The sequence below is a fragment of the Acidovorax sp. DW039 genome, from assembly GCF_037101375.1.
Classification (GTDB): domain Bacteria; phylum Pseudomonadota; class Gammaproteobacteria; order Burkholderiales; family Burkholderiaceae_C; genus Acidovorax.
Genome location: NZ_AP029020.1, coordinates 115181 through 172332 on the forward strand (window position 1 = coordinate 115181; position 57152 = coordinate 172332).

At 59.3% G+C, this 57152-nt stretch carries 48 protein-coding genes, 7 pseudogenes and 1 other annotated feature (2 of these 56 running past the window's edge); of the genes and pseudogenes, 25 read left to right on the plus strand and 30 right to left on the minus strand.

Annotated elements, in window-relative coordinates; all coding sequences use genetic code 11:
* The 5 genes from AACH87_RS22210 to AACH87_RS22230 all read right to left on the minus strand — a co-directional run.
* On the minus strand, nucleotides 1-127 hold the beginning of the coding sequence (locus tag AACH87_RS22210; RefSeq protein WP_338799292.1) for a carboxylesterase family protein. The gene continues 1499 nt to the left of window position 1, outside the view; only the first 127 of its 1626 coding nucleotides appear in the window; it begins with the start codon at nucleotides 125-127; its stop codon lies off the left edge, out of view.
* Between the two features lie 25 nt (nucleotides 128-152).
* The gene (locus AACH87_RS22215; RefSeq protein WP_338799293.1) at nucleotides 153-995 is read right to left on the minus strand and encodes an amidohydrolase family protein; all 843 of its coding nucleotides are present in this window, start codon (nucleotides 993-995) and stop codon (nucleotides 153-155) included.
* 23 nt (nucleotides 996-1018) lie between these two features.
* Complete coding sequence (locus AACH87_RS22220) at nucleotides 1019-2677, minus strand: AMP-binding protein (RefSeq protein ID WP_338799294.1); 1659 nt, start codon at nucleotides 2675-2677, stop codon at nucleotides 1019-1021.
* Nucleotides 2678-2695: 18 nt separating this feature from the next.
* Nucleotides 2696-3469, minus strand: a complete 774-nt coding sequence (locus tag AACH87_RS22225; RefSeq protein ID WP_338799295.1) for an SDR family oxidoreductase — start codon at nucleotides 3467-3469, stop codon at nucleotides 2696-2698.
* Nucleotides 3470-3551: 82 nt separating this feature from the next.
* A complete protein-coding gene (locus tag AACH87_RS22230) occupies nucleotides 3552-4538 on the minus strand; it encodes a tripartite tricarboxylate transporter substrate binding protein (RefSeq protein WP_338799296.1) in 987 nt (328 codons plus the stop codon).
* Nucleotides 4539-4678: 140 nt separating this feature from the next.
* Here AACH87_RS22230 and AACH87_RS22235 point away from each other — a divergent pair, with 140 nt between their 5' ends.
* Nucleotides 4679-5572: a LysR substrate-binding domain-containing protein gene (locus AACH87_RS22235; RefSeq protein WP_338799297.1), complete on the plus strand. Its 894-nt coding sequence runs from the start codon at nucleotides 4679-4681 to the stop codon at nucleotides 5570-5572.
* A gap of 399 nt (nucleotides 5573-5971) precedes the next feature.
* The gene (locus AACH87_RS22240; protein ID WP_338799298.1) at nucleotides 5972-6958 is read left to right on the plus strand and encodes an IS5 family transposase; all 987 of its coding nucleotides are present in this window, start codon (nucleotides 5972-5974) and stop codon (nucleotides 6956-6958) included.
* A 131-nt stretch (nucleotides 6959-7089) separates the two neighbouring features.
* Here the strand turns inward: AACH87_RS22240 and AACH87_RS22245 are convergent.
* From AACH87_RS22245 to AACH87_RS22255, 3 genes and pseudogenes are all read right to left on the minus strand, one after another.
* Nucleotides 7090-7188 (minus strand): annotated as a pseudogene (locus tag AACH87_RS22245) (IS5/IS1182 family transposase); the annotation flags it as partial.
* An 8-nt stretch (nucleotides 7189-7196) separates the two neighbouring features.
* Nucleotides 7197-7325: pseudogene (locus tag AACH87_RS22250) on the minus strand (IS5/IS1182 family transposase); the annotation flags it as partial.
* A 72-nt stretch (nucleotides 7326-7397) separates the two neighbouring features.
* Nucleotides 7398-8381: a LysR family transcriptional regulator gene (locus tag AACH87_RS22255; protein ID WP_338799299.1), complete on the minus strand. Its 984-nt coding sequence runs from the start codon at nucleotides 8379-8381 to the stop codon at nucleotides 7398-7400.
* Between the two features lie 143 nt (nucleotides 8382-8524).
* Here AACH87_RS22255 and AACH87_RS22260 point away from each other — a divergent pair, with 143 nt between their 5' ends.
* The 10 genes from AACH87_RS22260 to AACH87_RS22305 all read left to right on the plus strand — a co-directional run bounded on the left by AACH87_RS22260 (nucleotide 8525) and on the right by AACH87_RS22305 (nucleotide 18201).
* A complete protein-coding gene (locus tag AACH87_RS22260) occupies nucleotides 8525-9721 on the plus strand; it encodes a muconate/chloromuconate family cycloisomerase (protein WP_338799300.1) in 1197 nt (398 codons plus the stop codon).
* 72 nt (nucleotides 9722-9793) lie between these two features.
* A complete protein-coding gene (gene catA / locus AACH87_RS22265; protein WP_338799301.1) occupies nucleotides 9794-10729 on the plus strand; it encodes a catechol 1,2-dioxygenase in 936 nt (311 codons plus the stop codon).
* Between the two features lie 109 nt (nucleotides 10730-10838).
* Nucleotides 10839-12203 carry a Rieske 2Fe-2S domain-containing protein gene (locus AACH87_RS22270; protein WP_338799303.1) on the plus strand — a complete coding sequence of 455 codons (1365 nt, stop codon included), beginning with the start codon at nucleotides 10839-10841 and terminating at the stop codon, nucleotides 12201-12203.
* On the plus strand, nucleotides 12200-12688 hold the full coding sequence (gene benB / locus AACH87_RS22275; protein WP_338799305.1) for a benzoate 1,2-dioxygenase small subunit: 489 nt from the start codon (nucleotides 12200-12202) through the stop codon (nucleotides 12686-12688). Before AACH87_RS22270 ends, benB begins: the two co-directional genes overlap by 4 nt.
* A 17-nt stretch (nucleotides 12689-12705) precedes the next feature.
* Nucleotides 12706-13740: a benzoate 1,2-dioxygenase electron transfer component BenC gene (benC, locus tag AACH87_RS22280; protein ID WP_338799307.1), complete on the plus strand. Its 1035-nt coding sequence runs from the start codon at nucleotides 12706-12708 to the stop codon at nucleotides 13738-13740.
* Between the two features lie 14 nt (nucleotides 13741-13754).
* Nucleotides 13755-14531, plus strand: coding sequence for a 1,6-dihydroxycyclohexa-2,4-diene-1-carboxylate dehydrogenase (locus tag AACH87_RS22285; protein WP_338799308.1), 777 nt, complete (start codon nucleotides 13755-13757; stop codon nucleotides 14529-14531).
* Nucleotides 14532-14590: 59 nt separating this feature from the next.
* Complete coding sequence (locus AACH87_RS22290; protein WP_338799309.1) at nucleotides 14591-15970, plus strand: aromatic acid/H+ symport family MFS transporter; 1380 nt, start codon at nucleotides 14591-14593, stop codon at nucleotides 15968-15970.
* A 39-nt stretch (nucleotides 15971-16009) separates the two neighbouring features.
* The gene (pcaD, locus tag AACH87_RS22295) at nucleotides 16010-16819 is read left to right on the plus strand and encodes a 3-oxoadipate enol-lactonase (RefSeq protein ID WP_338799310.1); all 810 of its coding nucleotides are present in this window, start codon (nucleotides 16010-16012) and stop codon (nucleotides 16817-16819) included.
* Between the two features lie 54 nt (nucleotides 16820-16873).
* On the plus strand, nucleotides 16874-17152 hold the full coding sequence (catC, locus tag AACH87_RS22300; RefSeq protein WP_338799311.1) for a muconolactone Delta-isomerase: 279 nt from the start codon (nucleotides 16874-16876) through the stop codon (nucleotides 17150-17152).
* 59 nt (nucleotides 17153-17211) lie between these two features.
* Nucleotides 17212-18201, plus strand: coding sequence for a tripartite tricarboxylate transporter substrate binding protein (locus AACH87_RS22305; RefSeq protein ID WP_338799312.1), 990 nt, complete (start codon nucleotides 17212-17214; stop codon nucleotides 18199-18201).
* A 46-nt stretch (nucleotides 18202-18247) separates the two neighbouring features.
* On the opposite strand, the gene AACH87_RS22310 is transcribed toward AACH87_RS22305, so the two are convergent.
* Nucleotides 18248-19008 (minus strand): IS5 family transposase gene (locus AACH87_RS22310; RefSeq protein ID WP_338799313.1). Its coding sequence is split into 2 segments (ribosomal slippage): nucleotides 18248-18667 and nucleotides 18670-19008, totalling 759 coding nucleotides; the frame shifts between segments, so codons are not numbered across the junction.
* Between the two features lie 235 nt (nucleotides 19009-19243).
* Here AACH87_RS22310 and AACH87_RS22315 point away from each other — a divergent pair.
* Nucleotides 19244-20469 (plus strand): annotated as a pseudogene (locus tag AACH87_RS22315) (transposase).
* 56 nt (nucleotides 20470-20525) lie between these two features.
* Here AACH87_RS22315 and AACH87_RS22320 read toward each other — a convergent pair.
* Nucleotides 20526-21071: a thioesterase family protein gene (locus AACH87_RS22320; RefSeq protein WP_338799314.1), complete on the minus strand. Its 546-nt coding sequence runs from the start codon at nucleotides 21069-21071 to the stop codon at nucleotides 20526-20528.
* A 178-nt stretch (nucleotides 21072-21249) separates the two neighbouring features.
* On the opposite strand from AACH87_RS22320, the gene AACH87_RS22325 reads away from it, so the two are divergent.
* Nucleotides 21250-21615 carry a MarR family winged helix-turn-helix transcriptional regulator gene (locus AACH87_RS22325; protein ID WP_338799315.1) on the plus strand — a complete coding sequence of 122 codons (366 nt, stop codon included), beginning with the start codon at nucleotides 21250-21252 and terminating at the stop codon, nucleotides 21613-21615.
* Nucleotides 21616-21617: 2 nt separating this feature from the next.
* Nucleotides 21618-22535: a LysR family transcriptional regulator gene (locus AACH87_RS22330; protein ID WP_338799316.1), complete on the plus strand. Its 918-nt coding sequence runs from the start codon at nucleotides 21618-21620 to the stop codon at nucleotides 22533-22535.
* Between the two features lie 2 nt (nucleotides 22536-22537).
* On the opposite strand, the gene AACH87_RS22335 is transcribed toward AACH87_RS22330, so the two are convergent.
* A complete protein-coding gene (locus AACH87_RS22335; protein ID WP_338799318.1) occupies nucleotides 22538-23428 on the minus strand; it encodes an NAD(P)-dependent oxidoreductase in 891 nt (296 codons plus the stop codon).
* Nucleotides 23425-23943 carry an SRPBCC domain-containing protein gene (locus AACH87_RS22340; protein ID WP_338799359.1) on the minus strand — a complete coding sequence of 173 codons (519 nt, stop codon included), beginning with the start codon at nucleotides 23941-23943 and terminating at the stop codon, nucleotides 23425-23427. The genes AACH87_RS22335 and AACH87_RS22340 overlap by 4 nt, the downstream gene beginning before the upstream one ends.
* 472 nt (nucleotides 23944-24415) lie before the next feature.
* On the opposite strand from AACH87_RS22340, the gene AACH87_RS22345 reads away from it, so the two are divergent.
* The 7 genes and pseudogenes from AACH87_RS22345 (at nucleotide 24416) to AACH87_RS22375 (ending at nucleotide 33006) form a co-directional block, all read left to right on the plus strand.
* Entirely contained in the window at nucleotides 24416-24841 is a 426-nt protein-coding gene (locus tag AACH87_RS22345) for a PadR family transcriptional regulator (protein WP_338799319.1), read from the plus strand.
* 227 nt (nucleotides 24842-25068) lie between these two features.
* Nucleotides 25069-26580, plus strand: coding sequence for a subtype B tannase (locus tag AACH87_RS22350; RefSeq protein ID WP_338799320.1), 1512 nt, complete (start codon nucleotides 25069-25071; stop codon nucleotides 26578-26580).
* A gap of 149 nt (nucleotides 26581-26729) precedes the next feature.
* Nucleotides 26730-27953 carry a hypothetical protein gene (locus AACH87_RS22355; RefSeq protein ID WP_338799321.1) on the plus strand — a complete coding sequence of 408 codons (1224 nt, stop codon included), beginning with the start codon at nucleotides 26730-26732 and terminating at the stop codon, nucleotides 27951-27953.
* Between the two features lie 548 nt (nucleotides 27954-28501).
* Nucleotides 28502-29617 (plus strand): NADH:flavin oxidoreductase/NADH oxidase, encoded by a 1116-nt coding sequence (locus tag AACH87_RS22360; protein ID WP_338799322.1) that lies wholly within the window; start codon nucleotides 28502-28504, stop codon nucleotides 29615-29617.
* A gap of 104 nt (nucleotides 29618-29721) precedes the next feature.
* A complete protein-coding gene (locus tag AACH87_RS22365; protein ID WP_338799323.1) occupies nucleotides 29722-31059 on the plus strand; it encodes an MFS transporter in 1338 nt (445 codons plus the stop codon).
* A gap of 58 nt (nucleotides 31060-31117) precedes the next feature.
* A pseudogene (locus AACH87_RS22370) lies at nucleotides 31118-32300 on the plus strand (IS3 family transposase).
* Nucleotides 31396-31512 (plus strand) — a sequence feature (AL1L pseudoknot). (Overlaps the previous pseudogene by 117 nt.)
* Before the next feature lie 232 nt (nucleotides 32301-32532).
* On the plus strand, nucleotides 32533-33006 hold the full coding sequence (locus AACH87_RS22375; RefSeq protein ID WP_338799324.1) for a GreA/GreB family elongation factor: 474 nt from the start codon (nucleotides 32533-32535) through the stop codon (nucleotides 33004-33006).
* A 320-nt stretch (nucleotides 33007-33326) separates the two neighbouring features.
* On the opposite strand, the gene AACH87_RS22380 is transcribed toward AACH87_RS22375, so the two are convergent.
* From AACH87_RS22380 to AACH87_RS22455, 16 genes are all read right to left on the minus strand, one after another.
* Nucleotides 33327-35204, minus strand: coding sequence for a hypothetical protein (locus AACH87_RS22380; RefSeq protein WP_338799325.1), 1878 nt, complete (start codon nucleotides 35202-35204; stop codon nucleotides 33327-33329).
* A 204-nt stretch (nucleotides 35205-35408) separates the two neighbouring features.
* Entirely contained in the window at nucleotides 35409-36557 is a 1149-nt protein-coding gene (locus tag AACH87_RS22385; RefSeq protein ID WP_338799326.1) for a lactonase family protein, read from the minus strand.
* Between the two features lie 334 nt (nucleotides 36558-36891).
* Nucleotides 36892-37866, minus strand: a complete 975-nt coding sequence (locus tag AACH87_RS22390) for a helix-turn-helix domain-containing protein (protein WP_338799327.1) — start codon at nucleotides 37864-37866, stop codon at nucleotides 36892-36894.
* A gap of 150 nt (nucleotides 37867-38016) precedes the next feature.
* A complete protein-coding gene (locus tag AACH87_RS22395; RefSeq protein WP_338799329.1) occupies nucleotides 38017-39396 on the minus strand; it encodes a hypothetical protein in 1380 nt (459 codons plus the stop codon).
* 131 nt (nucleotides 39397-39527) lie between these two features.
* Entirely contained in the window at nucleotides 39528-40418 is an 891-nt protein-coding gene (locus tag AACH87_RS22400; RefSeq protein ID WP_338799331.1) for a phosphate ABC transporter substrate-binding protein, read from the minus strand.
* Nucleotides 40419-40447: 29 nt separating this feature from the next.
* Nucleotides 40448-41992 carry an acetolactate synthase large subunit gene (locus AACH87_RS22405; RefSeq protein WP_338799332.1) on the minus strand — a complete coding sequence of 515 codons (1545 nt, stop codon included), beginning with the start codon at nucleotides 41990-41992 and terminating at the stop codon, nucleotides 40448-40450.
* A 4-nt stretch (nucleotides 41993-41996) separates the two neighbouring features.
* Entirely contained in the window at nucleotides 41997-42854 is an 858-nt protein-coding gene (locus tag AACH87_RS22410; protein WP_338799333.1) for an aldolase/citrate lyase family protein, read from the minus strand.
* A 4-nt stretch (nucleotides 42855-42858) separates the two neighbouring features.
* A complete protein-coding gene (locus AACH87_RS22415; RefSeq protein ID WP_338799334.1) occupies nucleotides 42859-43857 on the minus strand; it encodes a protocatechuate 3,4-dioxygenase in 999 nt (332 codons plus the stop codon).
* 38 nt (nucleotides 43858-43895) lie between these two features.
* Nucleotides 43896-44876 carry a tripartite tricarboxylate transporter substrate binding protein gene (locus AACH87_RS22420; RefSeq protein WP_338799335.1) on the minus strand — a complete coding sequence of 327 codons (981 nt, stop codon included), beginning with the start codon at nucleotides 44874-44876 and terminating at the stop codon, nucleotides 43896-43898.
* The gene (locus tag AACH87_RS22425) at nucleotides 44867-45742 is read right to left on the minus strand and encodes an amidohydrolase family protein (protein WP_338799337.1); all 876 of its coding nucleotides are present in this window, start codon (nucleotides 45740-45742) and stop codon (nucleotides 44867-44869) included. Before AACH87_RS22425 ends, AACH87_RS22420 begins: the two co-directional genes overlap by 10 nt.
* A 20-nt stretch (nucleotides 45743-45762) precedes the next feature.
* Nucleotides 45763-46788 carry an amidohydrolase family protein gene (locus tag AACH87_RS22430; protein ID WP_338799338.1) on the minus strand — a complete coding sequence of 342 codons (1026 nt, stop codon included), beginning with the start codon at nucleotides 46786-46788 and terminating at the stop codon, nucleotides 45763-45765.
* A gap of 20 nt (nucleotides 46789-46808) precedes the next feature.
* Nucleotides 46809-47783 (minus strand): ABC transporter substrate-binding protein, encoded by a 975-nt coding sequence (locus tag AACH87_RS22435; RefSeq protein ID WP_338799339.1) that lies wholly within the window; start codon nucleotides 47781-47783, stop codon nucleotides 46809-46811.
* An 88-nt stretch (nucleotides 47784-47871) separates the two neighbouring features.
* Nucleotides 47872-48360 carry a hypothetical protein gene (locus AACH87_RS22440; RefSeq protein ID WP_338799340.1) on the minus strand — a complete coding sequence of 163 codons (489 nt, stop codon included), beginning with the start codon at nucleotides 48358-48360 and terminating at the stop codon, nucleotides 47872-47874.
* Nucleotides 48361-48386: 26 nt separating this feature from the next.
* Nucleotides 48387-49544 (minus strand): YCF48-related protein, encoded by a 1158-nt coding sequence (locus AACH87_RS22445; RefSeq protein ID WP_338799342.1) that lies wholly within the window; start codon nucleotides 49542-49544, stop codon nucleotides 48387-48389.
* Nucleotides 49545-49707: 163 nt separating this feature from the next.
* Nucleotides 49708-51066 carry a DUF1329 domain-containing protein gene (locus AACH87_RS22450; RefSeq protein WP_338799343.1) on the minus strand — a complete coding sequence of 453 codons (1359 nt, stop codon included), beginning with the start codon at nucleotides 51064-51066 and terminating at the stop codon, nucleotides 49708-49710.
* Between the two features lie 36 nt (nucleotides 51067-51102).
* Nucleotides 51103-52773: a DUF1302 family protein gene (locus tag AACH87_RS22455; RefSeq protein ID WP_338799345.1), complete on the minus strand. Its 1671-nt coding sequence runs from the start codon at nucleotides 52771-52773 to the stop codon at nucleotides 51103-51105.
* A gap of 445 nt (nucleotides 52774-53218) precedes the next feature.
* Here AACH87_RS22455 and AACH87_RS22460 point away from each other — a divergent pair, with 445 nt between their 5' ends.
* Nucleotides 53219-54151, plus strand: coding sequence for a methylglyoxal synthase (locus tag AACH87_RS22460; RefSeq protein WP_338799346.1), 933 nt, complete (start codon nucleotides 53219-53221; stop codon nucleotides 54149-54151).
* A 140-nt stretch (nucleotides 54152-54291) separates the two neighbouring features.
* A complete protein-coding gene (locus tag AACH87_RS22465) occupies nucleotides 54292-54894 on the plus strand; it encodes an IS30 family transposase (RefSeq protein WP_338799347.1) in 603 nt (200 codons plus the stop codon).
* Here the strand turns inward: AACH87_RS22465 and AACH87_RS22470 are convergent.
* Nucleotides 54881-56030: pseudogene (locus AACH87_RS22470) on the minus strand (IS3 family transposase). The gene AACH87_RS22465 and the pseudogene AACH87_RS22470 sit on opposite strands and share 14 nt — an antisense overlap.
* Nucleotides 56031-56243: 213 nt before the next feature.
* Between AACH87_RS22470 and AACH87_RS22475 the strand changes: the two are divergent.
* Nucleotides 56244-56951: pseudogene (locus AACH87_RS22475) on the plus strand (IS3 family transposase); the annotation flags it as partial.
* 83 nt (nucleotides 56952-57034) lie between these two features.
* Here AACH87_RS22475 and AACH87_RS22480 read toward each other — a convergent pair.
* A pseudogene (locus AACH87_RS22480) lies at nucleotides 57035-57152 on the minus strand (IS3 family transposase); its annotated part runs 23 nt beyond the window's last position; the annotation flags it as partial.

The window sequence follows — 57152 nt, forward strand, 5'->3', positions numbered from 1 at the left end:
CGCGTACCGTGCCGCCGCTGATGGACACTAGGTCCTGCAATGCGTTGTAGGGCTCGCTACCGCCACAGGCGGTGAGCAGCGTTGAAAATGATATGGCCAGGGTCGCGGCGCGAAACAGCTTTTTCATGGAAGTGAGGTACCTCTCTTCGTGGTCACAGACCCAGCACGCGCTCAGCGTTGCCATGCATGATCTTCTCCATGATTTCCGGCTTGTAGCCCAGTTCGTCCCATTCGCGCAGGATGCGTTCGTAGGGCAGGCTGGGATAGTCGCTGCCGAACATGATCTTGTCCTGCAGTCGGCCGCGGATGTCGACCTTGAGGTTGCCTGGGAAGTGCTTGGGTGCCCAGCCTGACATCTCCCAGTACACGTTGCCCTTATGCAGCGCGACGGCGGTGGTTTCGTCGACCCAGGGCCAACCGGGGTGGGCCATGATGATCTTCAGCTGAGGGAAGTCGGCTGCGAGCTGATCGATATGCTTGGGGTGGGCATGCCGCACCAGTGCTCCGTTGCCACCGGGCATGCCGGCACCCATGCCTGTGGTGCCTACGTCGATCATCACCGCAGCACCCATGCCATTGATCTCTTCGAACAGTGGGTAGTAGCGCCGGTCGCTCACTGCGAAGTGCTGCATGATCGGGTGAAAGTGGAAGCCGATGAAGCCCAGTTCTTTGATGGCTTTGCGGGCTTGGATCATCGCGATCTCGCCCTTGGCCGGTTCTACCGCGCCCCAGCACTGGATGACGCGCTGAGGGTGGCGCTTCCACATGTCATGTACGTACTCGTTGGTGCAGGGTGGGGCAGCGATGGTGGTCTCCAGGTCTAGCGCGACGAGGCAGGCCTCGACGCCTGCGCCGGTGAACTCAGCGATTACGTCGTCTTCGCTCTTACCAACCCAGTCGCGCTTCCAATAGCGGGCGAGTTCGGCCGGGTAGGGACCTTGGGATTTGATCCAGGTGGGGGTGCCGGGGTAGCAGTGCAGGTCAATGATGCGCATTGTGTGTTTCCTCTCTAATGGGTTCAGTGGGCGGATGTGGCTTGTTCTTCTTGCAGCTTGCGTGCAATCAGTTCACCCAAGGCTTTCTTTGACACCTTGCCAAATGTGGACACAGGGAAATCAGATAGCACTTCCAGTCGCTCGGGCAGCTTGAACTTGGCGATTTCCTTTGTGAGCAGGAAACCCACCAGTTCCTTGAGGTGTAGCTTTTGGCCGGGCTTGAGGATCACGAAAGCGCACATCTTTTCGCCCATGGCTTGGTCCGGCATGGGAACGCAGGCCACGTTTTGCACGGCGGGGTGCATGAGGATCAGGTTCTCGACCTCTTCGGCGCTGATCTTCTCGCCACCGCGGTTGATCAGGTCCTTCTTACGGCCCTCGACGATGTAGTTGCCGCTGGGGTGCTTACGCATCAGGTCGCCGGAGCGGTAGAAGCCCTCGGGCGTGAACTGGCGCGCGTTGTATTCGGGCACGCCGTAGTAGCCGCGCAGCGTGTAGGGGCCGCGCACGGTGAACTCGCCGACCTCACCGTCGGGCACCTCGCGCCCTTCGTCGTCGAGCAAAAGCACCTCGTCGTCCGGGCAGACCGGGCGGCCGCAGGTCTCCAGTTTCACTTCTTCAGGGTCGCTGGCGCGCACGAACATCAGTGTGCCTTCGGACATCCCGAAGTTCTCCTGTACGAATACGCCAGGGATCAGCGCGCGCGTCTTCGCGCGCACCTCGGGCTGCATGCGTTGGCCGCCGCTCTGGATCAGCTTCAGGCTGGACAGGTTGAAGTTCTCCACCGCCGGGTCGTTGATCAGTCGGATCAGCAGCGCTGGCACCACCTTCAGGTGCGTGACCTTGTGCTTCTCGATCAGTGCGAACATCTCCGCTGGCCGGGTATTGCCGTGCAGAACCACCTTGGCGCCCTTGAACAGGAATCCCTGGATGCCCGGGCAGGCCAGTGGCAGATTGTGGGCGATCGGCAGCACCAGCAGCAGCACCGAGTCGGGCGTGATCTCGCACACCTCGGCCGCCGCCTTGGAGTTGTAGGCGTAGTCGTTGTTGGTGCGCGGGATCAGCTTGGGGATACCGGTGGTGCCACCCGAGAGCTGGAAAATGCAGGGGTCTGTTGGGGAGATCTGGATGTCGGCCAGGCGTGAGGTCGGAAGTGTGGCGGGCTTGCGGATCAGTTCGCGCAGCGAGACTTCGCCAGCGCCGGCTTCGCCCAGCACGATGCGGAACTTCAGCGACGGGTTCTCGTTCTGCACACGCTGAATCACGGGCGCGAAGGCGAACTCGCCCACCGTCTCGGGGTAGACGCAGGTGGTGGCTCCCGAGAGATGCACGAACTGGCTGATCTCGGCGTAGCGGTGTGTTACCAAGGCTGCGATGGGAATGCAGCCGATCTTCTGTAGTGCGAAGTACAGCACCACGAACTCGTGCACATTGGGCAGCGTGGGCACCACGCGGTCCAACGGTTGCAGGCCGAGCTCGAGCAGGTTGAGCGCGAGGTTAGAGCTGATGCGGTCCAGCTCGGCGTAGGTATAGACGGTGTCGCCGTCGATAAGCGCGACGCGCTCGGCGTAACGCAGGAAAACGTCGGCGAATTCCTGCGCCAGCGAGCGGTCCTGCCAGTAGCCTTTGGCGCGGTAGCGCGCGCCGAATTCAGGGGGAAAGGGAACGAAGCCTTCGAGCATGGAGATCTCCTCGGTGTGTCAGGTGGAACTCGTGAAGCCGCCGTCGATGACGACCACTTCGCCGGTGACAAAGCGCATGCCGGTGATTAAGTTCAGCATCACTTCGGCCACGTCGTCGGCGGTCACGCAGCGCTTGAGCGGTGTGGCCTTGGCGCGCGCACCCATGAGGGCGTCGTACTTGTCGCCCAGCATGCGCTCCATCCAGTCGCCTTCCATCCAGCCCGGTGCGACGGCGTTCACACGGATGTCCGGCCCTAGGTTCCAGGCCATCATCTTGGTCAGGCTCACCACGGCGGCTTTGCTGGCGGCGTACGGTGGCGGTTGCGGGCCGGGGCGCAGGCCTACGATGCTGGCGGTGTTGACGATGCAGGGCTCGCCGCCGACTTCCTTGCTCTTGCGCAGCAGTTCCACTGCCGCGCGCGTCACCTGGAAGTTGCCGCGCACATTGACCGCGAAGGTGCGGTCCCAAGCATCCATGTCCAGGCTGTCCAGGTCCTTGACTTTCCAGTTGGCAGTGGTGCCGGCGTTGTTGATTAGGGTGTCGAGATGGCCGAAGGTCTCGCCCACCTTGGCGAGCATCTGGCGCACGGCCGCGTCGTCGCTCACATCGCACTGCATCAGCATGGTCTGTGCGCCCAGGGCCTGCGCTTCTTCGGACACCGCCTGGGCGGCCTTGGCGCTGGAAGCGTAGTTGATGGCGACGTCGAAGCCGGCGCGTGCTAGGGCCAGCACTGCACTGCGACCAATTCCTGTCCCGCCACCAGTGACGAGGGCTTTCTTGCGTTGTGTCATGAGGAGTCTCCAGTAAAAAAAGGGTGTGCAGGGTCCTAACCCCGGCCATCCGGGGTTTTGGAGCTGCGAGAAGAAGGGGGGCCTACTGGGCTAGGATGCCGAGGTCCGCTACGAGGCGCTTCATCGCTTTGTGCTGCTCGTCGAAGAAGGAGCGAGCCGTGGCCACGCTGTCTTGCCGCGGGTAAACTCCCATCTCGGCTAAGCGTGCTGCCACTTCCGGCGAGGCAGTGATGCGGTTCACGTCGCTGTTGATGCGTTCGATAACTGCTTGCGGCGTGCCGGTTGGAACAATGATCTGGAACCAGCCGATGGCCTCGTAGCCTGGATAGGTCTCAGATACAGCCGGCACATCGATGCCCGGCAGGCGCTTGGCCGAGGTTACGCCGATGGCGCGCAACCGGCCTGACTTAACGTGCTGCAGTAACCCGGGCACGCCGTCAATGGTGAGCATTGCATCACCCGCCAGAACAGCCGACACGGCCTCGGGTGGGGCACGGAAGGGTACGGTGAAGAGGCCCATGCCGCCGGCTTTGCTCACCATCTCTCCGGCCAGGTGTGGCAGTGAGTTTAGTTGTGGTGCGGCAAAGTTCACCTTGCCGGGGTTGGCCTTCGCATACCTTGCCAGGTCAGCTACCGACTGTATGCCGCTGTTTGCCGGCACCGCCAGCATCAAGGGGCTAATGCCGACTGTGGCAACTGCGCTGAGTTCGGTTTCGGGGTTGAACTGTGGATTTTTGAACACCAGAGGGGTAATAGTGCCCATGGCGGCGGGAACGAATCCGATGGTGTAGCCGTCACGCGCCGACTTGGCCAGTGCTGACATGCCTGGGATTCCGCCCGCTCCAGGTCTGTTGTCTACCACTACACCCTGACCCCAAGCGGTGGCCAGCCGCTCACCGACTATGCGGGCAATGACGTCGGGGGCAGCGCCAGCCCCGACCGGTACGATCATGCGTACAGGCTTGTCGGGCCAGTTCTGTGCATGTGCGTTGAACAAGGAGCAAGCGGTAGTCAGGGTCAGCAGAGTGAATGCGGACTGCGTGAACCCGCGCCGAGTCATAAGGTGCATGTCTTGTCTCCGTCATGTTTGTTTTTAGTGCCCATAACGTATGGGATGAAACAGACTCTAGACGGAGGGCAGCATTCCAATAAGATGGTGCAATATCCAAAGCGATGTTTTTTTTACATCCCCGGATTAACCCTTGTTCCATGAAACTCGAACAACTTCGGCATCTGATTGCTATCGTTGAACACGGCAGCCTACGCGCAGCCTCGCGTCGCCTCGAAGTAGCCCAACCGGCGCTAACGCGTAGCGTGCGTTCGCTAGAACGAGAACTGGGAGTGGACCTGTTTGCGCGCCAGACTTCGGGCATGGTTTTGACAGCTGAAGGCGTACGCTTTCACCGCCGAGCCTGTGCCATTGCTAACGAGGCGCGGCGTGCCGTTGAGGAGGTGCAACAACCCGGACCTGGGTACGAAGGCACGGTGTCGATTGCACTGTCCATCATGCCGCATCTAGGCATGTTGCCCGAGGCGCTGCCGGTGTTCCGCCGTAGCTATCCCAAAGTTAAACTGAATATCACCGAAAGCCTTCTCCCCGCCGTGGAAGGATCTCTGCGTGAGGGCGGCATCGACTTTTATCTAGGTGCAGCACCTCGTCTTAAGCCGGCGCCGGGTTTGACGTTGCTGCATCTATGCAATAACACTCGTGTAGTTGTCTGCCGCAAAGGCCATCCTCTTGCGGGAGCTCGTAGCCTCAAGGAGCTGTCTGGTGCGGAATGGGCGGTCACCTCCATCGATCACAACGTCGAAGAAGACCTAGAGCACCTGTTCGGCGCACATGGACTAAATGCACCGCGGGTCATGTTGCGAGCGCATTCGGCGTTGTCTGTCCAAGTGGCGCTAGCCCGGACTGATCTGCTGACCATGTTACCTAGGCAATGGGTGAGTTTTGCGATGACGCAAGATCTGCTTGACGTGGTGCCGGTGTGCGAAACGCTCCCTGCGCCAGCCATTGTGCTGGTTCGTCGTCCAGACCTTCCGCTGTCGCCGCCGTCGGAATTCTTCTGCGACGTGCTTCTACGCAGTTTGCCGCATGTCTGAATCATCGCTACGAATATGGACTGTATCTACCTTACCTTGCAATCCACTTGTAGCGATTGCAATGTTGGCATGTGTGATGCAGGCCCTGAAATGGCGCTCCTGATCTTCAGCAAGGCCGTGCCGCGAAACGGTAGTGGGGATGTTCATTTCCGATGCTTCACCCTCATTTGGCATATGTGGAGAGGTGATACTGCGGTAAAGCCGCCTCCTACTATGGCGTGTCATCATTCAAGGCTGTACAAATCCCTTGCGCTACGGCCTCTCAGACCTGCCAAACCATGGACGCAGCCAAGTGAATAGCTCACAGAAAGTTGCAGGCAGTCTTGTCCTAGGGATTCTTTGCACGAATCCCCCAAGCGATGTGATTGCTCGGAGGGCTGAAGCCGAGACAATAGTCGCATGAAGCAAAGCAGCCTGGGCCTTAGCAAAACAGGCGGGCGCACCCGCAAGCGCGAGTTCCTGGACGCCATTGAAATGGTGGTGCCCTGGACTGAGCTGGTCTCGCTCATAGAGCCGTACGCGCCCGAAGCCGGACGCCGGGGTCAGCAGCCCTTTGCAGTCCAGACCCTGCTGCGCATCCACTTTATGCAGCAATGGTTCAAGCTCAGCGATCCCGCCATGGAAGAAGCGCTGCACGACGTGCCAGCCTTTCGGGACCTTGCGGGCCTGACCCACTGGGACGAACAGATTCCCAGTGAATCGAGCATCCTGCGGTTTCGCCACCTGCTGGAGCGCCACAAGCTGGCCGATCAGATCCTGGCCACGGTCAATGCGCTGCTGCATGCCAAAGGGCTGCAGCTCAAAGCAGGCACGGTGGTGGATGCCACGCTGATTGCCGCACCCACTTCCACCAAGAACCAAAGCGGCGAGCGCGACCACGAGATGCACCAAAGCAAGAAGGGCAACCAGTGGTACTTCGGTATGAAAGCCCACATTGGCGTGGATGCGGACTCGGGCCTGGTGCACACGGTGCGAGGCACTAGCGGCAACGTGGGTGACGTGATCGAAGCCAACAGCCTATTGCACGGGCAGGAGACAGAAGCATTTGGAGATGCGGGCTACCAAGGCGTGCACAAACGGCCTGATGCCAAGCCAACCGTGCGCTGGCACGTAGCCATGCGTCCAGGATTGCGCCGGGAGTTGGACAAGGACAAGCCTCTTGAGGCGCTGATCGATCAACTGGAGTGCACCAAGGCTAGCATCCGGGCGAAGGTGGAGCACCCGTTTCGAGTGCTCAAGCAGCAGTTTGGGTACGTGAAGGTGCGCTACCGGGGACTCAAGAAGAACACGGCGCAGATCGTTACGCTGTTTGCGCTGTCAAACCTGTGGATGGCATGGCACAAGTTGATGGCTTGTATGGGGCAGGTGCGTCTGCAAGGGGCGTAATGCCCCAGCGAAGCCGGGCAATTGCCCTCGCGCAGCGCCTGCTGGGCGTGCCCCATTACCCAAAGCTGGTGCTGTTTGAGTTCGGGCGTCGCTACGGCACAGTCAGAACCGATTCGTGAAGAGCTTCCCTAGCGAGTGGCAATGCACCGGTATTGTTTCAGGCGTGCATAGATGTTTTCTATCAGATGCCGCACCTTATATAGATCGTGGTCATATTCGCGTTGCTGCTTGTTCGTTCTTGAAGATCACAAAAACGGACTGGCAGGTCACTCCATGGGATGTCTACACGGTAGCGGTTCAGCACGGCGTTAACGAACAGTCGGTAGCGCAAGGCATGCCCCGCATGACGAGGCAGAAGGTACCTGATGAGTTTCCATTAGGTATCAAGCAGGGCGTATCTTTTACTCACGGCCTCTACATGGGCTGGAGACAGGATCTTTCAACTATGCGGGGGCTTTGATTGATGACACTCTCTTGGAGAAGGTGCAGGAGAGACAGCTGCGCCCGGAAACACGCTGTGCTCCACATCCAGCCAGGGCGGGTTCTCTGCATACATGGCGGCTACCATTTCCTTGATGGCCGGGATGTACCAGGCCGTGTCGTGGAGCCTGTGACTCATGATGATGGGCGAGGTGATGCGCGGATCATCAATCAGCCGGTAATGCAGGTCACTGCGCAGGCGGGCAGACGCCGGTATCAGGCACAGACCTGACTCCGCAGCCACCAGGCCCAGGGCGGTCTGGATCTCACGCACTTCATGCACCCGGGCAGGCCGTACGCCATGGTCGTTCAGCAGGCTCAGAACATGGTCTGCAAAGCTGGGGCGCGGCTCCTTGGGGTACACGATGAGGGTCTGCCCGCTGATGGCGTCCAATGCCACGCGGTTGGTCTCTGCAGCCAGCGCAAACGCGGGCGGTATGGCCAGCACCAGCCGCTCCTCACGCAAGATGGTCCGCGCCACGGTGGAATCGTTGCCCCGCACGCGCCCGAACCCCACGTCGATGCGACCCGACTTGAGCGCAGCAAACTGCTGCTGCGACGTCAGCTCCACCAGCTGAATGCCCACATCGGGGTAGCTCTGGCGCAGCTTGCGCACCAGCATGGGCAGCCCCCCGTACAGCGTTGAAGCAACAAACCCGATGGACAGGGTCTGTTGCTGGTTGAGCCCGATCTGACGCGTTGTGGCTTTGAGCTGATCCACACGGTTGAGGATTTGCAGGGCCTGCTCATAGAACATGCGACCCGCTTCTGTCAGACGCAAAGGCCGACTGTTGCGAAGAATGAGCTGTACCCCAAGCTCTTCCTCCAGCAACTGAATCTGTCGGCTCAGCGGAGGTTGGGCGATGTGCAACAGCTCGGACGCCCGCGTGAAATTGCGGGCGTTGGCGACGGCGACAAAGTACTTGAGCTGGCGGATATCCATCAGGGTAAACCATAGGTTTGCGAATGACACATTCGCAAACTGTTGATTTGTATAGCAATGCACGAACACTATACCTTGAAAGTATGGTGCAAGACCTATTTGGTGTTGGATGTCCGAAGGGGTTCAGGCGTTCAATCCGGTCCATGCAATACACACAACGTCCTCATTCCACCGCAGATGCCGCGGTCATCGAGCGGGTGGAGACCCTGCTGCTGGATTTGCCCACCATCCGTCCGCATCAGCTGTCGATGGCCACGATGAACGGACAAACCCTGATGCTGGTACGCATCTACTGCGCAGATGGCACCGTGGGAGTGGGCGAAGGCACCACCATCGGAGGTCTGGCCTACGGAGCGGAATCGCCTGAAGGCATGAAGCTGGCGGTCGACACCTACTTTGCCCCGCTGCTTATCGGCGCTGACGCCAACCATGTGCCTGCCATCATGGCGCGGCTGAACAAGGCGATCAAGGACAACCGGTTTGCCAAGTGCGCCATCGAGACCGCATTGTTCGATGCACTCGGCCATCGCACGGGCCTGCCCGTTTCGCAGTTGCTGGGCGGCCGGGTGCGCGACAGTCTGCCCATCGCCTGGACGCTGGCCTCTGGCGACACGGCCAAGGACATTGACGAAGCCGAGCGCATGCTGACACAGCGCAGGCACAACATTTTCAAGCTCAAGATTGGCCGCCGCGCCGTCGCCGACGATGTGGCTCACGTAGCCGCCATCAAGAAGGCACTGGGAGACCGCGCCTCAGTGCGCGTAGATGTGAACATGGCCTGGAGTGAACTGGAGGCACAGCAGGGGCTGGCAGCGCTGGTGGATGCAGGCTGTGATCTGGTCGAACAGCCCGTAGCCTCGGTGGACGCCTTGGCACGCCTCAAAGGTCGTCATGCCATCGCCGTGATGGCGGATGAATCGCTCACCGGACCGGCCTCAGCCTTCGCCCTCGCTCGCGTGGCCGGCGCTGATGTATTCGCCATCAAGATTGAACAGTCTGGCGGTCTGCTGGAAGCACTGCAAGTGGCTGCCATTGCCGATGCGGCGGGCATCGAGCTCTACGGCGGCACCATGCTGGAGGGTGCCGTAGGCACCATGGCATCGGCCCACGTGTTTGCCACGTTCCGCACCCTGCAGTGGGGTACGGAGCTTTTCGGCCCCTTGCTGCTGACGGAGGAAATCCTCACCGAACCCCTGCAGTACAGGGACTTTCAGCTCCCTGTACCCACCACCCCCGGCCTGGGTATTGCGCTGGATGAAGACCGCGTGCAGCACTTCCGTCGGGATCGCCCCCGCACCAGCGTTACCACGTCAGGCCCGCAGGCCGCCGCAGCGCACTGACCCAGATGCGATCTACGCATTCACTGTTTCGCCGCCCCCACCATTGCCCCACAACAATCCAAGGAGATAACCATGGCCACCCATATTTTCAACACCCCCGAAGTCCAGGACTTTCTGCGTCTGGCCAGCGGCCTGAACCAGGCTGGCGGCAATGCACGCACCAAGCAGATCGTGCACCGCCTGCTGTCAGATCTGTTCAAGGCCATCGATGACCTGGACATCACGTCGGATGAATACTGGGCAGGCATTGCTTACCTCAACACCCTGGGTGCCCGTGGCGAAGCTGGACTGCTGTCGCCCGGCCTGGGCCTAGACCGCTTTCTGGACATGCGCATGGATGCCAAGGACAAGGAGCTGGGCATTGAAAACGGCACGCCCCGCACCATCGAAGGCCCTCTGTATGTAGCGGGTGCTCCAGAGGCGAAAGGCTTTGTCCGCCTGGACGACGGCAGCGACCAGGCCGGCCATACGCTGATCATGCACGGCACCGTATACGGTGCTGATGGCAAGCCCCTGCCCAACGCCAAGGTGGAGGTGTGGCACGCCAACACCAAGGGCTTCTATTCGCACTATGACCCCACTGGTGAGCAGAAGGCCTTCAACATGCGCCGCACCATCGTGACCGATGCTCAAGGTCGCTACAAATTCCAGAGCATCGTACCCAAGGGCTACGGCTGCCCACCCGACGGCCCCACACAAGCGCTCCTGAACCAACTGGGCCGCCACGGCAACCGCCCGGCCCACATTCACTTCTTCGTGACGGCTGACGGCCATCGTAAGCTCACCACGCAGATCAACATCGATGGGGATCCTCTGGTGAATGATGACTTTGCCTACGCCACCCGCGAAGGCCTGGTGCCACCTCTGGTCGAGCGCACAGATGCTGCCAGCATCAAGGCGCAGGGCGTTGACGGTCCGTTCGCAGAAATCGTTTTCGACTTCACGCTGAGCGCACTGGTTGACGGTGTGGACAACCAGATCGTTGAGCGCCCCCGCCTGGCGGCCTGATCCCCACGGCCGGGTGCTTGGCCACTCGGCTGCCCCCTCCCTATTGCTTTCGCCCCTGACTGCTGCGCTACGCGCAGCAGGGGGACAGCTGCACCTTGAGGAATCCACCATGAACACCACCGCTGCCATCGCCGAGCGCTCTGATGTTGAAGCCCTGATCGAAGGGGCTTTGCAGGACGACAAGGCAAACGGCGTCTTCCGTTGCCGCCGGGACATCTTTACCGACCCAGCACTCTTCGAGCTGGAGATGAAGCACATCTTCGAAGGCAACTGGGTCTATCTGGCGCATGAGAGCCAGATCCCCGAGATCAACGATTACTTCACCACCTACATTGGCCGCCAGCCCATCGTCATCACGCGTGGCAAGGACGGGCAGCTCAACGCGGTGATCAATGCCTGCGCCCACCGTGGCGCCATGCTGTGCCGCAAAAAGCACGGCAACAAGGGCAGCTTCACCTGCCCCTTCCACGGCTGGACCTTCAACAACACCGGCAAGCTGCTCAAGGTCAAGGACGAAAAAACCACCGAGTACCCCGTGCAGTTCAACAAGGAAGGCTCGCACGACCTCAAGAAGGTGGCGCGCTTTGAAAGCTACAAGGGCTTCCTGTTCGGCAGCCTGAGCGCCGATGTGCAGCCCCTGCAGGATTACCTGGGCGAGACGAAGGTCATCATCGACCAGATCGTGGACCAGGCGCCCGAAGGGCTGGAAGTGTTGCGCGGCAACTCTTCGTACATCTACGACGGCAACTGGAAGCTGCAGATGGAAAACGGTTGCGACGGTTACCACGTGAGCTCGGTGCACTGGAACTATGCCGCCACCATGGGTCGCCGCAAGGAAGGTGGAACCAAGGCTGTGGATGCCAACGGCTGGAGCAAGAGCGTGGGCGGTGTGTACGGCTTTGAAAACGGTCACATCCTGCTTTGGACCAACACCATGAACCCCGAGGTGCGCCCGGTCTACAACCGCCGCGACGAGCTCAAGGAGCGCCTGGGTGAAACCAAGGCCGAGTTCATCGTCAAGCAGACACGCAACCTGTGCCTGTACCCCAATGTGTACCTGATGGACCAGTTTTCCACACAGATCCGCGTGACGCGCCCCATCAGCGTGGACAAGACCGAAATCACCATCTACTGCTTTGGCGTGAAGGGTGAGAGCGCAGAAGACCGCGCCACCCGCATTCGCCAGTACGAGGACTTCTTCAACGTCTCAGGCATGGGCACAGCCGATGACCTCGAAGAGTTTCGCTCCTGTCAGAACGGCTATGCCGCAAAGGCCGCGCCTTGGAACGACCTGAGCCGTGGAGCGCCGCTGTGGATCAAGGGCCCCGACGAGAACGCCCGCAAGATGGGGCTGAACCCGCTGCTCAGTGGGGAACGCAGCGAAGACGAGGGACTGTTTGTGTGCCAGCACGAGTACTGGGCGCAGGAGATGCGCAAGGCCGTGACCCAGGAGCGCCAAGGAGATGCCGCATGACCGCCGACTACAACGCCCTCTGCGCCTTTCTGTACCGCGAAGCGCGCCTGCTGGACGACCGCGCGTGGGACGAATGGCTGGACCTGTACAGCGAGTCAGTGGAGTACTGGATGCCTGCTTGGGACGACGACGACCGCCTGACGGAAGACCCTCACAGCCAGATATCGCTCATTTACTACCCTAACCGCAATGGGCTGGAAGACCGGGTGTTCCGTATCAAGACTGAACGTTCCGGGGCCTCGACACCCGAGCCGCGCACCACCCATTCGGTGCTGAATGTGGAAGTGCTGCAGGACCGTGGCGACGCCGTGGATGTTCGCTACAACTTCCACACCCTGAGCCACCGCTACAAGGCCACCGATGCCTTCTTCGGCACCATGTTCGTGACACTGCAGCGGCACGCAGGCGACTTCCGAATCACGCGCAAGAAGATCGTGTTGAAGAACGACTACATCCGTCAGGTCATTGACGTGTACCACGTCTGAGCGGGCAGGAGACCACGATGAGCAGCAGCTACAACATCGCCCTGAATTTCGAGGACGGGGTCACCCGTTTCATCACCTGTGGTGCGCAAGAGAAGGTGCTGGACGCCGCCTTCCGCCAGCGCATCAACCTGCCCATGGATTGCTCGGACGGGGTGTGCGGCACCTGCAAGTGCCGTGCCGAAAGCGGAACCTACGACATGGGCGACGACTACATCGAGGAGGCCTTGACTGCCGACGAGGCAGCACAAGGCCTGGTGCTCACCTGCCAGATGATCCCGCGCTCGGACTGCGTGGTGGCTGTGCCGGTGCCATCCACCGCGTGCAAGACTGGGACTGCCAAATTCAACGGCTCCGTGGCCGCCGTGACCGGCATGAACGATGCGGCTTATGAGCTGGTGCTGGAGGGGCTCGCCGGGGCGCCTGCGTTCTTGCCAGGCCAGTACGCCAATATCGGCGTGCCTGGCAGCGGCCAGCACCGCTCGTATTCGTTCAGCTCGGCAAGCGGCGCAGACCGCATGACCTTTCTCATCAAGCATGTGCCCGGTGGGCTCATGAGCAGCTGGCTGTCCAGTGCTGATGTGGGTACTCCGCTGGAAATGACAGGCCCCCTTGGCAGCTTCTACCTGCGCCCTGTCACGCGCCCCCTGCTGTTGCTGGCGGGCGGCACGGGTCTGGCCCCCTTTCTGTCCATGCTGGAAACGCTGGCTCAGCAGGGCTGCGCGCAGCCCCTGCATCTGATCTACGGCGTGACCCGTGACCAGGATCTGGTGCTCGTGGATCGGCTGGAAGACTACGCTCGCCGCATCCCGGGTTTTACGTTCACCACCTGTGTGGCCGACCCAGCCTCCAGTCATCCGCAACGCGGGTATGTGACCGAGCACATGCCTTCCAAAGTTCTGCACGCGGGCAATGTGGATGTGTACTTGTGCGGGCCCCCACCCATGGTGGATGCCGTGCAGCGCCACTTCAAGGCTGCAGGCATTGCTCCTGCCAGCTTCCACTACGAAAAGTTCACCCCCAATGCCGTGGCTGCAGAGCCTGTGCCCGCTTGACCAAGGAGCCCCACATGCCACAACGATTTGAAGGCCAGGTGATGCTGATCACCGGTGCTGCGCAAGGGATTGGCCAGCGCGTGGCTGAACGCGCCGCCGAAGAGGGCGCGATACTGGCCCTGGTGGACCGATCCCCCTTGGTACACGAGCTACGTGAGCGGCTGTCCGCCCTCACCAAAGTGATTGCCGTGGAAACGGACCTTGAGACCTTCGAGGGTGCGCAGCGGGCAGCGCAGGAAACCTATCTCGCATTTCGACGCATCGACGTGCTGGTGAACAACGTGGGAGGCACCATCTGGACCAAACCCTTTGAGCACTATGAGCCCCACGAAGTCGAGGCCGAGGTGCGCCGCTCGCTTTTCCCCACCCTGTGGGGCTGCCGGGCAGTGCTGCCTTACATGCTCAAAAAGAAAAAGGGCGCCATCGTCAACGTGTCGTCCATCGCCACGCGCAGCGTGAATCGTGTTCCCTATGGCGCCGCCAAGGGTGGAGTCAACGCACTCACCGCCTGCCTTGCGTTTGAGAACGGCGAACGGGGCATCCGCATCAACGCCGTGGCCCCTGGAGGTACCGAAGCGCCCCCCCGCCGCATTCCGCGCAACAGCGCCAAGCCCAGCAAGAAAGATCAGGCCTGGTACCAGCAGATCGTCGACCAGACGGTGGGCAGCACGCTGATGAAGCGCTACGGCACGCTGGATGAGCAGGCCAGCGCCATCCTGTTCCTGGCTTCCGACGAGGCCTCCTACATCACCGGCTCGGTACTTCCGGTGGGCGGCGGCGACCAGGGCTGACCCACCCGCAGCACGCACCCGCCAGAGGTGCGGCTGCTCCATCCTTTCAGGAGACATTCATGACAACGGTAGAAATCAACCCGATCATCGACAACGCACGCTTTACGCGCTTTCACTGGATGGTGGTGGCGCTATGCGCCCTGCTGCTGATCTTCGATGGGTATGACTTGTTCATCTACGGCGTAGTGCTTCCAGCACTCATGACCGAGTGGAGTTTGACTCCAGTGCAGGCGGGCGCTTTGGGCAGCTACGCGCTGTTTGGCATGATGTTTGGCGCCTTCATTTTTGGCCCCATGGCGGACCGCATTGGACGCAAAAAAGGCATTGCCATCTGCTTCGTGATGTTCAGCCTGGCTACCTTTCTCAACGGTTTCGCCACATCGCCTACGGAATTCGGCTTCTTCAGGTTCATCGCTGGCCTGGGTTGCGGGGGCCTGATGCCCAACGCGGTGGCACTGATGAATGAATATGCTCCCAAACGCGCACGGGGGACGCTGGTAGCGCTCATGTTCAGCGGCTATTCGCTGGGTGGCGTTTTGTCGGCAGGTCTGGGCATCTATGTACTGCCGCGCTTTGGCTGGCAGGCGATGTTCTGGGCCGCTGCGGTGCCTTTGCTGCTGTTGCCTGTCATTCTGTGGAAGCTGCCTGAATCAGTGGGCTTTCTGATCCGGCAGGGGCGACAGAGCCAAGCCCGTACCCTGCTGGGGTGCGTCAACCCCGAGGCCCCCATCGCCGTCAACGCGAGGCTGATCGCATCGGACGCCAAGGGCGCAGGTGTGCCAATGCTTGATCTGGTGAAAGAGGGCCGCGCTGCAGGCACATGCATGATCTGGATCGCATTCTTCTGTTGCCTGCTGATGGTGTATGCACTGGGTTCGTGGCTGCCCAAGCTCATGGCCAATGCGGGCTACAGCCTGGGCTCCAGCCTGTCCTTTTTGCTGGCGCTCAACTTCGGAGGTATGGCCGGTGCGATTGCCGGAGGCTGGCTGGGGGACCGCTTCAGCCTGCCCAAGGTGGTGCTGTCGTTTTTTGCGGTAGGTACCGTGGCGATTGCCCTGCTTGGCTACAACAGCCCCATGCCAGTGCTCTATTTGCTCATCACCGTGGCGGGTGCAACCACGATTGGAACCCAGATCCTGTTGTACGCCAACACGGCGCAGTTCTACCCATTGGCTATGCGCTCCACCGGTCTGGGTTGGGCTTCAGGCGTAGGCCGTACCGGAGCCATCGTGGGGCCGTTGCTGGGCGGTTCGCTGATGGCTGCTGCACTTCCTTTGCAGCTGAATTTTCTGGCCTTCGCAGTGCCAGGCCTGGTGGCAGCACTGGCGATGGGTATCTTCATCTGGCGTTATCGCGACTCTGCTGGTACCCCCGTCGCGTCCGATTCCGCTTCCACTGCCAAGCCTCCACTGCAGGTAAGCCCGGTGGTTTCCCGCTGAGGGACTCGCACAGATACCCACGCTCTACACGGACTTGATATGACCGCCAAGACCTCCTCCCTTGCCACTGACCGCGGTATGTTCCGCATTGCCATCGAGGGACCAGAACACGCTCCCGCACTGATGTTGAGCAATTCGCTGGGGACCACGCTCGAAATGTGGGAGCCCCAGGTGGCTGCGCTGACGCAACACTGGCGCGTGGTGCGATACGACACCAGAGGACACGGAGACAGTCTGGTCACCCCCGGTCCCTACAGCTTCGATGTGCTGGGTATGGACGCTCTGGCCGTGCTGGATACCTTGGGCATTCAAAAGGCAGCGTTTTGCGGAATCTCCATGGGGGGCCATACCGGTCTGTGGCTGGGTATCCATGCGGGACATCGACTGCAAGCCTTGGTGGTGTGCAACAGCGCTGCGCGCATCGGATCCGCATCGGCCTGGGCGGAACGCGCCTCCATGGTACGGGCCAACGGTACCGACAGCATGCAGTCGCTGGCGGCATCAGCGCCTGCGCGGTGGTTTACTCCCGGCTTCACGCAAAGACAGCCGCTAGTTGTTCAGCGCGCACAAGCCTGGATTGCATCCACCCCCCCTGAGGGATACGCCGCTTGCTGTGACGCGCTGGGCCATTCAGACTTGCGCGACCAGCTCGCTCGCATCACGGCGCCGACCTTGCTGCTCGCCGGTTCAGCCGACCCTGTAACCACGGTGGCGGAGGCCCAAAGCATGCAAGCCTGCATCCCTGGAGCGCAACTGGCCGTAGTGCCGGCATCGCACCTCTCCAACCTGGAGGCGCCTCACGCTTTTACCGGCGCCTTGCTGGACTTTCTGGCAGCGGCAACTGCCTGACCGGTCCGGTCAGCGGACGCCAGCCTATCTATCGACCTCTTTATAAGGAAAGCCATGCTGTATCTGGTTCATATGATCGTCAACATTCCGTACACGATGCCCTCTGAGGAGGCGGCACGTATCAAAGCTGAAGAGAAAGCCTACGCACAGGAACTGCAGCGCAGCGGCAAATGGGTGCATCTGTGGCGCGTGGTGGGCGAATACGCCAACTACAGCGTTTTTGATGTGGCCAGCAATGACGAGCTGCACGACCTGCTCAGTCGCCTGCCGCTGTTCCCCTTCATGCAGATCACCGTGACGCCGCTCGCCAAGCATCCTTCGGCAATTGGCTGAGCTGCACGCGCACTGACAGTAGCCCCGGGGCTGCGTTCCCTACCCCCTGGAGTCTTGCCATGCCTGCCATCCGCGCACTGAACGCCATCACCACATTCGCCATTGCAGCGCTGGCTGCGAGCCTGCCCGCCATGGCGCAAACAGATCAGAACTGGCCTTCGCGCCCCATCAAGTGGGTGGTTCCGTTCCCACCTGGTGGGGCCATGGATGTCATTGCACGTACTCTGGGGGAAAGAGCATCCCGGGATTGGGGTCAGCCCGTGGTCATCGAAAACAAGCCGGGAGCGGGTGGCAATATCGGCGCGGATTACGCAGCCAAGCAACCCGCAGACGGCTATACGATCCTGATTACCTCCATTGGCATAGCCACCAACAAGGCGCTTTATCCTCGGCTGGGTTACGATCCGGTCAAGGACTTCGCACCAGTGAGTTTGTTGGCAGTGGTGCCTAACGTCCTGGTCGTCAACCCGGCGCGGATACCAGACCGCTCTGTCAAGGAACTTGTGGGGCGCGCACAGAAAGCCCCAGGCACATTGACTTACGCATCGGCGGGCAATGGAACGTCCATCCATCTGGCAGGAGAAATGTTCTCGGCTCTCTCCGGGGTACAAATTACACACATCCCTTACAAGGGCAGCGCGCCTGCCGTCACCGATATGCTGGGTGGTCAAGTAGATCTCATGTTCGACAGCATCACCTCCGCGCGGCCACATATCCAGTCCGGCAAACTGCGTCCCCTGGCAGTCACGACAACCAGACGCTCCGCCGCACTTCCCGATGTTCCGACCATGGCTGAAGCAGGCATTACAGGCTACGACGTGTCCCCATGGTTTGCTGTATTTGCGCGCGCCGGAACGCCAGCCCATGTGATTGCGCGCCTCAACAAAGGGTTGAACGAGGCCATGCAGCAACCGGAAACCTTGCGCAAGTTTGAAAGCATTGGCGCAGAGCCCATCGGATCAACGCCTCAGGAGCTATCCAGCCATCTGGGGAAAGAACTGGAACGCTGGGATGGGCTGATACGCCAACGCGGTGTGCGGGCTGACTAGGGCGTGTCATCAATCAGATCTGCTTGTGCGTTGGTGTTGCTACCCTTCAGGCCAGCCACACCATGGATGCCGCGAGATGGATGGCCCCAAGGAAGTTGCGGGCGGTCTTGTCGTATCGCGTGGCAATGGCCCGATACTGCTTCAGGCGTGCGAAGAAGTCCTCGATCAGATGCCGAGCCTTGTAGAGATCACGGTCATATTCGCGCGGCTGTTTATTGGTCACCCGGGAAGGAATGGCTACGGCCTTGCCCTTGGCCAGCAGCGGCTCAATGAGCCGGACCTGGGCATCGTAGGCCTTGTCGGCAATGACGGTCTGCGCCAGTGTGTCCTTTAGCAGGGCATCTGCTCCCTCCAGATCGTGGGCCTGCCCTGGCGTGACAAGAAAGCCTGTCGGGTTGCCCAGCGCATCGACCGTGGCATGAATCTTGGTGCTCAGGCCACCTCTGCTGCGCCCCAGGGCCTGTTTGTCTGGATCCCCCCTTTTGCGCCTGCGCTGTGCTGGTGGGCCCGAACGATGGTGGCATCGATCATGGCGTATTCGTTGTCCGCATCCTGCGCCAAGGCCTCGAACACACGTCTCCAAACTCCCCCACGGCTCCAGCGCGAGTGACGGGTGTGCACGACACGAAAGTCGCCGAAACGGGCAGGCAGATCCCGCCAAGGAATACCTGCACGGTAGCGGTACAGCATAGCATCCACGAACAGTCGATTGTCTTTTGCGGTGGCTCCGGGCTGCCCTGCCTGTCCCGGTAGCAGGTCTTTGATACGTTGCCACTGCCCATCACTGAGGGCATATCTTTTACTCATCGCACCTACTTGGCGCTGGGGCTGCAACTTTCAACTGCAGGGGGATTGATTGATGACACACCCTAAGAGCCATGCCTTTCAACGTCTTTGGCCCCTGCGTTCCCGTAAGCTCGCAGAGCCTATGGAAACAGGGAGACAGATCATCTGGCAGATTGTTGTTGAGAAGTATGAGCAGCAAGCACCGGCAGCAGTGATGACGCGCCTGGTGTTGGATCGAGCACTGCCAGCGCAGTGAATAGACGAGGTATTTGAGCAGCACCGGCAACGTCAATACCCGCGTGATCTGCTGTTCTCCAGCGTGGTGGAGTTGATGACGCTGGTCACGCTGGGGCTGAGGCCCTCGCTGCATGCGGCAGCGCGCAAGATGGCCGATCGCTTGCCGGTATCGCTGGCGGCGCTGTACGCCAAGGTCAAACGCACAGAGCCTGCTTTGCTGCGCGTATTGGTGCGGGGCAGCGCACAGCGCCTGGCGCCGGTTAGCGCGGGCCTGTGCTGCCAGCCAGCGACAAGCGCCTGGGGCCGCTGCGCTGCTTTCGCGGTGCGGCCTTGCCGGGCCACGCGCTGGTGGTCTATGACCCGGACAGCGCGCTGGTGTGCGACATCGTGGCGTGTGAGGATGCCTATCAAAGCGAGCGCATCGGTGCGGCACAACTCATCGAGAGTGCGCAGGCGGCTCAAGTCTGGATAGGAGACAGGCATTTCTGTACGCAGCCACTGCTGTGCGGGCTGCAGCAGCGCACAGCCGCCTGCATCGTGCGCGAACACACCAACCACCCCAGGCTGCGGGCCACCGGCTCCTGGGGGGAATACAGCGCCATCCCTACAGGCCGGGTACGCCAGCAGTCCATCGAACCGACAACAGAGGAAGGTGCGACAGCGCCAGGGTGGCGGCGCATCGAGATCGAGCTGGACGCCCCCACCGAGGCAGGTGACAGTACCATCGCCTTGTGGAGCAACCTGCCCGAGCACATTGATGCAGCCACCATCGCACAGTTGTACCGCAGGCGCTGGCGTATCGAAGGCATGCTCGGGAGGCTCGAATCGGTGCTGCACAGCGAAGTCAAGACGCTGGGCCACCCCAGGGCTGCGCTGCTGGGCTTTGCGGTGGCCGTGCTGGCCTACAACGTGCTGGCCTTGCTCAAGGAAGTGACACAGCGGGCGCACTGCGCAACGCACCCCGCACTGGATGTATCCACCTATCACCTGACAGTGGAGATTGCCAGCACCTACGAGGCCATGATGCTCACGCTGCCAGCCGAGCACCTGCCGCGTGCCGATGACGATCCTGGCAAAATGCTGCAGCGCTTGCTGCTGCTGGCCTGTCGGCTCAGCCCCAAACAGTTGGCCTCCAGCAAGCGTGCCCCCAGGTCCTCTGTGCCCAAAGGCTATGTGGACGCGCACGTCGCCAGATCACACGTCTCTACTGACCGCGTTCTCAAGGCTGTCGCTCAAAGACGTTGAAAGGCATGGCTCTTAGGTGTTGTGCGAAGTGCTGTTCGACCTTGCGCAGTGTTGGCTCATTCACGCCCCACTTGCCCACTCTCTAGAATAATTGCTTGCTCCGCTGCTAGCCAACTCTGCACCGCAAATGGTAGCGGCGTCATTTCGAATTGAATGCCGAGTCGGTTGTAGCTTTCAATGTTTGGAACCAGGCCTTTGCGTCCGACGGCCGCGCCTTTCATGTAACCAGCTGCGCAAAGGGTGCCGTCTTTGCGGAGAAACTCAAAGCGCATGAAGTTCCAGTTTTCATTAGCTGCTGCAAGCGAAAAGCGCAGGCGATAGAGTTGACCCGGCTGAAGGCTCTTGCGGTAGGTGATCACCGCCCCTCCGCTCATTGGACGCCAGCCTGCTTTCAGCATAACTTGGGCGAAACCGCTGCGGACAAAATACTCCACTAGCATCAAGTCGATAATGGTCAGGTAGCGGCCATTGTTCATGTGACCATTGATGTCTAGATCACCTGGCCAGACACGCAGGTTGCGCTCAATCAGTGCGCCCGGTTGAATAGTGGGTAAGCGCCAAGCGCGCAGTACTGCCCAGATTAAACGAAGCCATAGATTCATCAGTGATTCTTGAGGATAGTTGAAGACGAGGAATTTAGTTCATTTCCGAACGATCTACAGGAAAATGCCATCAGCACACTCATCCACATTTCCTGACGATGCCGCAATACGCAGTTGGCTTTCGGTGGTCCGTGCGTACCATCTTTGCAGTGAACTATTTGGCACTCGACTCGCTGAGGTGGGGGTCAAGACATCCGAGCATGAAATTCTTATCAATCTGCAGCGTCAGCCGGGCATTAATCAGCAGGCCCTGGCAGCACGCTGCTTCACAGCCAAAAGTCACGTGAGCGCGTTGCTCAACGATATGGCGGCAAAAGGTTGGATTGGTCGGCACGCCGACATGTCAGACGGAAGGGTTAAGCGTCTGACACTCACTGCTGCTGGCTCAGAGATGGCTGCGCGAACTGCGCACATCCAAGCCGAGGTGGTCACCTTGATGGCAAAGGATTTAGCGCACTCCGAGCTTTTGCTCATAGCACGGTCCATGACAAACGTTTGCGTGAGGCTTGAAGCTGCTCTTGGCGTTCCTAAGGAAAAACATTGACCATGCAATTGCGCCAGCTTGACCTAAATCTGCTCAAGGCGTTTGACGCACTGATGGATGAGCGTAATGTGACCCGAGCGGCGGAGCGGTTGGCGGTGACGCAACCGGCCGTCAGTGCGACCCTGAATCGCCTGCGCGAAGCCTTGGGCGATCCTCTGTTTGTGCGTACCCAGCGGGGGATCACGCCCACTGAACGGGCGCTGGCGCTTTCTGCTCCCATTAAGCGCATCCTGGCGGATATAGAGGCGGTACTGCAACCACAGGCTTTTGATCCAGGGACTGCCAAGTTCACCGTAACGGTGTCGGCTACCGACTATGCACTGCGGGCTGTGGTCATGCCCTTTATCGCGGAGCTTCGCCCGCTTGCTCCCAATGTACGTGTAGCCGTGATTCAAGCGCATGGACCAGAGTTGCTGGATCGCATGGAGCGCGGTGAGCTAGACCTGGCCCTGATCACGCCTCAGATGGCGCCACCCGATGTGCATGTCCGCCCGCTGTTTGATGAACGCTATGTTTGTGTGCTGCGTGAGGGCCACCCAGCGGCCGCGCAGGATGCCCTGACGCTCGACACCTTTTGCGAGTTGGACCACGGGATTGTCTCGCTGCAAGGGGGCGGCTTTTCTGGGCCAACCGATGATGCGCTGGCCCGGCTTGGACTGCAGCGGCAAGTCAAGGTGTCCGTACCCAGCTTTGGCATGCTGCTGGATCTGGTCCGCAGTACCAATCTGGCTGCGCTCGTCCCAGAGCGCTTACTGGTGGGTGTCACGGGGCTGACGGTCCGTGTCCCTCCCCTTGATGTTGCGGGCTTTACCAAGGTGTTGGCTTGGCATGCACGCACCCACGCCGACCTGCGTCAGCGCTGGGTGCGTGACCTCCTGATACGCACCTGTAGCCTGCCTACCCCTCAGTCCGGCATCTGAGGCTACGCCGACGCACTTTGTTGGGGGACATTCTCGTACAGCCTTGCAGCAGCGGTCATGTTGTCTTGCCCCATTCCGGCGTGGATAGCTAACTTGAAGACCTCACGAGCTGCTGCTGCCGTGGGTAGTCGATCAATACCTCCAGCGGCGTTGACTACATAGTCAAAGTCCTTCGCCATCAGTTCGATAGGGAACTGAGGACTGAACTCAGCGCGGAGCATGGAGCCAGATAAGTAATAGTCCACTGGTGCCCAGACAGGAGTTGCTGCTACTGCTTGCAATACGGCTTCTGGCTCCGCGCCCTGAGCACGCAGCATGCCTATCAGTTCTGCTAGTGCCGTAACATGTACCCCGAGTAAGGTATTTGTCACCAGCTTGGCGAGAGCCCCGTGGCCTACTGGGCCGACGTGACAGGCAGCTGCCCCCATGGTTTTGAGCAGAGGTTCAGCACGCGCAAACGTAGCTTCATCGCCTCCTACTAAGTAGACCAGCTGACCTGCCTCAGCGGCTGGTCTAGAACCCGATACAGGCGCATCCAAGAAAGGTACGCCTCCAGCGGCGCAGGCATTCGCCAATTGACGAACCGTTGGCAGAGATAGCGTTGAACTGTCAATGGCAATGGTCCCCGGTACCATGCTTAACAACGCCCCATGGTCCTTGTCACACCATGCGTAGAGGGATGCTTGATCATCTCGTACCATCGCAATGACAGCGTCCGCCCCATCGGCAGCTTCACGTGGTGTGAGAGCCTGTCGCGCTCCTAAAGCAACCAACGCCTCGGCCGCTGCTGGACTGCGGTTCCAAACCGTCACCGTGTATCCCGCTTGAAGCAAGCGTTGAGCCATACGGCTACCCATTGCTCCAAGACCAAGTAGGGTAACTCGCTGAATCATGATTGCTTCGCCTGCCGCGCAGCCTGAACCAGACCATTCAACCAGTCCTGATGACCATTGATCATCGGATTCGGTTGAGCCTTGGCGAGGTCCTGAGCAGGTTTTCCGCACTGTGTCTCCTGGGTCAAGATTCGCAGGCGTCCAGCGGAGAGTTCCTCGATCAGCCAAGCGTGGTGCACATCGAGTCGGTCATCTGTACCTTCCTCTCCAGCCCAGCCATGCCAAGCAACGCGGGCAGGCTGACCTTTGACCGGTGGAACATGCTCTACCACTTGTGCTTCTACGGGGAAGCCGAAGGTGGAGAAGTAGAAACGAACACCCTGTGTCAACTCCGGCCCCTTTCCGTCATAGAAACGAATGTCCGCAGAGTTGGCGTAGTAGGTCGGCCAGCGGCTGGGGATGTTCAGGAAGGGCCAAACTTCATCTACGGTGAGACCGGTGACGATCACCTCGTTGGAGCAGTAGTTGTCTGTGAAACCGGGTACATAGCCAGCAGGCCAGAGGATGTCGCTCATTTTCAGTGCCTTTGCAGTCAAAAAGTAGGTAATGGCAAATGCCAAGCCTCTATGTTGCAGATGGCAAAGAAATAAGTGAACTCATGATTTTTGATTGCCTGTATCAATCAAAATGATTTCATGTCGTGGGCCTCCGATGTTTCGAGCGTGTTGCAGAAGGTGAAGTACTGCAAAGCTACGCCCGATTCTTGGACATTGGTGTTGTTGCGATATATCGTAGATGTATCTCAACTATCTCTATTTCACGATGATTCTGAGCAGGCATTTTTCCCTTGGCTTATCTGGCCGTAACAGCGGTGCCATGTTCACTGGCCTGGGTCAACGCCAAACACTGAGGGGCATGGCTAATGGTCTGCCAGGAGACAGAAGTCATCGCTCGGTTGGGGGCTTTGGCCGTCATGGAGGTGGTGGCGGTGGCGGTGCGCGACGGGGCCCTCGCATGTTTGGGCACGGGGCTCTCAAGCTCATCGCCTTGAGCCTCCTAGCCGAACGCCCCAGCTATGGCTATGAACTGATTAAACACATCGAGGTGTTAGTGGGGGGGGATTACAGCCCTAGCCCTGGCGTGATCTATCCGACACTGACATATCTGGTGGACATGGGTTGGGCCACCGTACATGACGGTGAAGGCGGTCGCAAGCAATACACGATCACGTCTGCTGGCCTGGCGCAGCTGGAGCAGCAAGGCTCCGAATTAATGGATCTAAAGGAGCAGCTGCAAATGGGTAAGGCGTACATGGAGGCCCGTCGCTCGCCTGATGTTGAGCGAGCTATGGGTAATCTCAAAGCAGTCTTGCATCAACGATTGGGAGAGGGAGGCATCAATGCTGAACTCGCCAGGCGCATCGCAACTGCCATTGACGCAACTGCATTGGCTATACAGCAGCTGGATATCTGATCATTGAACACTATGGTTACCGCATCACCCTGGTGCCACCTTCAAGCAGACTTGCTGGTGCGATAGCTTGCCGCGGGCAGACGCGAATTCTCTTTCGGCTGGTCTGGAACGCTCAGCCAGGCGAAGTTGCAACACTACGCGCACCCGCTCCTTACCGATCTTGATTTTCATTTCAAGGCATTCATGCAAAAACTTAAGCAAAGTTCTATCGCGCAGGAGAACGCCCCATGAACCGTCGCGATTTCAACCTTACGCTGCTGACTGGTGTGGCCGCCAGCGCGGCAGGCTCAGCGCTGGCTGGCAGTGCCCCTGATGATGCTTTGCGTCCGGATTTGACGCGTTACATCACGCAGGATGTCAGCGTTGGCGGGAAAATCATTCGGGTCAGAGCCTTCGAGGGGTTGCCGACTGTGGCTAAGGCGGTCGAGCCTGCCTACCAGGCGCTTAATTTGTATATCCCTGAGGCCTACTTTCAAGGTGGCAGCGTTGGCGGCTTCAATGCGCGCACCGCGCCGATCTTCCTACCCAATGGGGTGGGAGGCTATATGCCTGCCAAGCCGGGAACTCTGGTCAATCGCATGCCTGGGCCGCCTGGCCAAGCTGATACACCAAGCGCCAGTGCCGTGGCCTTGGCACGTGGGTTCGTGGTCGCATCTCCAGGTGCACGAGGCCGCACCCTGCAGGCGGTCGATGGAAGTTGGACAGGCAAGGCACCCGCCGCCATCGTGGACCTGAAGGCCGCAGTGCGCTGGCTGCGCCACAATGCAGACCGTTTGCCTGGCAATGTGGATCGAATTATCTCCAATGGCACCAGCGCTGGTGGCGCGCTGTCTGCTCTTTTAGGTGCTAGTGGCAACCACCCGGACTATGAGGCTGATCTGCGTGTACTCGGCGCGGCGTCAGCCTCGGATGACATATTTGCTGTCTCTGCCTTCTGTCCCATTACCAACTTGGCTCATGCGGATGATGCCTATGAGTGGCAGTTTGAAGGTCAACGAGAGTTCCGCAACATCGCCATCTCCATGCTGGATTTCCGGGTCCAGCGAAAAGAGGTTATTGGACAACTAAATGAAGACCAGGTGGCTCTATCCGCAGAGATGCGTCGTGCCTTTGTAGCCTATGTCAACACACTGGGCCTGAAGGCGCCGGACGGCACCCCTCTAACGTTGGAGCCTAATGGTCGGGGTCACCTGCGTGACCACATTGCTGCGTTGCTACAGTCCTCCGCTCAGCAGGCCTTGAGTGAAGGGCGAAACCTGTCTGACGTCGCTTGGTTGCGCGTTCAGGGTGACCGTGTGCAGTCGGTGGACTTCAGCGCTTACGCTCGGGCTGTGGGCCGCATGAAGGCACAGCCAGCATTCGACGGATTCTCGTTGGAGACAGGCGAGAACCAACTCTTTGGTGACGCCCGCATCGACAAGCGCCACTTCACTGCGTTCTCTTTGCGTCACTCGACCGTGACGGGTGCCACCCTGGCTGATGCCTTCACGGTGAAGTCCATGGACGCGATGCAGCAGCTGCTGGATGCTAGCTCCAAAGTCTCCTCGCACTGGCGAATCCGCCATGGCAGCGTGGACCGCGATACATCGTTGGCGGTACCCACCCTGCTGGCGGCGGCTGCCCGGCAGCGTGGCGCCGCCGTTGATCTGGCTCTGCCCTGGGGGCGGCCTCACAGTGGCGACTATGAGTTGGACTCCCTGTTTAACTGGGCCGAGGCGGCCGTTCGCGATTCCGCATAAAACATATTTCCATCACGATGCGATCACCCAATCGACTTCTGCACCGTGCCACATTGGCGTCTGTATCTGAATTAACGAAATGGCTCTCCATGGCCTGTCTGGCGGTAGCGCTGTGCTCAAACAGCCACGCTGCATCAGCTAGTCCCAGCATGAACAGCAGCTCACTGCTGCGTGCCGTAGTACTCAACATGGGTAGAGACGCAAACCGTATCACTGATACCCGCTACGACAGCTATTTCCGACAGGGATCGGCTGTCGCCTGCGTTGCGGCTGTGATCGCAGCGGGTAAGTTCAGCATTAACGGCCTGCCGATCCCAGCAAATGAAGCCCAATTCCGACAACTCACGCCTGACGGCTACAAGGTGAATCAGGTGAGTTGGCTGCACTACGACGCCGCTGCGGGGCATTGGAAGGGTGGCTTTCAGGGGCAGAAGACTGCCGCTAGCTATGACGCAGCTGCTATGGCAGTCGCTACCGGAATCGTGGCTGGATTGGAAGTGCGCCTGTACGACACTGATGGCGATGAGTTTGCTGACACCATCGAGGCCGACTATAAGGAGGGGGTTCAGGTGCAGGAGGTCATCCGCTTCCCAGACGGCTCGGTAAGTGTGCGTCGCGGTGACATCGGCACCACCCAGCGTACGGCGGAGGAGGGGAGGGTCTTTGATGGCTCGCGCTTCACGACAACCTCCGGTGAACGCATTTCCATAGCTCATTTCGACACAAAGATTTCCCCGGGCGATGTGGCATTGTTCTGGTGGGGGCCCAATGGGTGGGCCATGCAGAGAGCCCGAGAGGTCAAAGGGAGGTTTGTTAATGGCCAGGACCACGAGTCGTACACCATTGATAACGAGGTCTATCAGGATGCGATGCGTTTTTCTCGGGACAACCTGTTGATTTCCAACCGCCCTGGTGAATTCGTGAATGCGCAGAAGTTCTTCGGTCTCAACGGTAACGTCGAAGGTCTCAAGGTGAGTCTCTGGCTGGTGCCCACCACTGATCCATCGGCATCTGGTGCCCCCGTTGGGATGACCAGCGGCTCCAATGCCAGCAGCTTCTTGTCTCTAGCCTTGGTGCAGGCGCGTCGGTGGCTGTCGGATGTGTTACCCAGTACAGAGGGCACAGATGTATTGGCCACGCGACGTTGGGTACCCCCTACGCTGTATGAGCAACTCAGCAAAGCCATTTTGCGCGCTCAGATGGCCTTGGACTCAGCGGACAGCAGCGATAGCGCGCTCGACTACCAGGTCTATCTCCTGTACTTGACACTCAACGGCAGTGCTGAAGACATTGGAGCGAAGTTCGGTGGCTATCGTTATGCAGGATTTGTACGAGCGATACAGAGCGGAAAACTACGCTCCACCGTGCCTTGACTGCGATTGTGGCCTGGGATCTCGTGCAGAAGTTAGCCTGGGTTTGATGTCGCGTACCGAGGCTCTTTTTCAGAGTTCGCTAGTTTTCCACTGCAAGCTTGTAAGGTGGTAGGTCTTACCAAACCACATTCTTGAGTATGTAGAGTTGGTGCCGACGTGTGACCACATCGCCTGGCAGGGGGTTGTGTGCCCCAGTGTGGAGCGATAGCGCCAAGATTTCTTGAACTGAACATCAATGAGCTGGTATCAGTCTTATTGATGTAACGAATAAATCAATGCAATTGGATTTATTCCAATAATCTGCCGACACATCTCAGGTGTGTAGCAGTGTACGCACCTGTCTGGCAACAGCTAGAACTGCCGAGATGAACGTAGCGAACTCAGGGGTCTATTCATGACCATGAATTTCATCGTATGGCCTGAGAGCTATATCCCCAGCTTCACCGAGAACTTCGCTTCGAAATCATCGACGCTGGCCTGAGTTCCGCCTTGGTGTTGCTGGCATATGTTGACACTGCCAGGTCCTCTTTCCCCGTTGATTTTTCCCTATGTCTGCACTGTTCAATCCATTCCAACTGAAAGACATCACTGTCCGCAACCGCATTGCAATCCCTCCAATGTGCCAATACCAAGCCCATGAGGGGTATGTGAATGAATGGCATCAGGCGCATTACGCAGGGTTGGCACGGGGAGGCGCCGGCTTGGTGATCGTGGAAGCCACGGCGGTGTCCCCTGAAGGTCGCATCACTCCCGGTTGCGCTGGTTTGTGGGAGGATGGGCAGATTGAGGGTTTTGCTCGTATTGCGGCGACTATCAAGGCTGCTGGTGCAGTCCCAGGCATTCAAATCGCCCACGCTGGGCGTAAGGCCAGTGCGAATAGGCCTTGGGAGGGCGACGATCACTTACCTGCTGATGATCGTCACGGCTGGCGCACCTTGGCGCCCTCGGCACTGGCTTTCGGTGGCGGCTTATCCAAAGTCCCTCAGGCAATGACGCTGAATGACATTGAACGGGTCCAGAAAGACTTCGTGGCCGCAGCCAAGCGCGCACTAGCCGCAGGTTTCCAGTGGCTGGAGCTGCACTTTGCGCATGGGTACTTGGCACAGAGTTTCTTTTCCCCCTTGGCTAACCAGCGCACCGATTTATACGGTGGTAGCGCAGAGAATCGAGGTCGTTTTCTGCTAGAGACCATGAAGGCTGTGCGAGAGGTGTGGCCTCAGCATCTGCCGCTAACTGCTCGCTTTGGCGTGGTGGAGTACGACGGCGGCGATGAGCAGTTCTACCCCGAGGCCGTGGCGCTCGTTCGCCAAATGCGCGATGCTGGACTTGACCTTATTGACGCCAGCATAGGCTTCTCTACCACTCAGGGCAAAACGCCATGGGGTCCCGGTTTCTTTGTCCCGGTAGCGAGCCGTGTCAAGCAAGATGTTCAGATGCCGGTTGCTGCGAGCTGGTGTCTAGACGACCCCCATATGGCGGAGCAGGCTGTTGCACAAGGGCACTTGGATCTTGTACTTATCGGACGCGCTCACCTTGCTAACCCACACTATCCTTATCAACTGGCGATTGAACTGGGACTGCCTCAGCCCGCAAGTGTTCTGCCAGCGTCCTACGGTTATTGGCTAGAGCGCTACCGTGGGCCAGGCAAGGGTGCCGCACAGTGAGCGGCGATCGGATGCCAGTTGGTGAGCTGCAGCCTCCCGAAGAGGCACCGTTACAGGGGCGACGTCTGCAATTTGTGGCGTGGCTCGTAACGGGAGCATTGTTTATGGAGGTGCTAGACGGCAACATCATTGCTACGGCCTTGCCGCAGATGGCTCAGTCATTCGGGATTGATGTCCTCAACCTGAACGTGGCCATGAGCGCCTACTTATTAGCGCTGGGCATTTGTATCCCGGTCAGTGGATGGATTGCTGACCGCTTTGGACCGCGTAGAGTGTTCGCAGGTGCTATCGCTGGTTTCACTGTGACGTCGCTCGCTTGCGGGCTTGTAGAGCACCTGCCCACCTTCGTCGCAGCACGCGTGTTGCAAGGTGCCAGTGGCGCATTGATGGTACCGGTAGGGCGACTTTTGGTTTTGCGCCATACTCCGGCCAAGGGGCGTATGGCCGCAATGTCCAACCTCGTTTGGCCAGCCCTAGTGGCACCTGTGATTGCTCCCCCCTTGGGGGGCTTCATCGCGACTCACGCCAGTTGGCACTGGATTTTTTTCCTCAATGTCCCTTTGGGCGTGTTAGCTTTTGCCTTAGCGTTGCGCCTCATTCCAAGCGTTGTCCCAGAGTCCGGGTACAAGCGTTTTGACTGGCTTGGCTTCAGTCTGAGCAGTACTGGCATCTTCGCATTGCTGACTGGACTGGAACGCTTGGCGATCGCCCCTACTCTGGCGGAGGTACTCTGGCTGGCAGTAGGTTTAGGTTTGCTGGCACTAGCAGTGCATCACTTCCGTCTGACCTCTTCGCCTATGCTGAACCTTGAACCAATGGGTATTCCGACGTTCCGAGTAGCTGTGATGGGTGGCTCTGTGTCGCGCATGGCTATCAGCAGTCTGCCGTTTGTTCTGCCGCTAATGTTTCAGATTGGTTTTGGTTTTGATGCGTTTCGCGCGGGACTGCAATTGCTCGTGGTGTTTGTTGGCAATGTTGGTATGAAAACCGTGACTACGCCTATTCTGCGGCGCTTTGGTTATCGACGGGTCATATTGGTGAATGGCATCTTTGCTGCTCTCTGTCTAGCGGCTTGCGCTCTTATCGACCTAAATTCATCGTCTGGCGTTGTTGTTTCGATCTTGTTGCTCAGCGGTATGACCCGATCTATGCAGTTCACTAGTTTGGGTACGATTGCATTTGCAGATGTACCTCAAAGGCAGATGGCTGACGCGAACAGTCTGTTCAACGTGGTTTCCCAGTTGAGTATGGCCGCTGGCATCACCTTAACGTCCTTGGGGGTGCGCGTTGGGGAGTGGCTGGTCAGTCTGCGGCTATCGCTTGATCCCGCAGCGCCTTACAAGGTGGCACTGATGCTGGGTGCTTTGATGACTTTAATCAGCCTTGTCGATGCATGGCATCTACCTAAGGGGGCAGGAGATCACTTCATTGATCGCCGTTGACTCACAGGTGAATCGCCCCGGTTTTTGAGGAGGCTCAACACTCTGAGAGGATTGAGCCATGAAGAAGACAACCAAGTTCTCGCCTGAAGTGCGTGAGCGCGCAGTGAGGATGGTGCAGGAGCAGCGCGGGGAATACCCATCGCTGTGGGCCGCCATCGAATCCATCGCCCCAAAGATTGGCTGTGTACCCCAGACCCTGAACGAATGGGTCAAACGTGCCGAAGTGGATGCTGGCACGCGAAAAGGTGTCACAACAGCCGAAGCCCAGCGGGTCAAGGAGCTGGAGCGCGAGGTCAAGGAGCTGCGCCGTGCCAACGAGATATTGAAGCTGGCCAGCGCGTTTTTCGCCCAGGCGGAGCTCGACCGCCGACTCAAGTCTTGAAGGCTTTTATCGACCAGCAGCGCAATGCTTTCGGGGTCGAGTCGCTCTGCAAGGTCTTGCAGGTCGCCCCATCGGCGTATTGGCGCCACGCCGCGCTGGTGCGCGAGCCTCACAAGCGCTGCACCAGAGCCAAGCGCGACGAGGTACTGATGCCGCAGATTCAACGCGTTTGGCAGGCCAACATGCAGGTCTACGGCGCCGACAAGGTGTGGAGGCAACTGGCCCGCGAAGGCGTGACGGTGGCCCGCTGTACGGTCGAGCGTCTGATGCGCAGCATGGGACTGCGCGGCGTGATGCGCGGCAAGGCCGTCAGAACCACCGTCAGTGATAGCAAAGCGAGTCAATCGTCAGTTCAAGGCGGATAGGCCAAATCAGCTATGGGTCTCGGACTGCACCTACGTGTCAACCTGGCAGGGCTGGCTATACGTAGCCTTCGTAATTGACGTGTTTGCCCGCCGTATCGTGGGTTGGCGGGTGAGCAGTTCAATGCGCACGGACTTTGTTCTCGACGCCCTGGAGCAAGCCCTATATGCCCGTCAGCCATCAGCGCGATGGCAGTTTGGTTTGTCACTCTGATAGAGGCTCGAAATACGTCAGCATTCGCTACATAGAGCGACTGGCGGAAGCTGGTATCGAGCCTTCGGTGGGCAGCAAGGGCGACAGCTACCACAACGCCCTAGCCGAGACCATCAACTGTCTGTACAAGGCCGAACTGATTCACCGCCGTGCTCTATGGAAAACCAAAGAATCAGTCGATTTCGCCAAGCTGGAGTGGGTATCGTGGTTCAACCACCATCGCCTGCTTGAGCCCATCGGGTACATCCAGCCTGCTGAGGTTGAGGCAAACTACTATCGGTAACTCGCCAATCAGGCCACTGTGGCAGTGGGCTGACTTAAACCAAACAGCCTCCGCGGAACACGGGGCGATTCAGGCTTTTCCTTACAGCTGCTGTTGCTCAGCACACTTGCAACTCGCAAGAGGGGTGGTCTCGATCGCTGAGGCATACCTTGTACAAAGGACGCGTTGAAAGTCATTAGAGCATTTCATAATTAAGACCCGCCCCGACTGCTTGAGACGCCCACCTGTCGTCATGGATAAATTTTTTCTGCAGCAACAGGTACTGCATAGGTTGGTAGAAGACCTGCAGCAAGCCGAGCAGGCAGTTAGGGTGGCCCACGAAACGGTGACTCACGAAGAGAACATTGCCGAAAACAAATACGACACATTGGGACTCGAAGCCGCTTACCTTGCCACTGGCCAAGCTTGGCGCGCTGCCATCCGCCAAGCGATGGTCCATTGGCGCCAATGCCGTTCGCGCCCTCACGATGCCAGCAAAGGTATACAGCTCGGTGCGTTGGTCTGCCTGGTCGATTCTGACGACAAGCAGCACGAGATCTTCCTTGACCCAGATGGGGGCAGCATGAAGTCGGTCAGCGGCGTTCAGGTCATTAGCAGCGAAGCACCTTTGGGGAAAGCCATGCTGGGCAAGTATGAGGGGGATGAGGTGGCGATACAGGTCGGAGCACCGCCCCCGCAGCAGTATGAGGTGCTGCGGGTTTATTGATGCGGGCGGTTGTTTCCAGATGCAGGCTTGTTCACGGCAGGAGCTAGGCCCTTTGACCTGCAATCCGGGTTTGCCGCTGAGACTATTTCGCGAACGACCCCGCCGTGTCGCGCTGCCGAAGTTGGGCAGATGAGGGTTGTGCCGGTGAGGTTACGACTTCTAAAAGCGATCACGGTTGCGCGTGCCAATCGCAACGCAAGCATTGGTGGTCGAGACGCTTTTTGGAAAGGGGCTTCAAAGCAAATAGGCAGATTGGGCCAATCGGCAGTACACACAGTTGCCTTTGACGGCCAGTGCCATTGCCAGTGCCCAGCCTCAGACTATCTCGCCCCCGGTGGAACATATTGAGGGGTCGAGTCTTCCCAGATGCTGTCTGTGATCTGGCGCTTGCCGCTTCCGTCTGCGTTCATCACGAACAGTTGACCGTAGGGTTGGAACGTTTGGTCGTAGTGGCAGGCCTCGTCGCGGTAGCCAGCCTGACCGCTGTTGTAGAGAATCTGCGTGCCATCGGGTGTCCACACAGGGTGGCCGTCGCTGGCCGGGTGGTCGGTCAGGCGGCGCAGATCCGATCCATCAGGGCGTACGGTGTAAAGGTCGAAGTTGGACCAGATGCTGTTGGGGTTGCGTACCCCGCGGTTAAAGAGGATGCGGCTGCCATCTGGGGACCAGATGGGCATATTGTCATAGCCACTGGTGATGCGCCGAATTTGGCGTGATTCCAGGTTCAGCACTGCTAGTCCGCCCAGCGATGCGCTGTTGGGATCCTGGTTGGCAATCCGAAACACCACCTCCTTGCCATCGGCCGAGTAACTGGGAAAGCCTGCGTTAAAGATACTGTCATCGGTCAGTTGCTCCAGTCCAGAGCCATCGGACTTGACCCGCATCAGCTTGGCACGGCCTTTCCCGCGCTGTGTGAACCACTCGCCAACGCCAAAGACGATCCACTCACCGTCGGGTGACCAGACCGGGAAGAAGGCGCCCGCCAAGCCCCGTTTGACCAGCGTGGGGTCTAGACGGCTTTGCTTGGTGACGTCATAAACGCGCCGCCGTTCACTGCCATCGGCGCGCATCACGTCTATGGAACCGTCCTCGTGCTTGGCCGTCAGCACCATCCAACCGCTTTGAGAGAAGGCGGGCCACACATCGGTGTAGCGGTACTCGCGGCTGGCATCCCAGCTGTACAGCGCCTGATTTTGCTTCCAGCCACGCCAGGTGAATTTCTCATAGAGGACTTGCTTGCCGTCTGGCGACCAGCAGGGTGTGCGCAGGCCTGCGATCTTTACCGCGGCCTTGGCGGGTGCCGTGGAATAGAGTCCATCCTCGGGGCCCCCTTTGCGGCGGTAGACGATTTCCCCGCTGTCCAGGTACTGGGGGCTGATTTTGAAGCCGGGGCCTTTCGTGTGTTCCTGGCGCTCTCCGGTGGCTACGTCCACAGATACGATCTGAGAGTCGATTTGCAGCAGCAGATCAGGGCGCAGCACCCAATAGGTGTATTCAGCCAGGGTTTCATAGAAAACGATGCGCTTGCCATCCGGGGACCATTTGGGTGAGCCTTGGCAATGGTCTTTACGGCCACTGACCTTGCGAAACCCAGTACCGTCAGGCCGGATCACGTAGATGCTCAGTTCCTGGGTGTGCTCCCAACCGGCGCCGTTGTGGTGGCCCTTCCATTCGGTATCACGGTCCGATGAGAAGGCCAGCCATTGCCCGTCTGGAGACCAGCTCGGGCGGAAAAAACCGTTGGGGGAATCGGCGCGACCTTGCACCCCGCTCACCCCGGTGAGGTTCTTCAGTGTGCGATCCTTCAGGTTCAGTACCCATATGTTGGCGAGCATGCCTTCGCGCGTGCTGACAAAGGCGACTTTGCTCCCATCCGGCGACAGCGCAGCCGCATCTTCCACGGCAGAATCATTGGTGAGGCGTTCTACCTGTGTGCCATCGGTGCGGGCACGGTAGAGGTTCGAGTTGCCCAGGCCGTCTCGCTCGGATGTGAAAACCACCCAAGCACCGTCTGCTGAAAATGAGGCGTTGTAGTCCAGTGAACCACTGTCGATCAGCTTGCGCTCATTGGAGCCATCTGCATTGGCGATGAAAATCTGTGAAGCCGATGGCCCGATACGGTTCAACAACAGGGGGCCTGGGGTCGGCGTTTCCGACTGTGCCGAGAGCGGATAGTGCGCCACAGTCAATGCAGCCATTGAAGCGACGCCGCCTAAAAAATTTCTTCGATCCACGATGGTTTGTCTCCTGTAAAAATTGTTTGTCAAACTGAAATATTGATCCGGCATGAGTCCACTTGAGCCGTTCATGCTGAGCTTGAAAAAGCGAAGTGCAGGGCTTCGACAAAATCAGCCCGGACGGATTTTTCAAGTTCAAAGACGCCGACCCCATAACGGGCACGCTCAGTTCACGAACAAGACGCTCACAGGCGCAGGTACATCGAGCGTGACCCCCGTGTCTGACAGCCGCCCAGACGTCTTGTCTATCCGATGCAGGCTCAGGCGTTGGCTGCGGTGGTGTGCTACCAGCATCCACTGGCCCGATGGGTGGATGTCGAATGCCCAGGGCACGTCGCCCCCACTGGGGTGGCGCTGCACCAGCTCCAGCTCGCCCGAGTCGGCATCTGCCCGGTAAACCAGAATCTGGTTCTCTCCTCTGTTGCCTGCATAGACGAACCGACCATCGCGGCTGGGGGCCAGCTCGGATGCACTTTTGACACCCTCAAACCCAGGCGTGGTGAGAGGCAAGGTCTGCACCGCTTCCAAACTGCCGAGAGTAGAGTCCCACCGCAGGGCCGTGATCTCAGCGCTTAACTCACTGAGCACGTACACCATATGCCCCGTGGCGCTGAACACGGCGCGGCGTGGGCCGCTGCCCGCTGGGGCCTGGTAGGCGCGTTGCACGTTCGGCCAGTCCGCCGCCAAGCTGCGGGTTGAGCGATTGAAGCCATAGACAAATACCCTGTCGGCGCCCATGTCTGCGACGAGCGCATGGCGCCCTGTGCGGTCCACGGCGATGCCATGCGCATGGGGGCTGGCCTGGCGCCGATGTGGGCCGGAGCCATAGGCCTGGATGGAGCTCACGAGGACACCCGGCCGACCATCGGTATGCAGAGTCAGACTCGATGTCGAGCCAGTGCCGAAGTTCGCTGCCAAAAGGGTCATGGACGGCGCGTCCAGCCACAGATGGGTGGTACCCGCGCCTCCCGCACTGGCGTCCCCCATTGGATTGAGCCCACCTGTGTGTTCTGCAATGGCATAGGCGAACACGCGTCCGTCCGTCTGGGCGCCTTCTGCTGCCACGTAGAGCACCGGGAGTTGAGGGTGCTTCAGGAGCCAGCGGGGCTTCTTGGCGTCTGCGGTTTGTCCAAGCCCTGTCAGCGTGCCAGCACACGCGTCAAATCGAAAAGTCCAAATGCCGGAACCGTCCGTCCCAACATACGCCAGTTCTGCAGGGTTGCAGGGGGGCGGTGTGCTTGCCCCGGCAGTGTCGAGACACCATAGCAACGCCAAACCCAGGCCTAGGCGGCCGCATGCGCTTACATCGAACATGCCAGACAGTCTCCTGTGATTTTTTATCGTCACTGATCCACTGAATCCTTGAAATTGGCGGTGCGCCGGGGCTGCAGCAGGATGCACGGCAAAGCGCTGGCTGCAGCCAAGGCTGGCCGCCTTGCCAGACCTTCAGGCACCGCTGATTTCAAAGATTCCGTGGACTAGGCATCTATGGCCCAGCCATCTAGGCAGGATAGGGGAGCTGTCGCTGAAGGTACTTACACGAAAGACAGATTCACTGGTACTTTCAGCATGAGTGGTCTTGAGATTGGTCAAGACACAACGGGGAGAAGGCGCTGCAGAGAAAGGGCCGCTCAGTGGGACGTGCCCATCAGGGGCCAGGCCGAGCCTGTTCGCGCGCAGCCGCTCGAAATTGGCTGGGTGACTGGCCTACTTCTTTGCGAAAGAAACGGGTGAAATAGGCGGTATCCATGAAGCCCAACCCATAAGCGATTTGCTCGATCGACATGTCGCCAAAAATGAGGTTGCGCTTGGCTTCTGTGATGAGTCGCGCATGGATCATTTTGGTGGGGCTCATCCCTGTCGCCGCCACGCAAGCGGCTCGCAACTGCGTTGGTGAGACCGCCATCTTGGATGCGTAATTCTGGAGACGCAGATTTTCACGAAAATGCTGATGCACCAATTCGCGGAAACGATCTGCCAGGCGGATGGCCTGGCGTGTTGCACCTTCTCGGTCAATCTGCTCCATCCGTATGCCCCGCACAAGGGTCAGCAGCACAGCGGTGAGCAGTGCCTCAGTGCCCGCCACATGGCCGATCATGCGGGCGCGAATCTCTCTCTCCAAACGCCGGATCAAGTGATAGAACTCGTTCGGCGCTTCGGGATTGTGTGACAGGGTGATCACCCGGGGTTCAGACCACAGCTGGATAAATTCCGGCAGCTTGCTGTTGATCTGGGCAAGGTAGGTTTCTTCCATGGTGATGACCCAGCGATCGACATCGATCTCGTAGTCTAGGCCGTGCACGCAGTCGTGCGGAAGAAGCAGCGCACATGGCGCCTCGAACGGCACACTGATGCCTTCGAGATTGAGCAGGCCTCGACCATTGCGGACATAGATCACCTGTCCGTACGATGGGTGAGCGTGCGGCGCAGTTTTGCGTCTTCCACCTTCGGTCACATGGCCTACGTTGACCAGCCAGGGAGATTGCAGAGCCCCTGGCTTTTCGACATACAGCCGCACCTGCGGCACTGGGGCTGATGTGGGGAAGTGTGTCTCTGCGTAGATGGGGCGAGTCAAGGCCAGTACAGACATGGTCGCGCTGAAATCCAAATGAGTAGCATTCATGATGCGCCGAGGACACAGCACTCGCTATAGGAACATTCCCGCATGAAGGGGCTGCACTGTCAGTCCCTTGCTCCTTCTCACATCTCGCACCTCAGATCCCCAGGCCTCTGGCAGCAAATGGGTGCACTACGCAAAGTGAGACATTTGCAGTTATCGTGCAATGGCCCCTGCTACAGCGGTTCCCAAATGGTTTTGTGCATAGGTCCAGAAGCCTGTTCCGTTGTACCCCGTGTCAAACGGTGCTCCACGTTTGTAGTCATCGCCTTTGCCAAAGTACCGGTTCTCCAGCCAGCTGTTCCGGTCACCGGTACGACCGCCGTAGGCCTGTGCCAGCCGGTACAGGGCGCCCTCCACCTGTGCAGGGCTTGCAGCGGGGTTGTCCAGAATGGCCTGTGCGTCGGCTACAGCGCGGCTGAAGGTGTCCCGGTAATGGGTGGTCACCCATGGCTGCCCCGAGGCCACATCAGACCCCGTTCCTGTGGCTGACACTTGAACCTTGGTCAGTGCCTCGCGTGACTTCAACAGGGCTGATGTGAGTGACGCACGGGCCGATGTCCCCCTGGACAATGCGACTGTGACACCCGGAGTGCTTTGCCATGCCTGCACATTCACACTGTTCTCGCCCATCCAGGCCATCGCCTGAAACGGCTGGCTGGGGCGATTCCACGGCTCCGAGTACTGCAGGGTGAGACGGGAATCTGTCATGTCCACACCGTTGAGTTTGCGGGTGTAGCTCAATGCGCCGTTGATGTTGCTCTCGGTCACGGTTGCCACAGAAGGGATCGGGGTAGCCCGTTTGAGATGCCATCCGCTGGCATCTTTCCAATAGATAACTGCATCTTGACTTTGGGGGGCTCCCTCCACAGACGCATTGGGAAAGTTGATGCTGGACGGGTTGGGTTTGTCGGTGCTGTTGTCACCCTTTTCTACAGTCGTCAGGGTGGTAAACGAAGCACCTTTGGTGATGGTATCAGCCAGTGCGACATCCATCACATCGACGGAAAGTGCGGTCACTTTTCCGTCTACTTTTTTGAGTGTGTATTCAATTCCACGCAGCATCGTTGTGTGGTTCACGAAGCCAACGACTGCATCTTCGTAAGGTTTGTTGGCGCCTTTAAACAGCACATGAACATCCCAAGACCAGGTGCCGTCCGGGTTTTTCCATAGGCCTCGACCATCGTTGATGTCGAGCTTGTTGCCAGTGGCCGGCGGTATCTGCGTGCCATTGATCTTCACTTGCCCGTTTGCAATCAGGTCTGCGACACCTTTGGCTGCGTTACCTCCTGAAAACAGGGGGTCGAACGCGCTATCCGTGATGCCTTTCACTCCATCGGCTGCTACCTTTACGTTCTCTTCAATGGGAGCGTCAGAGCCTCCACAGGCTTCCAAGGAAGCGGCAGTTACCAAAGTCATCACACCCATCAACCAGCCTTTTGAAAATAATTGGAATCTCATTTTGTCTCCTCTTGGTGTTGTCTTGGGATGTCCTGCATAACCCCCCGCGGTCCGCTGCGTTGCTTTTTGGACCAATAGGCGCTTTATTGGCTGCAGAAAGACGCCAGGTGGTTCATTCCGATCCGACGCGCAGACTTTGTCGGTCCGATCGGCGTAGAGGATCCTGAGCCCTATCGGGGTGAAAGCATTTCTCGGTGAGTCATCGGTTACCCCAGTGTCCCTGTGACGTCGTCGAACAACTCGTCCACACTGAGGCGATGGGGAATGATCTTTTGGTCCAGCGCCCAGTCGATGGCCAGTTGAAGGCCCTTGCGGTTGGCCTCCAGACCGAAGGGCGGGAACACCGCAGGAACTCCTTCGGCCAGCGCACGGCTTTCGACCACCATGCGGTAAAGCTCGCGCACGATGTCTGGGCGTTTTTTGGACAAATCGGAGTGCACCACGAACATGTGATTGATGGGCACGATACCCATGCGTTCGTACCAGGTTCTGGCTGCAGCATGCGCATCTGGCACCAAGGTGCGGACTCGGGTGTCCTTGGGCATGTCCTCTCCGAGCAGTGCCGCTGTGAGCTGTCCCGCCATCATCATGTCCGGTATTGATGAGCCTGAAGGTAGGCGTTGGCAGTTTTCTGGGTCTTTGTATTCGGCCAAATGTCCATCGCCGAGGGTCATCCAAGTGACCTTGTCGAGATCAACGCCACACTCGTGGCGCAGTACGCCTCGAATCCATAAAGCAGTGGTTTGTGTGTAGGTGCGCACGCCGACCTTTTTGCCCTCAATGTCTTTGGGGCGTAAGTCGCCAAACTCGATATTGAAACCGGCACAGTGGTGTTGAAAGCGGCCTGAAATGGGCGCTGGCAACATGACATAGGGCTTGCCATATGCCTTGGCCTGTAAAAAGGTGACGATGGCAAGTTCGCCTGCGTCGAATTTGCTTTCACGCACCATGGCCTTGAATCCATTGTGTGCGGGTGTCGGCCCACAAAAGTCCAGGTTCACAATGTTGGATGTCACGCGGCCATCCTTCATGGCTTTGGTCACCGCATAGTCGGCTAGGTTGGTGCGCAGAGTGGGGGTGTCGATTGCTATCGTCATGGTTTGTCTCTGAGTTGTTGTGGAGGTTTTCAAAGCCTGACCTCGATCAGGCAAGGTCCAGGCTCGAGGGTTGAGCGAACCATGGCTTGATGGAATCCCTCGGCGGTATCGACGGCGACTGCTGGAACGCCCATGCTTTTGGCCATCGCCAGCCAGTCGATGCGCGGGCGGTCGATATCGATCATGGAAAGTGCCCGGGCACCTGGTGTGCCCGCTCCCATGTTGGCGTACTCTGCTTTGAGGATGGCGTAGCTGTTGTTCGCGAAAATAATGGTCGTGACGTTCAGCTCCTCACGCGCCTGTGTCCACAGTGACTGAATGGTGTACATGGCGCTGCCGTCGCCCACCATGCAGAACACCCGGCGATCGGGGCATGCCAGTGCAGCCCCAGTGGCCACCGGTGTGGCATACCCGATAGATCCCCCCATGTTGTTGATCAAATCGTGCGGTCGAGCGCCCATCGTCAGTCCCATGGACTCCCGGCCAGTGGTCAGTGACTCGTCAACAAGGATGCAGTCCTCAGGCAACGCAGCCGCCAATGCATGTGCCACGCTGGTGGGGTGGAGTGCTCCCGTAGGTACCGGGGTCTCCACCTGCGCTTGTCGCAGCGGTTGGGTAGCTGTCGCTTCCAGGGCGTCCAGCAGCATGTCTAATGCCAGCTCGCTGTCCTCATCTGCCTCTACCAAAGCGTGAACCGAGGTGCCTTCCGCCTTCAGTAGGCTGGGCCTGTCTGGATAGGCGAAAAAAGCCACGGGTTCCGTGGTTTCCAGTGTGATGAGATGTTTGAATCCCTTGAGAAAGGCCTGTGCCTGAGACACGGCATAGGGGATCCGCTCGATCGGTACCCGCCCCGCCCCGCGCTCTATGCGGGCCGTGAAAAACTGCGAGGCTAAACGTGCCCCTGTGGCTGCTGCTACTTGTCCGGCCCGAAGCAAGGCGGTGCCGCGGGTAGCTGTATTCGCCAGAATGAGCAGTGCAGTTTCTCCAGAGCGCAGTACCTTTGCCACGTGCTCTATGCGCGCTGCGTTCGGCGCCTTGCGCTGCGGCGTTGCGATCTTTGGCTTCATCGGCGTTCCCGCCTCTTGCCATGAGGTATCGCCAGGAAGTATCAGCGTAGCGATTTGGCCTGGATGTTCCGATGCCTTATTGACCGCTTGTGTCGCGTCCCAGGCGATGGCGGATGCCGAGTCGGCGCGACGCACCCAGTGACTCAATGGCCTTGCCAAGCCTTCAATGTCGGAGGTCAGCGGAGGGTCGTATTTGAGGTGTGAGGTCGAGTGCTCGCCGATGACATTGACCATCCCTGACGACGCGCGTTTGGCATTGTGGATATTGGCCAGGCCATTGGCCAGGCCCGGCCCCAGATGCAGCAGGGTGGATGCAGGTGTTCCCTTCATCCGGTACCAACCATCGGCAGCACCCGTGGCAACCCCCTCGAACAAGCACAGCACGCTGCGCATCTTCGGGTTTTCCAGCGCCGCCAAGAAGTGCATTTCCGACGTACCAGGATTGGCAAAACAGATATCGACGCCCTGGTCCACCAGGGTCGAAACGAGGCTTTCGGCGCCGTTCATGGCATCAATACGAAGTGGCGGCCTGTTGGGCCAGGCCTACGACGCCGTAACTCTTTGTTGGTGCGGCCATCAGGAAGCGATAGCCTTCATCAAGCAACTTCTTGTGGTTCTTGGCCGTCACATGCGGGTTACCGACGACCACCTTATGCTTGTGGCAGGTCTCGACGATGCGGCGCATAGCGTCCTGCACCTCGGGGTGCTCGTACTGGCGCGGATAACCCAGGGCCTGGCTGAGATCGCCTTCTCCAATGAGAACAAAGCCGACGCCTGGCACATTGCACAGGATGTCGTCAAGATTTTCGACGGCCTCGGGGCTCTCGCACATCAAGCCCACGAGGAGTTCGCCCTCTGGCGCCAGGGGCCAGACGTCGGCTTTCTGGTAGTAGTCGGCCATGGACAGGCCCCAGTAGCGCGAAGCGTTGGCCGGGCCGTCACCGCGAACGCCCTTGGGTTCGTACAGTGGTGCGCCCTTGGGGCGTGCATAACGGCAAGAGGCCACCGCGTTGTATGCCTGCTCGACGGTGGACACATGCGGCCAGATGACGCCATAACAACCACGGTCCAGAACCTGTTTGGCAAAGCTCTGGTTCATCTCCACGCCGTTGGCAGGTATGCGGGCCAGCGGCGTCACTCTGGGGGCGACCGATCCGCTGTCGGCGATCTGCTTGCGGTTGAGCATGTACTGCAATGCGTCGCCCAAGGCTGATACGTCGTAGGGGTTGTGCTCCATCTCGTAGACGATGCCGTCATAGGGAGAGTCCGCGAACTCGGCAGCGCTGAGCTTGTCTAGCTTGGAGAACGCCGTGAAGGCGGGTTTGCCGGCCTCGAAGGCCTTGATGATGCTGTTCAGTCGTTGTGTCATTGCTTTACTCCTCGGGGTTCCAATACATGAAGCCCATGCCTTCACCGGTACCAGCGGCGGTGCGCCAGCAGGGCACGTAATCGACGAGCGTCATCTGCGCACCTGTGTGCTGCAGTGCTTTCATGACGGTCGAATAGATCTTGATTTCTGACGTGCCAGACTGGAACCAACCGTTCGGTATGGCAGACAGTCCCTCGTAGTCGTAGTTCGCAAGCTTCTGAAGGATGTCCTGATCGAACTCCTCATCGTTGACGAAATGCGAAAGTCCGCCAGAGGCGATGACAGCCACACGCACGTCTTCAGGCCAAGCCTCGATCGCATCGCGCAGCACATCTCCGAACTGGATACAACGCGCCATAGATGGTTGCGTTGGTGGGTAGAACAGGTTCATCAGCACCGGCACATGCGGTGGCGGGTTGTCGCTCATGATCTGGTGGTATACAAAGCTGTAGGCATGGGGCACGACTGGGTAGTCGGCCTTTTGCTTCATCTGCTTTTCCATCCAGACGTTCTCTGGCCAGTCCTCCAGGTTGCACATGTCGAAGCCCTGGGCCTGGAAGGCTGTGAGCAGGTAAGTCGCCAACTCTGGGTGGCACTGGTGTACGACGTGATGGTCAGGCGCGTAGACCTTGCGCTGCGGCGGCCCGTTGTGCACCTCTTTACCGCTGTAGATGGCAATGGACGGCGAAAGCTGCGGGAAAATTTCCTTCTGATCCTTGCCGAGGATGATGGCCACGTCGACCTTGGCGCGTTGGTAGGCTGCGGCCATCACGTCAAGGGCTGCTCGGCATCGGCTGGCGCGGGCTGTGCGTTCCTCGATCGTGAGGTATTGCTCGAAGGCTTTGCCGCGATGAGCCTCTAGCTCTGGATAGGTCCAGGTCCGATTGCGGAACCAAAGCTCTGGGTTTTTGAAGTCGCGCTCGGCGTTGTGAAGCCATTCATCTGGCTTCTGGCCCAGCATGCCGCTGTGAGGAACCGCCATCCCGAAAACGATTTTTGCCATAGGTCTCTACCAGTTCTATGTGTTAAGGGATGCGAGCATCAATTGACGACCACACCGGCCTTGGTGACGATCTGACGCCAGATAGGAATCTCCCGCTTGATTTGCGCAGCAAACTCCTCTGGCGTGGAGGTGGCAGGCTCAATGCCCAGCTCGAGCATCTTCTTGGCGGTCTCAGGATCCTTGACGAGCTTGGCGATCTCGGTGTTGAGACGCTGGATGATGTCTTTTGGGGTGCCTTTCGGCGCCAGGAAACCGAACCACACGTCAACACTGAAACCGGCCACACCTTGTTCAGCCACGGTGCGCAACTCAGGCATGAACACAGAGCGTTTGCTGCCGGCATAGGCCAACATCTGCAGGCGGCCCTGCTTGACCAGCGGCAGGACGGCGGTAGGGCCAGCAAAAGCCATGGAGACCTGTCCGCTTGCCACGTCGTTCAGAGCCGAAGGACCGCCTTTGTAGGGGACATGCACGATATCCACACCGGCCAGCAGATTGAATTGCGACAGTGACAGGTGGCCAGTGGATGCGTTGCCAGAGCTGGCGGCATTGAGCTCGCCCTTGCGACCCTTCGCTAGGGCGATCAGATCGGGCAGCGTCTTGACCGGCAGCTTGGGACTCGTCACCAGCACCAGCGAGTTCTGTCCGATGTTGATGATGGGTTCGAAGTCGTTTACCGGGTCGTAGCGGACCTTGGACACCACCGGGTTGATGGTGAAGGGGGCATTAGATGCCAGCAGCAGCGTGTAGCCGTCCGGTTTGGCTCTGGAGACGGCTTCGGTGCCTATGCTCTGGCCGGCGCCGCTGCGATTCTCGATGACGATAGGTTGCTGGAGGGCGGCACTGAGCTTGGGCGAAATCAGTCGCATGAAAGCATCATGAGAGGCTGCCGCTTGCACCGGCACGATCACCGTGATGGGACGCGTGGGGTAGGTCTGGGCCTGCGCGATCACGCTCCATGCGAGCAGCCCTGTCACCAGAGTCCTGACAGCGGTTCCTGATAAATGGATCAATTGCATGGTGTGGGCGTTGTGAGGCTTCCGGCGAGGGCGGGATACAGCTGTTGCGCCGTTTTTCCAAAGATCCAATCGCGGTCGTTCGCGCTCAGGCTGGCGAGCCCGATCTGGGCCGTGGCCAGGATCTCTGCCAACGTACCTGGCGAGGTCGGGAAGTTTGATCCCCAAGCCATGCGTTGCGCACCGAAAGCCTCCACCACGCGTGGAAAAAAGGTCTCGGCCGAGGCCTGGTCCTTCTTCACGTCGCCGAAGATACGGGGCGTAAGCTTCATGTAGATATTGGGCACATCGGCCAGGTCGAACAGACTTTGTGCATTCCGGTAGGGCGGTCCGTCGAGAACATCCGGCCTTCCAAGGTGGTCAAGGATGATGGGCACCTTCTGGAATTTTTCGGCCAGCATGCGCACCTGCTGCAGGCCAATGGGCCCCGTCTGGATGCACATCGGCAGCCGCAGGTCAGCGCACGCTTCCCAAGCCTTGAAGCTCTTTGGGTTGTCCAACTCGCTGGGATCAAAGTCCTTGGTCGAGCCTCCGGTGAAGATGCGCAGTCCGGCCAGACCCTTGTTGGCCCAGTCCTTGATCACAGCAGGCACGTCGTCGGCCAGCATGTCCACAGAACCTACGGCTACCAGCCGATCTTTGTGCTGGTTACAGCCATCGACGACATAGCTGTTGTCAAAGCCGTAAGTGGTTGACGAGTGCACGACTGCAGCCTTGGCCACGCCGGCAGCGTCCATGGCTGCGATCAATGCGTCTACGGTGCTCGGGCGTTCTTGTGACCAGTCTGAACGCTTTCCAAACAGCGGTGCCGGTGGATAGCGCTTTTCGTCATCAGAGATGATGTGCGGATGAATGTCGATGATGTTCATGGGTTGTCTCCATTGCGCGCTCAATGGCCGCGAGCTGTAAGCTGTTTGTCCAGCCGTGGATAGACGCGGCGGGCATTGCCTTCGAAAATGGCGTGCCGGTCTGCATCACTCAGTGCCGTGCACGCATCCAGGTAGCGCTTGGTGTCATCGAAGTAGTTGCCTGTGTTGGGGTCAAGGCCGCGCACGGCCCCCACCATTTCCGAGCCAAACAGCACATTGCTGGTTGGAACCACCTTGGTCAGAAGCTCTACGCCTGGGTGGTGATAGACACAGGTGTCAAAAAAGATGTTGTCAAGAAGGCCTTCCAGAGGGCGTTTGGCAATCTCAAGTGACATGCCTCGGTAGCGTCCCCAGTGGTAAGGCACCGCTCCGCCACCGTGTGGGATCACGAAGCGCAAAGTGGGGAAATCCTTGAACAGATCGCCCTGCAGAAGCTGCATGAACACCGAGGTATCGGCGTTGAGGTAATGCGCTCCGGTGCCATGATGGCAAGGGTTGCATGAGGCCGCAACGTGGATCATGGCTGGGACATCGAGATCGCACAGCGCTTCATAGAGCGGATACCAGTCACGGTCGGTCATGGGCTTGCCCGTCCAGTAGCCACCGCTGGGGTCTGGATTCAAGTTACAGCCAACGAAACCCATTTCTTCTACGCAGCGGCGCAATTCGGGAACTGAGTTCTTGGGCGGCGCCAATGGCGACTGGGGCAGTTGACAGACCGGTACGAAGTTGTTTGGATAGATATCGCAAACGCGGCGCACCAGGTTATTGGAGACTTCAGCCCATTCCAGGCTCGTACGCTCATTGCCTAGGTGGTGGCTCATGAGGCCTGCGATGGGTGAAAACAGTGTGAGGTCACTGCCACGCTCTTTTTGAAGACGCAGTTGGCCATTGCCAACGCCCTCACGGATCTCGTCGTCGGTGACATAAGAGCCCGACAGTGGCGGAGCATTGGCAGGATCGTTGGCGGATGCGACTTGTTTGGCACGCCAGTCGCGGAAAGAAGCGGGGACAGTCGTGAAGTGACCGTGGCAGTCGATGATCATGGGGGTACCCGTAGTTTGTGTCAGGCATGGGGATCAACGAACAGCTCGCTGATGGACATGCGGCGGGGGGTCAGTGCCTGCTTGAAGGCCGTGGCTTCTAGCGCTTCAATGGTCTTGCGATTGGCTTCAAGCCCATACGGCAGCGGATCGTGGCCAACAATCTTGCGCAGCTCCAGGTACTTCTTGTCGCCGGCGCTGGTGGCTTGACCCGCATCGAGCTTTGCCATCCATTCTTTCTTGGCTGTGTCGAAAGCGTCATAGAGTGACTTCGCTACCCAGGGGTGCTCTGCGAGTACCGAGTCCTTGACCACTATGGTGCCGTGCATGGGGTAGATGCCTGTGCGTGCGTAGTACTCGGCCTCAAGCTGGGCTGCATTCGGCAGGAGGTCTGGGTAGTCTGCCTCTACCTCTTTCCAGCCCCCTGTCGGCGCACCTGTACGGCCAATGCCGGCTGCTGCTGCGAAGCCTGCAGACAGCTCTCCCCTAGCCATCATTTCGCTCAGCGATGTGCCCGCTGGGGCATGGATCACGTTGGCGGGTAACTTCAGTTGGGTCACGTGCTCTTCGTCGTCCACCACCCAGGTGACTTTCGATGAGTCGAGCCCAAATTCATCCATCAGAACTTGTCGGGTCCAGACCCCCGTGGTCACGGAGTAGGCGCGCACGCCAACTTTCTTACCTTCGAGGTCTTTGGGGCTTGTGATGCCTGCATCTGGGCGCACCAGGAGGCCAGCGTGGTGAAAGCGGCGCACCACGAAGATCGGCAATCCCACAAAGGGTGCGCCGTAGGCGCGTGCAATGATGTAGGTCGTCGGTGCCAGTTCGCAGACGTCGAACTCAACATCACGAACCATGCGGCGAAATGCGCCTATCTGGGGTTGGACTGTGATGAACTCGGCATCCACACCCTCAATGGGAATAGAACCGTTGCGAATCGCCGAAGTATGCGGATGCTCAGCAATCGCGAGTTTGAGATGGACTTTTTTTTCAGACAACTTTCGTCTCCTTGAACAACCTTTTTGCATGGATCCCGCAGCACCTCAGCCGCAGCGACTTTGGACCAACGCTTGGATGGACTGAAGGTTATGCGCCGGTGCGGAAAGCGCACACCCGAGCCAGTGCCGCTGCTGATCCGTCGTAGTTGTCGGGCATGACCGTACCGCCTTCGAAACCACTTTCGGTCACTGCCGTCCAGCGGGTAGAGGGCGTCCACAGAGATTTCATCTGGCTGCGCGAGACCCCCGGGAGGGCGAAGAGATCGTCGTTCAAGCTCCGCAGTCGCGCGAGGTAATCGGCATCCAGAATGCTTCCTCTGTCACGTCGCTCCAGCACCACGCGCAAACTGTTGGCTTGTGAGACAACTTTCTTGCGCTCAGCCAGGTAGTTCTGAAGGTAGGGGTGCGACAGGGGGAGCATGCCCTCAAAGCTGGCGTTGGGTACCACCCGCAAGGCTTGCCAGCCCAATAGGATGGTCAGAATCAGGCATATCAGCAGCACGATTGAGCGGTGGTTGAACACCAGCCTCTCCAGGCGGCTGCCGGACTGTGGGTCAAAATTTTCGACCTTTGGCATATCAAACAAGGGGTGCAGTGCCGCACTCATACGGGAGACTTTCTTGCGGGGGCAGGGGAGGAGGGGGCTGCGGCAGTTTTCAACTCGTTTGCTGTCAAACGCATAATGCCGCGCATGCCGACCAACAGCAAAGACCCATCTTCGGCCTCTGTCAGTCCAGTGAAGGGGAAGCGATCACTCAGCGCCAGGGGACGGAAGTGCTGCCCCCCGTCATGGCTTTGCAGCAACTGACCTGCCACCCCTGCCAAGAGCACGCGGCCATCGGTCAATTGGGTTCCTGCAACCAGCGATGCATCTACTGGGGTTTGCACTGCAGCCCACGGGGCACCGGGTTCTGCACTGCGCCATGCCTTGCCTCGCAGACCCAGCAACATCAGCGGGCCCTCGCGCAGCGCCAGTGAGCCAAACAGACTGCCGTTCGAAGGCAGTGTGTCTGCGGTGTAAGGCTCCACTGCTTGGGGGGCACGCACCAGCAAGCCCTGTTCACCATACAGCAGGCATTCCCGATTTCTTTGCGCCAGACCGTAGTAGCTCAATCCCTCTGGATTGGGCAGGCGATGTATTTGTGATTTCCAACTTCGGCCCCCATCGGCGCTACTGAACGCCATGCCAAAAGCCCCCACCACCCACAGCGATCCATCGTCGATAAAAGCCAAGTCCAGCAGAGGCTTGTCTGCACCTTCTGCCACAAGGCGCTGAGCGTCCTCCACCAGTAGATTGCCTTGTGCCATCGCGTCGCTGCCAGGCTTGCTCGCCTCCAGTTGCGCGCGTGCAGCAACCAGTGACAACTGCGCAGCAGTTTGACCGTCTAGGCACCGACGCCAGCTCTCCCCCGCATCGTCGGTGGTCAGAACCACTCCCATGTTGCCCACAGCCCAGCCGCGCTTGGCATCTGCAAATCGCACGGCGGTCAGCGTGCAACTGACAGGTACACTGGCTTGCTTCCAACTTTGGCCTGCGTCGTCCGAGTACACGACCAGGCCGCGTTCACCTACTGCGACAAGGCGCTTGTCTGCGCGTGTTACGGCCTGGTATGCGGCCAGCGTTGGTCTTGCGACCTTCAGTGCAGGCGTCTCCAGTGCCTTGACCTTCCGCTCGGCGGCTTGCGCCAGTGGGTAAATCAGGCCCACCCCCATGGCGGGGAGCAGTGCCACCCGCCGCGTCACTCCAATCACATTCTTCATCTGCTTGCCCGTCAGTCAGTCTGTCTGTCTTGCTGTCCATCTGTCATGCAGCAACGGCTGCATGTCCCACCAGAGCCATGCAGCCGAGCGCAATTTGTCATATATCAATGGCCCCAACGCGCGACCTTGGTGCTATGGGCCAGTGCGTGATGCGGGATACGGATCACCTCACGCCGCTGCTGGCGAGCGCGGAAGGGGTGAAGTTAGTCAGTTGTTTGCCGTCAAACGGGCGGTAGGTGACCCCACCGGTTTCGTTCACAGCCCCTGCATACACCCACCCCCCAGACAGCAGGTCGAACCATGCGTAGCTCAGCGTTGTCGCCAATGGCTGGTCTGTAGCCACGAGCGTGAAGGCCTGCCCGGTTTTCCACAGCTTGCCTTGCGCATCCCAGCTGTCGGCCAACACCGCCTGCCAAGTGTCCTCATCCAGGTACAAGCGGCGCTTGGCTGCTGTATTGCGCTTGCCGTCGCGCAGCGTTGCCTCGACAACCCAAACACGGTGCAGCTCCCAGCGCACAAAGTCGGGGTTGAGCGTACTTTTGCCCACAGCTTCCTTGATGGGCTTCGCCATCAATGCGTTGTTGTTGTACGGGACGACCATCTCACGCTTTCCTAGCAGCTTCATCTGGTATCGATCCTGGGCACCGATGAAAAGGTTCACATCATCGAAGTTCGCCAGCCCTGCTGCTGACCCGTCCGGTGTGTCATAGGCGATCGATGGTGATTTGCGCACACGGCGTTGGCCTGGCAGGTACTGCCAGCCATCTTTGGGTTTGCCAAAGTTATCTACGTAGTCGATGGTCATCAGCGCCTGGCCTGCGTTCGCGGGAGGTTCGGTGATATCGATGCGTGCGCGAGCCCACTCGCCGCTGAATTGATCGGGGCTGCCTGCCGGGTCGTAGAAGGGATAGATGAGGTGGGTGCGCTGTCGGCTGGTCAGTACCTGGTCGCCAGAAGCTGTCATGACGTACTTGTCGGCCACGAAGCTGGTGACTTGGCCCCGGTAGCTGAGCATGTGGTTCCAAATGGCTTCGTGCCCGTTGCGTGGCACAGGAAAGGGAATGCCTCCATACGCGCCTTCCACCGTCAGGCCATCGTTTGCCAGCTTGGCACGGCTGGCGTTTTTCAGTACCTGGTCGTAGATAGCCTGTGGAAACACAGCGCTGCGGCGGCTAGGGTATACCTCTAGTTTGAAGCCAGGTACTTTCGCGAGCAGCGCTTTGGTGCCATCGGTGAGCACGTTGGCATGTTCGCTTGCGTTCGCAGCGGTGATGGTCAGGCGGGGCTTGTCTGCGGCAAATGGATCTGCCCGTTTGGCAGATGCAGCACCCTGTGCGGCGGGCGCCTTGTCATCCCAGGCTGGAATGGTTCCTTCTTTGTTGCCAGCGCGCTCCGCTCCGTAGGGTGTCAGCGTGCCCGACTTGAGGGCCGCCACGTCTTCGGGGGCCGCTTGCGCGGCGCATGCCATGACCAGTGCCGCAGTGGCTACGGCACTCTTGTGGTTGAGAAAAAAATGGTGCATGAAAGTCTCCGAATACCTGTTGTGTCGTGCTGGCTGTCAGAAGGTTGTCTGCAGGCTGAACCGCAGGTAGTCGCGGTCAAGTACAGGCTGTCGGTTTGCGCCGCCCAGGTAGTTGATCCAGGAGAGGTTGGCGCTCCATTTGTTCAGGTACACCATCGTGAGCCCCAGGACTAGCTCGCCGCTGCGTTCGGGGCTGCCACCAAAGGGAAAGGATGTGTCGATCATGGAGTTGCCACGGAAAGACCATCCCAGATTGATGGGCAGGCTCAGGTCCAGCCCCGAAGTCACTTGGTACCAAGATGGCGTAAAAATCACACGCATGCCCACGCTGGTCTTGCGCTTGTCGAGGTTGATCTTCTCAGTGCCGATGGGGTAGCGGCCTGCCGTGCTGGTGCGCACATCATCTGCGTGCATGACATGGTTGGCAGCTAGTTCGCCCACCAGGCTGTAGCCGTCCCACACCCCAGACTTACCGCCCAGCAGGCTCCACGACAGGTTCATGTGCGAGGTGCGACCCGTGACGTAGCTCGCATCGGCGGGGCTGACTACGCCCTCTTTGACCGCCAGCGGCTGGTTGTCTCGCACGGAAAACTCTAAGCCCAGGTTGGCATCACCGACCAGTTTCGCCATGCTCACGCCCAGCAACCGCACAGGTTCGACGGGCACGATCAGGCGATAGGAGCCTGCGGCCGTGTTGGTCTGGATGATCTGCGAGGTATCGCGGTAGCTGACGGCGTAAAACCCCAAGTCTGCATTGAGCCATTCGCTGCGCGTGTTCAGTGCAATGCCGTAATTGGCGCGCTGATTGCCTTCATCGATACCGGCGTAGCTGAGATAGCAGTTGTTGAAGCGCTGGGCCACTGGAACGCTGGCGCTGCCGCAGCGGTTGGTCGTGGGGTTGCCAATAAACATACGCTCGGCCCCATCGCCCAGCATGTCTGTGGTGCTTAAAAAGCTTCCAGAAGGGTGCAGGCGTGTGGCCCGGTATTTGAATTGGACGAAGCCCTCGACGCTGGTGTCATCTGTCAGCTGCAGTGTGGAGGACAGTTGTGGCACGGGGATGGTGGTTTCCTTGGCCTGTGTGCCTGGGATGCTGAGCTTGTAAACGTCGATGGGTGCCATGCCTTTGGCGATGCCGTTGGCTCCGAAGAACAGGCTGGTGCCCCATACCAGCGAATGCTGACCGAGCCGATAGGACAGCGTCTTGCCGCCAATGTCGTTGCGTCCGAAAACAAACCAGTCCAGCATTTCGGCCTTGCGTCCTGCCACGTCCCGTGTCCCTGGTGTGAATTGGTTGTATGGCACGCTGGCGCGGTTGGCAGAGATAGCAGAGTCGTGGTCATTGGCCTGGTTGTAAACCTGGTCGTACCAGGCTGCAGCGCTCAGGCGCAAGCCAAAGCCGTCTTTTTGGATGTCAAATTCGCTGAGAAGATCGGCCCGGTTGGATGTGAGGCCGCGGGAGAAGCTGCGATCACCATCGTCGCTGTTGGACCGCACCGAGACCGGACTGATGAGCGCAGGCGAGGGCGATTTGAGTCGGTACCCATTGCTGTATTTGACGGTGTTGTCCCAGCGGGCTTGCCAATCGCCGTCTGGGTTCAAGTCCATTGCCATGGCCCCACTGCCCAACGAGGCCACGGCCAGGGCTGCCAGGGGGCCGACCACCTTGCGGGCGCGCTGGCGCTCGGTGCACACAGTTTGATTCACAGTTGTCTCCTGTTTTTGTTGGCTGCCAGTGCTTCCTCTGTTTGGGAAGTGCGTGTCTGTCTGCGGGAACTGTATTGATTGGCCGTACCTGTGCCTCTATACAAAATGAAGATTCGCTGGCACTTTTATTTCAGCAGGGTTTGCGCAAAGGCTTTCTGCACCTGTGGCTGCATGAACCTAGGCTTGCGCAGTCCTGTTGCAGGGCAGAAAAGTCGGGTAAGTTCCAGGTTTGGCATGGCCGCGGACAGGTCCTTTGGCCTCTCGCTTTCAGCTAGTCCAGCCAGTTCAAATACACCCTCCATACCAACACTGACGCTCCAATGCACACAGCCCCAGCCGCCTCTGTCTTTACCGCCATGGCCCCTTTGCTATGGCCCGATTCGTTTGCTTGCCTCTGCATGCCATGCGTTTGTCTGGCCAGCGCATGTCAACCAGGGGATTGGGTATGAACGCCGCCCATCCCTTGGCAAGCAGTGCGGTTCAAAGCGATGGCGCCGCGTTGCCCCGCACCTTTGGTTTGGTAGCGCACCGCCGACACCGCACGGCGCATACCTGCGCTTTGGCACGGTGGGCCCATGCATGTGAGCCAGCGGTCCGGTCGCTGCAACTGCGTATTGCAGCCGTGGGTGGTGCGGCAGATGCTCTGGAGCGATTGGGTTTGTTCACAACCTTGCCAGTTGTGCACCGCCTACCCTACGGGCACGAGGGGGGCTTGATGAAGCTGGTGTCTCGCGTGGCAGGAGGGATTCGGCCTGAAGATGAGCTGTCCGGGGTGGTGTACCTGATGGACCCGCTTGATCCCTCATCACTGTACCCCGAGGCCCAGGCGCTCAAACGTCAGTGCGTGACCCACCGCAAGCCGCTGCTGTTGACCATGGCGGCAGCCATCGAGTGGATGGCGGTGGAGTGGGCTAATGCGGGTGGCCCTGCGCTGAGCGAGGGCCACTTGGGGCCCTCGGGACGACTGCGTCCCCTGGATCAGCAGTCGCTGGCGCTCATTGCGCACGACTCGATGAAGTCCCGCATGTTGGACTTTGCCGCTCAGCATTTCGATGTGCTCTCGCGTACGCCTGTGCGCTATGCCACGGGCACTACAGGGAGCAAGCTCAATGAGTTGGCTTGGGCCCGGGGTTGGCCAGCCGACACCCCCTGGGTGCACCCGTTTCGCAGCGGCCCCATGGGCGGCGACGCGCAGATTGCAGAGTTGGTGCTCGACCGCCGCTGCCAGAAGGTGATCTTTTTTGAAGACGTGCACGTGGCCCGCCAGCACGAGGCTGACATTCAATTACTGGAGCGTGCTGTGTGTTCTGTGGGCGATGAGGCGGCCTGCCTGCACACCTTTGATATGGCCGACACGTGGGCAAAGGCGTGGCGCTGAAGGCCCCTGTCCTATGGCTGTCTGTGCAGCAGCTTCCATTGCGTGCAATGTTTAGATGGCGGTTTAACGTTGCCTAAAGGTAGGCTCAGAAAAGTAAGTGAAGATGACTTGTGTGACCTGCCAGTCAACCCAAGTGCACCATGAACTACACCCATCTGAGCCAAAGCGAACGTTACCAAATCCAAAGCCTTGTGGACGTGGGGCTGTCCATTTCGCAGACAGCCCTGCGCCTGGAGCGCCACCGCAGCACCATTGCCCGCGAGATCAGGCGCAGGGAACGCTTGGGCGCGGGGCAGTTGAGTGATCGAGTGGGTATCGCGCAGCGCCCCGCCATCGTGGACGAGCGAGCGCGCCTGGGGGACTGGGAGGGCGACACTATTGTCTCGGGCAGGGGCGCTCTTGCTGCTTTGGTCACCCTGACCGAGCGGCGCTCGCGCTACACACTGGCCCAGCATGTGCCCAGGCGCAAAGCCGAGCCGGTGGGTCAGGCCATCATCGAGATGCTCAGGCCTCATCCCAAGCACCGCCACACCCTGACGCTGGACAACGGCAAGGAGTTCGCTGAGCACAAATGGGTGCAAAGACGTCTGAGCACAAAGGTGTACTTTGCTGATCCACACAGCTCCTGGCAGCGGGGGCTCAACGAGAACCACAATGGGTTGCTACGCCACTACTTCCCCAAGGGCAGCACCCTGAGCCTGCTCAGCCAGGTGAATCGCCCCGGCATTCCTAGACACCGTTGAGCCGTTGGGAATGTCGCTGTTCGAACTCTACAGGGGATAGTCCTGCCGCCGATGAATGACGGCGCTGTGAGTTGTAGAACATTTCGATGTAGTTGAAGACGTCCGCTTTCGCATCATCACGGGTTGCATAGACCCGTCTGCGGATGCGTTCGCGCTTGAGCAGTTGGAAGAAGCTCTCGGCCACAGCGTTGTCGTAGCAGTTGCCACTCCGGCTCATGCTGCTGACTAGGTTGTGGTCGCGCAGAAAGGTCTGCCACTCGTGGCCGGTGCACTGACAGCCTTGATCGGAATGAACTATGACAGGTGCACGCAGCTGGCGGCGCATAGCGCCATCAGCAGTGCATCGAGGACCAGACTCGTGTCAATGCGGCTGCCCATGGACCAGCCCACTACCTGGCGTGAGAACAGATCGACCACAACCGCCAGGTACAGCCATCCTTCGTGGGTTCGGATGTAGGTGATGTCAGTGACTCAGGACTGATTTGGCTCATCCACCTTGAACTGACGCTGCAGGTGGTTTGGCGCGACCACCGCGGGCTTACCGCCTCGCAGTCCAGGCCGGCGGCCGTAGCCCGTCTGCGATCGCAGACCTTCGATCTTGAGCAACCGCGCCACGCGATGCTTGCCGCAACGCTCGCCCAGGTCGCGCATGTCCAGCGTGAGCTTGCGGGAGCCGTAGACACCCCCACTCTCCAGCCATGCCCGCTTGAGCAAGCCCAGAAGTCTCTGGTCGTCCTTGGCCCGTGGACTTTGCGGCGCTGCCTTCCACGCGTAGTAGCCGCTGGGGTGTAGCTGCATCGCCTTGCACATGCGCCGCACGCTGTGTTCCTGCGCATGCTGCTTGATGAACGCGTGCCTCACCCGGACTGCCTGGCAAAGTACGCGGCGGCTTTTTTTAGGATGTCACGCTCCTCGGTCACGCGCTTGAGTTCAGCCTTCAGCCGCTGTAGCTCCTCAGTCTGGGACGTCTGCATCTGTCGTTCTGGCGCAGGCACCGAATAGACCTTGATCCACTTGTACAGGCTGTGCTGGCTCACGCCGATCCGGGCAGATACATCGGCTATTCGGTGGCCTCGCTCCGTTATCTGCTTGACCGCTTCGATCTTGAATTCTTCGGGATATGGCTGCTTTGTCATGGCACCTCCTATTGGGCCTCAGGTTTGAGGCTCGAAGGCGTCTAGTTCAGCCGGGGCGATTCAGTTCTGCGGAGGCGAGTTGGTTTAAGTCAGGCGGTCGCGGCCTGACCAGCGCGTTGTCGATGGTAATTGGCATCGAACTCAGCTGGCGGCACGTGACCCAGCGGGCCCATCAGGCGGTGATGGTTGAACCAGGACACCTGAGGTAGTCACAGCGGCGAGGCCTTGCTGGCCCACATCCGGGCCATCCACGAGCAACTCCGTGGCGAATACGGCTGGCCAAGGATGCACAAGGAACTGCTGGCCCGCGGGGTGCCGGTGGGCAAGGAGCGGGTGCGCGTGTTGATGCAACAGCACGGCATCCGAGCCAAGGGCAAGAAGAAGTTCGTGGTGACCACTGGCAGCAAGCACCACTTGCCGGTAGCGCCCGACCCCGTGCAACGCCGCTTCGTGCCGGCCGCGCCCAACCTCGTGTAGAGCGGCGACATCACGTACCTGCCCACCGATGAGGGCTGGCTGTACCTGGCAGCGATTGTGGATTTGCACAGCCGTCAGGTGGTGGGCTGGAGCCTGCAGCCGCACATTCAGACGGCCCTGGTCAAGGACGCCTTGCTGATGGCCTGCTTCCGGCGCAAACCGGCGGCGGGCCTGATCTTCCATAGCGATCGCGGCAGTCAATATTGCAGCCGGGACTTCCAGGACACCCTGAAGGCCTGGGGCATGCGCAGTTCGATGTCCCGCAAGGGCAACTGTTGGGACAACGCCCCGACCGAGAGCTTTTGGGGACGACTGAAGACGGCCTGCGTCCATGGCCGCCGGTTCGCCACGCACGAGGAAGCACGCCAAGTCGTCATGGACTGGCTCGCCTTCTACAACCATTCGAGGCTAAGTTCGGCGTTGGGCTATCTCAGCCCGATGTAGTTCGAGCAACGCTGGCTGGCGGCGCGGTGCAAACCTGCCGCCTGATGATCGGGTTATGCACTCCGATTTCCAAGGGCAACCTCATTGATCGTCTCGGCCAAGGCGTTGTCGTAGCTGTCACCCTTGGATCCCACGGAGGGCTCAATGCCGGCTTCGGCCAGCCGCTCGCTGTAGCGAATCGATAGGTATTGTGAGCCCCTG

What these genes read in the sequence shown, in the direction of transcription:
- benB (WP_338799305.1), top strand. Translation starts at nt 12,200, where the DNA reads ATGACCGCCGACTACAACGCCCTCTGCGCCTTTCTGTACCGCGAAGCG.
- AACH87_RS22335 (WP_338799318.1), bottom strand. Translation starts at nt 23,428, where the DNA reads ATGATTCAGCGAGTTACCCTACTTGGTCTTGGAGCAATGGGTAGCCGT.
- AACH87_RS22445 (WP_338799342.1), bottom strand. Translation starts at nt 49,544, where the DNA reads ATGAAGAATGTGATTGGAGTGACGCGGCGGGTGGCACTGCTCCCCGCC.
- AACH87_RS22415 (WP_338799334.1), bottom strand. Translation starts at nt 43,857, where the DNA reads ATGGCAAAAATCGTTTTCGGGATGGCGGTTCCTCACAGCGGCATGCTG.
- catC (WP_338799311.1), top strand. Translation starts at nt 16,874, where the DNA reads ATGCTGTATCTGGTTCATATGATCGTCAACATTCCGTACACGATGCCC.
- AACH87_RS22220 (WP_338799294.1), bottom strand. Translation starts at nt 2,677, where the DNA reads ATGCTCGAAGGCTTCGTTCCCTTTCCCCCTGAATTCGGCGCGCGCTAC.
- AACH87_RS22425 (WP_338799337.1), bottom strand. Translation starts at nt 45,742, where the DNA reads ATGAACATCATCGACATTCATCCGCACATCATCTCTGATGACGAAAAG.
- AACH87_RS22230 (WP_338799296.1), bottom strand. Translation starts at nt 4,538, where the DNA reads ATGCACCTTATGACTCGGCGCGGGTTCACGCAGTCCGCATTCACTCTG.
- AACH87_RS22355 (WP_338799321.1), top strand. Translation starts at nt 26,730, where the DNA reads ATGAACAGCAGCTCACTGCTGCGTGCCGTAGTACTCAACATGGGTAGA.
- AACH87_RS22450 (WP_338799343.1), bottom strand. Translation starts at nt 51,066, where the DNA reads ATGCACCATTTTTTTCTCAACCACAAGAGTGCCGTAGCCACTGCGGCA.
- AACH87_RS22400 (WP_338799331.1), bottom strand. Translation starts at nt 40,418, where the DNA reads ATGACGATAGCAATCGACACCCCCACTCTGCGCACCAACCTAGCCGAC.
- AACH87_RS22390 (WP_338799327.1), bottom strand. Translation starts at nt 37,866, where the DNA reads ATGAATGCTACTCATTTGGATTTCAGCGCGACCATGTCTGTACTGGCC.
- AACH87_RS22285 (WP_338799308.1), top strand. Translation starts at nt 13,755, where the DNA reads ATGCCACAACGATTTGAAGGCCAGGTGATGCTGATCACCGGTGCTGCG.
- AACH87_RS22460 (WP_338799346.1), top strand. Translation starts at nt 53,219, where the DNA reads ATGAACGCCGCCCATCCCTTGGCAAGCAGTGCGGTTCAAAGCGATGGC.
- AACH87_RS22320 (WP_338799314.1), bottom strand. Translation starts at nt 21,071, where the DNA reads ATGAATCTATGGCTTCGTTTAATCTGGGCAGTACTGCGCGCTTGGCGC.
- AACH87_RS22410 (WP_338799333.1), bottom strand. Translation starts at nt 42,854, where the DNA reads ATGACACAACGACTGAACAGCATCATCAAGGCCTTCGAGGCCGGCAAA.
- AACH87_RS22420 (WP_338799335.1), bottom strand. Translation starts at nt 44,876, where the DNA reads ATGCAATTGATCCATTTATCAGGAACCGCTGTCAGGACTCTGGTGACA.
- AACH87_RS22440 (WP_338799340.1), bottom strand. Translation starts at nt 48,360, where the DNA reads ATGCCAAAGGTCGAAAATTTTGACCCACAGTCCGGCAGCCGCCTGGAG.
- AACH87_RS22235 (WP_338799297.1), top strand. Translation starts at nt 4,679, where the DNA reads ATGAAACTCGAACAACTTCGGCATCTGATTGCTATCGTTGAACACGGC.
- AACH87_RS22380 (WP_338799325.1), bottom strand. Translation starts at nt 35,204, where the DNA reads ATGGCTGCATTGACTGTGGCGCACTATCCGCTCTCGGCACAGTCGGAA.
- AACH87_RS22305 (WP_338799312.1), top strand. Translation starts at nt 17,212, where the DNA reads ATGCCTGCCATCCGCGCACTGAACGCCATCACCACATTCGCCATTGCA.
- AACH87_RS22405 (WP_338799332.1), bottom strand. Translation starts at nt 41,992, where the DNA reads ATGAACGGCGCCGAAAGCCTCGTTTCGACCCTGGTGGACCAGGGCGTC.
- AACH87_RS22330 (WP_338799316.1), top strand. Translation starts at nt 21,618, where the DNA reads ATGCAATTGCGCCAGCTTGACCTAAATCTGCTCAAGGCGTTTGACGCA.
- AACH87_RS22365 (WP_338799323.1), top strand. Translation starts at nt 29,722, where the DNA reads ATGGAGGTGCTAGACGGCAACATCATTGCTACGGCCTTGCCGCAGATG.
- AACH87_RS22290 (WP_338799309.1), top strand. Translation starts at nt 14,591, where the DNA reads ATGACAACGGTAGAAATCAACCCGATCATCGACAACGCACGCTTTACG.
- AACH87_RS22270 (WP_338799303.1), top strand. Translation starts at nt 10,839, where the DNA reads ATGAACACCACCGCTGCCATCGCCGAGCGCTCTGATGTTGAAGCCCTG.
- AACH87_RS22350 (WP_338799320.1), top strand. Translation starts at nt 25,069, where the DNA reads ATGAACCGTCGCGATTTCAACCTTACGCTGCTGACTGGTGTGGCCGCC.
- pcaD (WP_338799310.1), top strand. Translation starts at nt 16,010, where the DNA reads ATGACCGCCAAGACCTCCTCCCTTGCCACTGACCGCGGTATGTTCCGC.
- AACH87_RS22260 (WP_338799300.1), top strand. Translation starts at nt 8,525, where the DNA reads ATGCAATACACACAACGTCCTCATTCCACCGCAGATGCCGCGGTCATC.
- AACH87_RS22375 (WP_338799324.1), top strand. Translation starts at nt 32,533, where the DNA reads ATGGATAAATTTTTTCTGCAGCAACAGGTACTGCATAGGTTGGTAGAA.
- AACH87_RS22225 (WP_338799295.1), bottom strand. Translation starts at nt 3,469, where the DNA reads ATGACACAACGCAAGAAAGCCCTCGTCACTGGTGGCGGGACAGGAATT.
- AACH87_RS22430 (WP_338799338.1), bottom strand. Translation starts at nt 46,788, where the DNA reads ATGATCATCGACTGCCACGGTCACTTCACGACTGTCCCCGCTTCTTTC.
- AACH87_RS22360 (WP_338799322.1), top strand. Translation starts at nt 28,502, where the DNA reads ATGTCTGCACTGTTCAATCCATTCCAACTGAAAGACATCACTGTCCGC.
- catA (WP_338799301.1), top strand. Translation starts at nt 9,794, where the DNA reads ATGGCCACCCATATTTTCAACACCCCCGAAGTCCAGGACTTTCTGCGT.
- AACH87_RS22215 (WP_338799293.1), bottom strand. Translation starts at nt 995, where the DNA reads ATGCGCATCATTGACCTGCACTGCTACCCCGGCACCCCCACCTGGATC.
- AACH87_RS22385 (WP_338799326.1), bottom strand. Translation starts at nt 36,557, where the DNA reads ATGTTCGATGTAAGCGCATGCGGCCGCCTAGGCCTGGGTTTGGCGTTG.
- AACH87_RS22465 (WP_338799347.1), top strand. Translation starts at nt 54,292, where the DNA reads ATGAACTACACCCATCTGAGCCAAAGCGAACGTTACCAAATCCAAAGC.
- benC (WP_338799307.1), top strand. Translation starts at nt 12,706, where the DNA reads ATGAGCAGCAGCTACAACATCGCCCTGAATTTCGAGGACGGGGTCACC.
- AACH87_RS22255 (WP_338799299.1), bottom strand. Translation starts at nt 8,381, where the DNA reads ATGGATATCCGCCAGCTCAAGTACTTTGTCGCCGTCGCCAACGCCCGC.
- AACH87_RS22240 (WP_338799298.1), top strand. Translation starts at nt 5,972, where the DNA reads ATGAAGCAAAGCAGCCTGGGCCTTAGCAAAACAGGCGGGCGCACCCGC.
- AACH87_RS22340 (WP_338799359.1), bottom strand. Translation starts at nt 23,943, where the DNA reads ATGAGCGACATCCTCTGGCCTGCTGGCTATGTACCCGGTTTCACAGAC.